Annotated in this window: 41 protein-coding genes; 18 read left to right on the top strand and 23 right to left on the bottom strand. The window is 70.3% G+C overall.

Annotated elements, in window-relative coordinates:
• Window positions 1-2,504 (bottom strand): M14 family zinc carboxypeptidase (locus tag E2651_RS10520; protein ID WP_135330793.1); only part of this gene is annotated, 2,504 nt, incomplete at its 3' end.
• Window positions 2,505-2,617: 113 nt separating this feature from the next.
• Here E2651_RS10520 and E2651_RS10525 point away from each other — a divergent pair.
• Window positions 2,618-3,406, top strand: a complete 789-nt coding sequence (locus tag E2651_RS10525) for an EI24 domain-containing protein (RefSeq protein WP_135330794.1) — start codon at window positions 2,618-2,620, stop codon at window positions 3,404-3,406.
• Here E2651_RS10525 and E2651_RS10530 read toward each other — a convergent pair.
• The 3 genes from E2651_RS10530 to E2651_RS10540 form a co-directional block, all read right to left on the bottom strand.
• Window positions 3,387-4,652: a pyroglutamyl peptidase gene (locus tag E2651_RS10530; RefSeq protein ID WP_135330828.1), complete on the bottom strand. Its 1,266-nt coding sequence runs from the start codon at window positions 4,650-4,652 to the stop codon at window positions 3,387-3,389. The two genes, E2651_RS10525 and E2651_RS10530, sit on opposite strands and share 20 nt — an antisense overlap.
• A 132-nt stretch (window positions 4,653-4,784) precedes the next feature.
• The gene (locus tag E2651_RS10535; RefSeq protein WP_135330795.1) at window positions 4,785-5,705 is read right to left on the bottom strand and encodes an aminoglycoside phosphotransferase family protein; all 921 of its coding nucleotides are present in this window, start codon (window positions 5,703-5,705) and stop codon (window positions 4,785-4,787) included.
• Between the two features lie 108 nt (window positions 5,706-5,813).
• Window positions 5,814-7,274, bottom strand: a complete 1,461-nt coding sequence (locus tag E2651_RS10540; protein ID WP_135330796.1) for a VCBS repeat-containing protein — start codon at window positions 7,272-7,274, stop codon at window positions 5,814-5,816.
• Between the two features lie 154 nt (window positions 7,275-7,428).
• On the opposite strand from E2651_RS10540, the gene E2651_RS10545 reads away from it, so the two are divergent.
• Window positions 7,429-9,897 carry a glycoside hydrolase family 3 C-terminal domain-containing protein gene (locus E2651_RS10545; protein WP_135330797.1) on the top strand — a complete coding sequence of 823 codons (2,469 nt, stop codon included), beginning with the start codon at window positions 7,429-7,431 and terminating at the stop codon, window positions 9,895-9,897.
• Between the two features lie 114 nt (window positions 9,898-10,011).
• Window positions 10,012-11,016: a hypothetical protein gene (locus E2651_RS44620; RefSeq protein WP_135330798.1), complete on the top strand. Its 1,005-nt coding sequence runs from the start codon at window positions 10,012-10,014 to the stop codon at window positions 11,014-11,016.
• Window positions 11,017-11,024: 8 nt separating this feature from the next.
• On the opposite strand, the gene E2651_RS10555 is transcribed toward E2651_RS44620, so the two are convergent.
• Both E2651_RS10555 and E2651_RS10560 read right to left on the bottom strand, forming a co-directional pair.
• Window positions 11,025-12,011, bottom strand: a complete 987-nt coding sequence (locus E2651_RS10555; protein ID WP_135330799.1) for an aldose epimerase family protein — start codon at window positions 12,009-12,011, stop codon at window positions 11,025-11,027.
• Window positions 12,012-12,041: 30 nt separating this feature from the next.
• Window positions 12,042-12,965 (bottom strand): SGNH/GDSL hydrolase family protein, encoded by a 924-nt coding sequence (locus E2651_RS10560; protein ID WP_135330800.1) that lies wholly within the window; start codon window positions 12,963-12,965, stop codon window positions 12,042-12,044.
• Window positions 12,966-13,262: 297 nt separating this feature from the next.
• Here E2651_RS10560 and E2651_RS10565 point away from each other — a divergent pair, with 297 nt between their 5' ends.
• Window positions 13,263-13,757: a DUF3145 domain-containing protein gene (locus tag E2651_RS10565; protein WP_135330801.1), complete on the top strand. Its 495-nt coding sequence runs from the start codon at window positions 13,263-13,265 to the stop codon at window positions 13,755-13,757.
• A 91-nt stretch (window positions 13,758-13,848) separates the two neighbouring features.
• Here the strand turns inward: E2651_RS10565 and fabF are convergent, their stop codons facing one another.
• The 5 genes from fabF to fasR form a co-directional block, all read right to left on the bottom strand.
• The gene (fabF, locus tag E2651_RS10570; RefSeq protein WP_135330802.1) at window positions 13,849-15,111 is read right to left on the bottom strand and encodes a beta-ketoacyl-ACP synthase II; all 1,263 of its coding nucleotides are present in this window, start codon (window positions 15,109-15,111) and stop codon (window positions 13,849-13,851) included.
• Between the two features lie 70 nt (window positions 15,112-15,181).
• A complete protein-coding gene (locus tag E2651_RS10575) occupies window positions 15,182-15,430 on the bottom strand; it encodes an acyl carrier protein (RefSeq protein ID WP_135330803.1) in 249 nt (82 codons plus the stop codon).
• Window positions 15,431-15,501: 71 nt separating this feature from the next.
• Window positions 15,502-16,533, bottom strand: coding sequence for a ketoacyl-ACP synthase III (locus E2651_RS10580; protein ID WP_135330804.1), 1,032 nt, complete (start codon window positions 16,531-16,533; stop codon window positions 15,502-15,504).
• A 17-nt stretch (window positions 16,534-16,550) separates the two neighbouring features.
• The gene (locus E2651_RS10585) at window positions 16,551-17,513 is read right to left on the bottom strand and encodes an ACP S-malonyltransferase (protein ID WP_135330805.1); all 963 of its coding nucleotides are present in this window, start codon (window positions 17,511-17,513) and stop codon (window positions 16,551-16,553) included.
• 89 nt (window positions 17,514-17,602) lie between these two features.
• On the bottom strand, window positions 17,603-18,742 hold the full coding sequence (gene fasR / locus E2651_RS10590; RefSeq protein ID WP_135330829.1) for a fatty acid biosynthesis transcriptional regulator FasR: 1,140 nt from the start codon (window positions 18,740-18,742) through the stop codon (window positions 17,603-17,605).
• A gap of 184 nt (window positions 18,743-18,926) precedes the next feature.
• Here fasR and E2651_RS10595 point away from each other — a divergent pair, with 184 nt between their 5' ends.
• A complete protein-coding gene (locus tag E2651_RS10595; RefSeq protein WP_135330806.1) occupies window positions 18,927-19,589 on the top strand; it encodes a pirin family protein in 663 nt (220 codons plus the stop codon).
• A gap of 179 nt (window positions 19,590-19,768) precedes the next feature.
• Here E2651_RS10595 and E2651_RS10600 read toward each other — a convergent pair whose 3' ends face one another.
• Both E2651_RS10600 and E2651_RS10605 read right to left on the bottom strand, forming a co-directional pair.
• The gene (locus tag E2651_RS10600; protein ID WP_135330807.1) at window positions 19,769-20,584 is read right to left on the bottom strand and encodes a serine hydrolase domain-containing protein; all 816 of its coding nucleotides are present in this window, start codon (window positions 20,582-20,584) and stop codon (window positions 19,769-19,771) included.
• A gap of 19 nt (window positions 20,585-20,603) precedes the next feature.
• Window positions 20,604-21,086, bottom strand: a complete 483-nt coding sequence (locus E2651_RS10605; protein WP_135330808.1) for a GNAT family N-acetyltransferase — start codon at window positions 21,084-21,086, stop codon at window positions 20,604-20,606.
• 112 nt (window positions 21,087-21,198) lie between these two features.
• Between E2651_RS10605 and E2651_RS10610 the strand changes: the two genes are divergently transcribed.
• Both E2651_RS10610 and E2651_RS10615 read left to right on the top strand, forming a co-directional pair.
• The gene (locus E2651_RS10610) at window positions 21,199-21,714 is read left to right on the top strand and encodes a MerR family transcriptional regulator (RefSeq protein ID WP_245238727.1); all 516 of its coding nucleotides are present in this window, start codon (window positions 21,199-21,201) and stop codon (window positions 21,712-21,714) included.
• A 5-nt stretch (window positions 21,715-21,719) separates the two neighbouring features.
• Entirely contained in the window at window positions 21,720-22,742 is a 1,023-nt protein-coding gene (locus E2651_RS10615) for an aldo/keto reductase (RefSeq protein ID WP_135330809.1), read from the top strand.
• Window positions 22,743-22,798: 56 nt separating this feature from the next.
• On the opposite strand, the gene E2651_RS10620 is transcribed toward E2651_RS10615, so the two are convergent.
• The 7 genes from E2651_RS10620 to E2651_RS10650 all read right to left on the bottom strand — a co-directional run bounded on the left by E2651_RS10620 (window position 22,799) and on the right by E2651_RS10650 (window position 30,604).
• Window positions 22,799-24,028 (bottom strand): acyltransferase, encoded by a 1,230-nt coding sequence (locus tag E2651_RS10620; RefSeq protein ID WP_135330810.1) that lies wholly within the window; start codon window positions 24,026-24,028, stop codon window positions 22,799-22,801.
• On the bottom strand, window positions 24,025-25,254 hold the full coding sequence (locus tag E2651_RS10625; protein WP_135330811.1) for an alpha/beta hydrolase: 1,230 nt from the start codon (window positions 25,252-25,254) through the stop codon (window positions 24,025-24,027). Before E2651_RS10625 ends, E2651_RS10620 begins: the two co-directional genes overlap by 4 nt.
• A 150-nt stretch (window positions 25,255-25,404) precedes the next feature.
• Window positions 25,405-26,076: a response regulator transcription factor gene (locus E2651_RS10630; RefSeq protein ID WP_135330812.1), complete on the bottom strand. Its 672-nt coding sequence runs from the start codon at window positions 26,074-26,076 to the stop codon at window positions 25,405-25,407.
• Window positions 26,073-27,437, bottom strand: coding sequence for a histidine kinase (locus E2651_RS10635; protein ID WP_135330813.1), 1,365 nt, complete (start codon window positions 27,435-27,437; stop codon window positions 26,073-26,075). The genes E2651_RS10630 and E2651_RS10635 overlap by 4 nt, the downstream gene beginning before the upstream one ends.
• Window positions 27,438-27,622: 185 nt before the next feature.
• Window positions 27,623-28,504, bottom strand: a complete 882-nt coding sequence (locus E2651_RS10640; protein ID WP_135330831.1) for a DUF4429 domain-containing protein — start codon at window positions 28,502-28,504, stop codon at window positions 27,623-27,625.
• A 66-nt stretch (window positions 28,505-28,570) separates the two neighbouring features.
• Window positions 28,571-29,782: an alpha/beta hydrolase gene (locus tag E2651_RS10645; RefSeq protein ID WP_135330814.1), complete on the bottom strand. Its 1,212-nt coding sequence runs from the start codon at window positions 29,780-29,782 to the stop codon at window positions 28,571-28,573.
• A 246-nt stretch (window positions 29,783-30,028) separates the two neighbouring features.
• Window positions 30,029-30,604, bottom strand: coding sequence for a TetR family transcriptional regulator (locus tag E2651_RS10650; protein WP_245238729.1), 576 nt, complete (start codon window positions 30,602-30,604; stop codon window positions 30,029-30,031).
• 246 nt (window positions 30,605-30,850) lie between these two features.
• Here E2651_RS10650 and E2651_RS10655 point away from each other — a divergent pair, with 246 nt between their 5' ends.
• Both E2651_RS10655 and E2651_RS10660 read left to right on the top strand, forming a co-directional pair.
• On the top strand, window positions 30,851-32,467 hold the full coding sequence (locus E2651_RS10655; protein WP_135330816.1) for an MFS transporter: 1,617 nt from the start codon (window positions 30,851-30,853) through the stop codon (window positions 32,465-32,467).
• A 183-nt stretch (window positions 32,468-32,650) separates the two neighbouring features.
• On the top strand, window positions 32,651-33,082 hold the full coding sequence (locus E2651_RS10660; RefSeq protein ID WP_135330832.1) for a peptidase inhibitor family I36 protein: 432 nt from the start codon (window positions 32,651-32,653) through the stop codon (window positions 33,080-33,082).
• Here the strand turns inward: E2651_RS10660 and E2651_RS10665 are convergent.
• Entirely contained in the window at window positions 33,063-33,827 is a 765-nt protein-coding gene (locus E2651_RS10665) for a potassium channel family protein (RefSeq protein ID WP_135330817.1), read from the bottom strand. The genes E2651_RS10660 and E2651_RS10665 overlap by 20 nt on opposite strands.
• Window positions 33,828-33,952: 125 nt before the next feature.
• Entirely contained in the window at window positions 33,953-36,685 is a 2,733-nt protein-coding gene (gene aceE / locus E2651_RS10670) for a pyruvate dehydrogenase (acetyl-transferring), homodimeric type (protein WP_135330818.1), read from the bottom strand.
• A gap of 434 nt (window positions 36,686-37,119) precedes the next feature.
• Between aceE and E2651_RS10675 the strand changes: the two genes are divergently transcribed.
• The 6 genes from E2651_RS10675 to E2651_RS10700 all read left to right on the top strand — a co-directional run bounded on the left by E2651_RS10675 (window position 37,120) and on the right by E2651_RS10700 (window position 41,759).
• Window positions 37,120-37,551: a DUF3052 domain-containing protein gene (locus tag E2651_RS10675; RefSeq protein WP_135330819.1), complete on the top strand. Its 432-nt coding sequence runs from the start codon at window positions 37,120-37,122 to the stop codon at window positions 37,549-37,551.
• A gap of 196 nt (window positions 37,552-37,747) precedes the next feature.
• The gene (locus E2651_RS10680) at window positions 37,748-38,215 is read left to right on the top strand and encodes a peroxiredoxin (RefSeq protein WP_135330820.1); all 468 of its coding nucleotides are present in this window, start codon (window positions 37,748-37,750) and stop codon (window positions 38,213-38,215) included.
• Window positions 38,216-38,363: 148 nt separating this feature from the next.
• Complete coding sequence (locus tag E2651_RS10685; protein WP_135330821.1) at window positions 38,364-38,939, top strand: TerD family protein; 576 nt, start codon at window positions 38,364-38,366, stop codon at window positions 38,937-38,939.
• A 150-nt stretch (window positions 38,940-39,089) separates the two neighbouring features.
• The gene (locus E2651_RS10690; RefSeq protein WP_135330822.1) at window positions 39,090-39,665 is read left to right on the top strand and encodes a TerD family protein; all 576 of its coding nucleotides are present in this window, start codon (window positions 39,090-39,092) and stop codon (window positions 39,663-39,665) included.
• 64 nt (window positions 39,666-39,729) lie between these two features.
• The gene (locus tag E2651_RS10695) at window positions 39,730-40,875 is read left to right on the top strand and encodes a DUF475 domain-containing protein (RefSeq protein ID WP_135330823.1); all 1,146 of its coding nucleotides are present in this window, start codon (window positions 39,730-39,732) and stop codon (window positions 40,873-40,875) included.
• 137 nt (window positions 40,876-41,012) lie between these two features.
• Complete coding sequence (locus E2651_RS10700; protein WP_135330824.1) at window positions 41,013-41,759, top strand: Tellurium resistance; 747 nt, start codon at window positions 41,013-41,015, stop codon at window positions 41,757-41,759.
• A 54-nt stretch (window positions 41,760-41,813) separates the two neighbouring features.
• Here the strand turns inward: E2651_RS10700 and E2651_RS10705 are convergent, their stop codons facing one another.
• The gene (locus E2651_RS10705; RefSeq protein WP_135330825.1) at window positions 41,814-42,689 is read right to left on the bottom strand and encodes a TerD family protein; all 876 of its coding nucleotides are present in this window, start codon (window positions 42,687-42,689) and stop codon (window positions 41,814-41,816) included.
• A 182-nt stretch (window positions 42,690-42,871) separates the two neighbouring features.
• Between E2651_RS10705 and E2651_RS10710 the strand changes: the two genes are divergently transcribed.
• The 3 genes from E2651_RS10710 to E2651_RS10720 form a co-directional block, all read left to right on the top strand.
• Window positions 42,872-44,038 (top strand): HpcH/HpaI aldolase/citrate lyase family protein, encoded by a 1,167-nt coding sequence (locus E2651_RS10710; RefSeq protein WP_135330826.1) that lies wholly within the window; start codon window positions 42,872-42,874, stop codon window positions 44,036-44,038.
• 107 nt (window positions 44,039-44,145) lie between these two features.
• Window positions 44,146-46,800, top strand: coding sequence for a phosphoribosyltransferase (locus tag E2651_RS10715; protein WP_135330833.1), 2,655 nt, complete (start codon window positions 44,146-44,148; stop codon window positions 46,798-46,800).
• A 104-nt stretch (window positions 46,801-46,904) separates the two neighbouring features.
• Window positions 46,905-47,614, top strand: a 710-nt coding sequence (locus E2651_RS10720; RefSeq protein ID WP_245238730.1) for an HAD family hydrolase, incomplete at its 3' end; no start/stop codon positions are given.

The raw sequence follows: 47,614 nt of genomic DNA on the forward strand, positions 1-47,614 counted from the left end.
GCCTTCCCCGCCGCATCCCCAGGACCACCCGCCCCGTCCACCGGCCGCCAATGCCCGGACAGCAGCGGATTCCCGTCCTCGTACGACTGCTCGACCCGCACCCCACTCCCCAACTCCGAGAACCACACAGGCGCGTACACGAACGAATGCGACGGCGCACCCCGGGTCAGCGGCCCGGAATTCACCACCCGCACCACACCATTCGCATCCCCGTTCCCGGAAACCGCCTTGGCGGCAAGCAACTTGGCGTCGGAGTTCAGCGCGGCACCCTCCGAACCGCGCCCGACGACCCCGCCGCCCCCGGCGAGGAACCCGTCGAGCCCCTCCCGCGCCTCCGCGTTCAACTCCCCATAGGAAAGCCCGGCCGAGACGAACAACGCGTCCACGCCACCCGACTTCTTCCAGTCGAAGCCCGCGTTCAGCACGGCGGTCGACACCGGCACCACATCGAAGTTCATCTCCCGCAGAGCGAAAAGCTCCCCCGGCGTCACGGCCGCCGCGACCCGCGTGGGCCGCACCACCGCGCCCGCCTTCGCCTTGGTCGCGTCGAACGCCACGTCGTACTTCTTCGCCGCGGCGACAGCGGCGCCCCGCGCCTTCGAAGAGAGGATCACGCTGCCGCCGTCATCGGCGGCCCTGCGCACCGAAACCCCGTGCCCCACCAGCCAGTTGAGCGCGGCAACCTCCCGCGCGTCGTCGAGTCGCAGCCGCAGATCCCCGCGCGGCGCGACGTACCCGACCCGCGAGGCCTCGTGAACGGTCCGGGCGGGTACGCCGTCGAGGCCGCCGCCCCGCACCGAGTCGACCGTGGCGCCCCACAGCCGCCCGAGGCTCCACCCGGAGATGTCGTACATCGTCGACACCTTGTCGCTGATGTCCCGGCCGTCGGCGAGCATCACATTGGCGATGCCCCGCTTCGGCTGACGCATGTCGATGACGTACGAACCCTTGTTGTACGAGGTCCCGTCGAGCCGGAAGTCGCGCGTCGCACGCTCGACCCGCACGTCGTTGTCCAGCAGGTGCCCCACCAGCCGCGAGGCCGCTGCCGCCGAGCGCTGACCACGCGACCCGGCCGGGATGACGTACGCGCGCGGGAAGTCCGTGGTGTACACGTCCTCCGGGCCGATGCCGGGAACCCCGGGCACGGTCTCCGGCGACACCGGCACCTGCGCGGCGCCCGTCGCGCCCCGCCGGAACGTCTCGATCTGGTCGGCGATCAGCGAAGTGCGGTGCTTTTGCGTGTAGTTGAGGGTGGCCGACATTGCCGCTCCCGCGATGTCCACGTTGATCGCGGACCGCCGCCGCAGCTCCGGCACGGGGAGGTCGTCGTACTCGTCGTTGTTGACCGTCATCGGGAACTCGATGGTGTGCGCGGCGACCGCGCCGTGGAACGGCATGTACTGCGGGGTGAAGATCGGCGGCCAGTCGTCCCAGCCCTCCTCCTGGTCACGGAAGGGGATGATCGCGGGCTCCACGCCGTCCTTCTCGGGGGTGTAGCCGAGGCCGTTGACCGCGGCTTCCATGCCGAGCGCGTTGGCGTAGGTGTTCTTCAGGAAGAGGTCGTACTCGTAGTTCTCGCCATGCGGCGGAGTCGTCGGCTCGATCAGCGTGCCGTTGACGTATCCGTGCAGGTCGATCATGACCGCGGGCTGTTTGTCGATGGCGATCTGCCGCATCGCGCGGGCCTCGGGCTGCGACGCCGTGATGAAGTCGCGGTTGAGGTCGAAGCCGTTGGCGTTGGCGCGAGTGCCCGCGATACGGCCGTCGGGGTTGGCCGTGACGTTGAAGTAGAGGCGGTTGTGGGCGAGGAGGTCCTTTGTCTTGCCGTCCTCGGCCTTCGCCAGCTTCTCCATGAGCTTGAGGGCGGCGTCCGTGCCCTCCCACTCGTTGCCGTGGATGTTGTTGTTGATGAAGACCGGCGTCTTGTACGAGGACTTGACCGCCGGATCCTTGGCCGCGGCCTCGGGCGCGTTCTCGATCAGGTCGCGCATCCGCTCCTGGCGGGCGCTCTCCTTGGCCGACTCGGGCGCGGTGACCGTCACCAGGTAGAGCTGGTGGCCGCCGGCCGAGCGGCCCGCGATCTCCACGCTCACGCGGTCGCCGATGCCCTGGATGCCGTTCAGCTTCGGGGCTATGGAGTGGTAGGGCGCAAGGCCCAGTCTTATCGACTTGTCGTCAGGGTTCGCGGGCGGTGGGGTCAGCTTCTGTTCGCGGGGATAGCCGCGGTTCCTGGTGTCGGTGAGGTCGGTTCCGCTTCCGTGCGCGTCGTCGAGCGCGCGGTCGGCCGCGGCCGCAGGGCCCTTGGCGGCCCGCTCGGTGCTGCTGAGCGGTGAGCCCTCGCGATGGATGTCGCGGCCCGGACTCGGGTCGGCGGTCGCGCTGCCCGGTGCGAGCGTGGTGAAGACGAGGGCGCCCGCGGCGGCGAGCGTGGTGAGCAGGACGGGTCTGGATGATCGGGACAGCCGGGATGGCCGGGATGGCCGGGATGGCCGGGATATGCCCATACGTACCTCCGGAATCGGATCGGTACGCGTGGTCTACCGTTTCAACCCCCGCACAACAAGAGGGCCTTGGGCCCCGCACGTCACTCCTGTGACCGGCGGATAAGGTGTGCGGCATGCGTGATCTAGGACGGGGCTTCGGCTACTTGATGAAGGGCCAGCGCTGGGTCGCCCAGCATGGCAAGCAGTATGGAGTCGGCCTGTTGCCCGGCCTGATCACCCTGCTTCTCTACGCGGGGGCGCTCGTCGCGCTCGCCCTGTGGGGCGCGGACTTCGTCGACTGGGCTACCCCCTTCGCTGACGACTGGTCGTCGCCGTGGGCCGGTCTGTTCCGCGGTTTCCTGACCGCGCTGCTCTTCGCTCTCGCGCTGCTCCTGTCGGTGCTCACCTTCACGGCGGTCACCCTCCTCATCGGCCAGCCCTTCTACGAGTCGCTCTCCGAGAAGGTCGACATCTCCGTCTCCGGGTACGCCCCCGAATCGGGACTGCCGCTCTGGCGCGAACTGCTGATCTCCGCGCGGGACAGCCTGCGCATCCTCGTGCGGGCGCTGGTCTGGGGCGTGCTGCTCTTCGCCCTCGGCTTCATCCCGGTCGTCGGCCAGACCGTGGTCCCGGTGATCGGCTTCTGCGTGACCGGCTTCTTCCTGGTCGAAGAGCTGACGGCGGTGGCACTGCAGCGGCGGGGCGTCGAACTCCGCGAGCGGCTCGCGCTGTTGCGCGGCCACAAGCAGCTGGCCTGGGGCTTCGGCACCCCGCTCGCTGTCGCCTTCCTGGTGCCGTTCGTCGCGGTGTTCCTGATGCCGGGTGCGGTCGCGGGGGCGACGCTGATGGCGCGGGAACTGATGGGCGAGGACACCGCTGCCGGGTCGGACGACCCGGACGACGCTACCGCCGGGCGTTCATAGCGGCCGTCAGGATCTGCCGTACCTGAGCGATGATGTCGAGCCGGTTGCGGACGAACTCGGGGTCGGTGATCTTCCCCGTCGCCGGGTCCGTGTTGCCGGCGCCGAACTGCAGGACCGGCGTGTGCACATGGCCTCCCGGCAGCCGGTCGTGCAGCCCGAGGCGGTCGCGGAGCAGCGTCGCCCGGTAGGCGATCTCGTTCGACAGGTAGTTCCCGCCGCCGCCCGCCCGCGCCGTCGAACCCTCGGTGGGCCCGTCGGGGCGGACCACGGGATCGGTGCCGCCCGCCGGGATCTCGGTCACCGAGGTGTTGTCGTACACGGGGAAGCGGCCGGTCTCCGCGCCCACGATCTCCTTGTACGGGAGGGTCGTCGACGTCCACTGGGGCTGTGTGGCCGGGTCGGCGACCGGGATCGTCTCCGTGCGGGCGAGGGTCTCGTTGTCGGGGAATCCGCCGCGCCAGGCCCCGTTGGTCCGCTCGATGTCGAAGCGGCCGACGCGGCCCTGGCTGATGGTGGTGAAGAGGTCGACGCGCGGCAGGTGCGCGCGCAGGGTGCGCTCGACCGTCCCCTCCTCGAAGTCCTGCCAGCGGACGGGGAAGACGGTGGTCTCGACGCGGGCGGGGCCGTCGGCGGTGTCGATGACGGTGCCGTCCAGGGCGAGCGCGGTGGCACCCGACGGGTTGCTGATGCGGACGTCCCGGTCGAGCGTGAAGGGGTCGAAGCCGGTGACGAGGATCCGCTTGACGCGCTGTCCCGCGGCGTCCTTCTCCGGCTTCTCGGGCTTCTTCGGCTTCTCCGGCTTCTCCGGCTTCTTCGGGTAGCGGATGGAGTCCTGGCCGCGTGAGCCGGCCTCCAACGCCCGTATGAGCCCGGTGTGCTGGTCCTTGCTCACACCGAAGCCGGTCGGCTCCCACTGCCGGAGCTCGCGGGTCATCCCGAGCCGCGCCCAGTACAGCGGCCGGTCGTCGTCCCGGCTCAGATCACCGGTGGCCGGGCCCCGCCCCTGTGCCCGGTCGACGGCACGCTTCCACAGCGCGGTGCCCTGACGTACGACGATGCGCTCGGCCTCGCCGTACGACTGCGCACGGTCGAGGGAACGGGCGAACTCAGGCGCCACGGCGTCGAATCCGCTGCGGCGCAGGATCTCTTGCGGGGCGGCACGGTCGAGCCGCTGCTCCTCGACCGGGGGCGTCGCGGTAGTTGTGGTGGTCGCCGCCGCCGTGGGCGCGGTGGCGGCGGCGAGCAGGAGGGCGGTGCCGACCGCGGTGAGCCGGGGGAGTGCGGGGCCCTTGGGGAGGTGGGGAGGCTTGAGTGACACGGGAGTCCTTCCGTGGCCGGTGAGGGTGGAGGCAGTATTCCGGCAGGAAAGGCGCCGCGGCTACAGCTTCTCGGGCTTCTCGGGCTTCTCGGCGGCGTGATCCGCCAGGACCTCCTCGATGACGTGACGTGCGTTCCGCGCGATCGTCTCGTTCCTCGTCCGGTAGTACGGCAGCTCGATGAGCGCGATCGACAGGGCCCAGCCGCGCCCCCGCGCCCAGGTCGCGTCGCCGACGTCCAGAGCGGCGCGGAACTCCTTGCGCGCCTCGCCCGTCAGCAGGCTCCACGCCGTGATCAGGTCGACGGCCGGTTCGCCGAGGCCCATGCAGCCGAAGTCGATGACGGCGCTGAGGCGTCCGCCCGTGGTGAGCAGATTCCCCGGCTGCAGGTCGGCGTGGACCCAGACGGGCGGGCCTGCCCACTCGGGGGCCCGCAGGGCGGTGTCCCAGGCGTCGGCCGCCGCGCCGGTGTCGATGAGGCCGTCCAGTTGAGCGATGGCGTCGCGGGTCTCCGGGTCGCGCGGGGCGAGCGGACCGGGGCGGTACGCGGTGGGCAGGCCGGTGGGTTCGACCTGGTGCAGCGCGGTCACGAACCGCGCCAAGTCCGCCGCGAGCAGCCCCGGTTCGGCGACACCGCCGATGACCGGATTCGCCCCGTCGAGCCACCGGTAGACGTACCAGGGCCAGGGATAGCCCTCCCCGGGCTCGCCCTTGCCCAGCGGCGCGGGAACGGCGAAGGGCAAGCGCGGGGCGAGGCGCGGCAGATGCTCGACCTCGGTCCGTACGTCGTCGACGCCTCCCGCGACGCGGGGGAGCCGCACGGCCATGTTGTCGCCGAGGCGGTAGATGGCGTTGACGGTGCCGTTCGAGTCGACGGGCGTGACGTCGAGCGAGGCCCACCGCGGGAACTGCGCGGCGAGCAGCCGCCGTACGAGCGCCGCGTCGATGTCGGCTTCGTCGGCGCGCATCTTGGCCGGGGGCATGGCGTGACCTTCGGGAGAGGCGGGACGTGTGGAGGAAGGTTCGGTGGAAGGTTCGGTGGAAGGGCCGGTGGAAGGGCCGGTGGAAGGGTCAGTGGAAAGCGCGACGGCTCACCCCGAGGCGATCTGCCCCGCGGTGAAGGTGAGCCCCTCGGTCCCGGCGTCGCCGCGGCTGATCCACCAGCGGGCCGGGACGGTCTTGCGGGACCAGGTCAGGACGAGCTCGGCGGACGCGCCGCCGAAGGCGCCCGCCGTGAAGATGCCGATCCGGCGGTCGAAGGGCTTCAGCGTCTTCCCGGCGTACCGCTTCGGTCCGCTGACGCGCACGCTGTGCCGGTCGGTGCCCGACAGGCCGCCGTCGCGCCCGTGCAGGACGACGACGCCCTTCAGGTCCTTGGCGAGGATCGCCTCCAGGTCCGTGCCGTACTTGGTGATCAGCTCGTCCTTGCCGTCGCCGTTCAGATCGGCCGCGGCCAACTGAAGTCCGAGCGCCTCCGATCCCGGGACGGTCTTGGTCACCGGCGCCGCGTATCGCTCACGGGAGCCGTACGCGACGACGATCGGGGCGAGATCGTGCGGAGTGGCGGCGCCGTCCACGGCCTCGTTGTTGCGGCTGCCGCTGTCCCCGACGGCGATGTCACCCCGGCCGTCCCCGTCGAAGTCGCCGAGCGCGGTGGCGCCGCCCAGGGGCAACCGGTGCTCGGCGGCCGGGAAGCGGCCTCCGGCGTCGCCGCCGAGCAGCAGCACCGCGGCGGTCTGCTCGCCGTCGCCGGACGGCTGGACGACCAGATCGGTCGCCGCGTCGCCGTTCACGTCACCGGCGGTGAGCTCGCCTATGTCGTCGTGGCAGCAGTCGCTCCCGGCCACCCGCGACGGCACCCGCCAGTCGGTCGACGTACGGGCCGCGCCGCCGTCCCGCGTGAAGGGGCCGTACCGCAGTTCGAGGCGGTCGTCCCGGGTGAGGGCGAGATCGGTGTGGCCGTCGCCGTCGAAGTCACCCGGCTGTCCTGTGAGGGAATCCGGCGCGGCCGCGGTGGCCAGCGGGGTCGGGTCGGCGTCGGGGTCGGGTCCTTCGGGGCCGCCCCAGACGATGTACTGCCCGGCGGTCGGCTCCGGATCCGATGCGCCGGGTGTCGCCGGATCGTCGACCACCTCGCTGAACAGGCCGACCAGGTCCGCGAATCCGTCCCCGTCGAGATCGCCCGTCCGGACGGAGATCCCGTAGGGCGAGAACCGGGAGCCGGGTCCCGGAACGGCCGTACGCGCGGCGGGGTCGAGCCCGTCACCCGAGCCGTAGACCACCGTCAGGCCGCTCTTCTTCCCGTGCGTCACCCGGAGCACCAGGTCGCCGTACCCGTCGCCGTTGACGTCCGAGGCCAGCTTGCCGCCCTTGCCGCCCTTGCCGCGGGGCACGTCCGCCGTCGCGGGCTTCCATGCGGGCAGCGAGAACTCCCGCTTCCCCGGCTTCGGCCGCGCGGCGTCCTCGGAGCGCTCATCGCCTGCCGCGCAGGCCGTCGCGATGAGCCCACAGGAGAGGAGTACGGCGGAGGCACGGAGCGCACGTCGGGTCATGGGCCTCACCTCACACCGGGTGACCGGGGCGGCACCAGGGAATGATCACCTTCGTGCCGGGACCGTTATGGCGTACGGCGATCACCTCCCACAGGTAGCCGGTGCAGGATGGGCAGGGATCGTCCGGAACGGACTTCAACGAGGAGGTACCGCCATGGCGGGAACCCGGGGCCCCGGAGTCACCCGTGCCGACCAGGCGCGCGAGGCGGCCGTCGAGACCGCGCTCGGCACGCTGGATCTGGACGCCAAGGCCCGGCTGCTCGGCGGCCGTGACATGTGGTCGCTGCACGCGCTGCCCGAGATCGGCCTGAAGTCCCTCGTGATGTCCGACGGCCCGATCGGCGTGCGCGGCACCCGCTGGACCGCCGACGACCCGTCCATCGCGCTGCCGTCCCCCACCGCGCTCGCCGCCACCTGGGATCCGGAACTCGCCCGCGGGGCCGGTGCGCTGCTCGCCCAGGAGGCCCGCCGCAAGGGCGTCCACGTCCTCCTCGCGCCGACCGTCAACCTGCACCGCTCACCGCTCGGCGGCCGCCACTTCGAGGCGTACAGCGAAGATCCGTATCTGACCGGCGTCATCGGCACCGGCTATGTGCAGGGGGTGCAGTCCGGCGGCGTCGGCACCACCGTCAAGCACTTCGTCGCGAACGACGCCGAGACCGACCGCTTCACCGTGGACAACCTGATCTCCCGACGTGCCTTGCGCGAGCTGTACTTGGCCCCCTTCGAGGCGATCGTCACCAACGCCCACCCCTGGGGCATCATGACCGCGTACAACCAGGTCAACGGCTCGACGATGACCGAGCACCGCTACCTGGTCAACGAAGTCCTGCGCGGCGAATGGGGCTTCGACGGCTGCAACGTCTCCGACTGGATGGCCGCCCGCTCCACCACCGGCGCCATCGACGGCGGCCTCGACGTCGCCATGCCGGGACCCCGGACCGTGTACGGCGACGCGCTCGCCGAGGCCGTCCGCGCGGGCCGCGTCAAGGAGTCGACGGTCGACGACGCCGTCCGTAACGTCCTGCTCCTGGCCGCCCGCGTCGGCGCCCTCGAAGGCGCCGAGCCCGTGGTCACCGACCTCCCCGCCGAGATCGACGGCGAGGCCCTCGCCCGCGAGATCGCCCGCCGCGCCTTCGTCCTCGTACGCAACGAGAACGGCGCGCTGCCCCTGGCGCGCACCGCGTCCGTCGCCCTCATCGGCGCCGCCGCACGCGACGCCCGCGTCCTGGGCGGCGGCTCCGCGACCGTCTTCCCCGCGCGGGTCGTCTCGCCGCTCGACGGTCTGACCGCGGCGCTCGGGTCCGACGCGGTGACGTACGCCGTCGGCGCCGACCCGAGCGACGAACTCGCCCCCGCCGACAAGGGGTTCGAGCTGCACGCCATCTGCCGGGACGCGGACGGCAACGTCCTGGGCGAGGGCAGCCTCCCCACCGGACAGGTCCAGTGGATCGGCGACGACCTGCCCGACGGCGTCACCCACGAGACGATGGCGAGCATCGAGGTGGTCGGCACGTTCACGCCCCGCGAGAGCGGCGAGCACTCCTTCGGCACGCGGGGGCTCGGTGCCTTCAAGCTCAGCGTCGCCGGTGAAGTCGTCTTCGACGGGGCCCAGTTGACGGACTCCGAGACCGACCCCTTCGAGGCGTTCTTCGGCTCACCGGTCGAGCGCGCCAAGGTGAACCTGTCGGCGGGCGAGACGGTCGAGGTCTCCCTCCACCACCACCTCGACAAGGGGTACGCCCCGCCCCTGCCCGGCGTCGTGTTCTCCTTCGTCCACCTCGGGCCGCGGCGCGACCCCGACGAGCTGATCGCCGAGGCGGCCGAGGCCGCTCGGGGCGCCGACGCGGCGGTCGTGGTCGTCGCCACCACCGAGCGGGTCGAGTCCGAGGGCTTCGACCGGCAGGATCTGCGGCTCCCGGGCCGCCAGGACGACCTGGTGCGGGCGGTGGCCGCGGCGAACCCGCGGACGGTCGTGGTCGTCAACTCCGGTTCCCCGGTGGAGCTTCTGTGGCGCGACGAGGTCGCGGCGGTCCTCCTGGGCTGGTTCCCCGGCCAGGAGGGCGGCGCGGCGCTCGCGGACGTCCTCACCGGCGCGCAGGAGCCGGGCGGCCGCCTCCCCACGACGTGGGGCACGTACGCGGACGCCCCGGTCACCCGGGTGACCCCGATCGACGGCGAACTCCCTTACTCCGAGGGCGTGTTCATCGGCTACCGCGCCTGGGACCGTGACCTTGAGGAGCATGCGGCCGCGACCCCCTCCTACGCCTTCGGCCACGGCCTCGGCTACACGGACTGGACGTACGAGTCGCTCACCGTGGAGGGCACGACGGCCACCGTCCGCGTCCGCAACTCCGGCAGGCGCGCGGGCCGCGAGGTCGTCCAGGTCTATCTCGCACCGGCCGCGCACGACAGCGACCGCCCGGTCCGCCGGCTCGCCGGGTTCGCGGGCGTCGAGGCCGCGCCCGGCGAGAGCGTGGAGGTGCGGGTCGACATCCCGCGCCGCGCCTTCGAGATCTGGGACGAGGCCGCCGACTCCTGGGCGTACCAAGGCGGTTCGTACGAAGTGCAGGCGGGCCGCTCGATCGCCGACCGCCGCCTGAGCGAGTTGATCGTCGTGTGACGGTTCGGCGGTGGATCGGTGCGGGCCCCGGGACGGTACCCCCGGGGCCCGTGCCGTGCGCGGCGGTTGTGGCAGACTCGCGGGCCGACAACAGCACGTTCGGGGGAGAACCACATGTACCCAGGTCAGCAGGGTCAGCCGTACCCAGGTCAGCAGGGTCAGCCGTACCCGCCTCAGCCTTACCCGCCGCAGCAGGGTCAGCCTTACCCGCCGCAGCAGGGTCAGCCCTATCCGCCGCAGCAGGGCCAGCCGTACCCGCCTCAGCAGGGCCAGCCATACCCGCCGCAGCAGCAATATCAGCAGTTCCCGCCGCAGCAGCAGTACCAGCAGCACCCGCCCCAACAGCAGTACCCCCAACAGCAGTACCAGCAGTTCCCGCCGCAGCAGCAATACCAGCAGCACCCGCCCCACCAGGGCCAACAAGCCGTGGGCGACGGCATGATGGCGCCCGCGCCCGGTCTCAGCCCCGAGCAGCGCGACCTGGTCCTGCGCATCCAGAACACCACCAAGGTGTTCGTGCTCGGGCTCTTCGTCGGCATCCCGCTCACCTTCGGCGGCGCCCACTTCGGCATCACCGAGAAGCCGCTGGGCTTCGCGGCCATCCCCGTCGGCATCGTCGGCTTCGTCGTCGGCGTCATCTCGTTCCTCAAGATGAACGCCATGAAGCGGCAGCTCCGTTCGATCACCGAGGACGCCTGGCGCTCCCCGGTCGCCCATCTCCAGAGCGCCCGCAAGGCGGCCACGCTCGCGGCGTATCTCAACGGCCTGCTCGCCCTGCTCTCGCTGGCCGCCGCCGTGTTCCTGCTCGTCGCGGGCGCCGGCTGGGGCGCGTACGGCAACTCGTTCGGCTTCGGCGCCCTGATGCTCGGCGCGGCCATCCCGCTCGGCCAGGCACTCGCGGCCGCGTCCACCATCCCGCAGCTCCTGCGGGTGATCCCGGCGGGAGCCAGGGTCGGCCAGTCGCTCTACTCGGTGCTGCTGCTCCTCGGCATCACCGTCACGTTCCGCGGCGGCGGCTGGGACACCAAGGCCATCGCGGCGGTCTTCACGCTGATCTGCCTGGGCGCGGTGACGCTGCTCGCCAAGGCGGGCAGGACGATGCGCGGCGAGAGCGGCTGAGAAGCCGCTCAGCGCACCGAGAACCCGTACACCGTCTCCGACTCGTACACCCCACCCGGCCGCAGCACCGTGCTCGGGAACTCCGGCCGGTTGGGGGAGTCGGGGAAGTGCTGTGTCTCCAGGGCGATCCCGTCCCCCGGCGCGAACGGCAGCCCCTCGTCGAAGTGGTCCGCCGTGTACAGCTGAAGGCCCGGCGCCGTCGTCGCCACGGTCAGCACACGCCCGGACGCCGGATCGCTCAGCTCCGCCGCCTCGACCGGCTCCGTGGTGACCCCCTTGTCCAGCACGTAGTTGTGGTCGAACCCGGCCCCGGCCTTCCGCGCCGCCCGGAAGTCGAACCGCGTCCCGTCGACCTCCTCGTACGCCCCCGTGGGAATCTGCGCCCCGTCCGTCGGCGTGATGCGCGCCGCCGCGATCCGCACCTCGTGCCCGCCCGCGCCACCGCTGCCGACCCCGGCCAGATTCCAGTACGTGTGGTTGGTGAGGTTCACGACCGTCGCCGCGTCCGTCGTCGCGCGGTAGGCGATCCGCAGCCCGCCCGCCTCGTCCAGCGCGTACGTCACCGAGACCGCGAGCCGCCCGGGATACCCCTCCTCGCCGTCCGGACTCACCCGCGAGAGCCGCACCCCGTGCTCGACCTCCGCCGCCTCCCACACCCGCTTGTCGAAACCGGCCGCACCGCCGTGCAGGGCGTTGGACCCGTTGTTCCGCGCCAGTCGATACGTACGCCCGTCGAGTCCGAAGGACCCCCCGGCGATCCGGTTCGCGTACCGGCCCACCAGCGCACCGAGATACGGCCCGGGACGATCGAGGTATCCCTGAAGGTCGTCGAACCCGAGCGCCACCGGCCCGCGCCGCCCCGAACGGTCCGGAACTTCCGCCGACTGGATGATCCCGCCGTACGTCAGGACACGTACCCGCACCCCGCCCCTTTCCAGGGTCCAGCGATGGACGGGCGTGCCGTCGGGGAGCGCCCCGAAGAGTTCACTGCGCATGATCGCGACCCTACGCCGGGCCGCGCCGCGTCACCCGGCGGGATCCTCGGCCGGATCCTTGGCCTTCACCTGCCGGTAGGCCAGCTCCGCGAGCCGCGACTGCCCGTCCTTGCTGGGGTGGAACCAGTCCCAGTGGCTCAACTGGTCGCCGTCGAAGCGGTAGTCGAAGACCGCCCCGCCGTCGTACCGGCAGCGCAGATCCTTCGCGCACACGTCCTTGAGCACGTCGTTGTACGCGACCACGCGGTCCTGCACCGAGGCGCGGCGCTGCGTCGCCCTCGCGTCCACCGCGTCCGGATCCGCCAGCATCGAGGAGCAGATGCCCAGCTTCCACACCTGCTTGCCCAGCGGGTTGGTGCGCCCCTGGGACCAGAGCCGCTTCAGATCCGGCACGGAAGTGACGTACACCTGCGTCTTGGGCAGCTCGCGCCGCAGCGTACGCATCGCGTCCTCGAAGTCGGCGCGGAACTCGGAGACCGGCGTCATGGCCTCCGCCGACGTGCGGCAGGCGTCGTTCGCGCCCGCCATCACGGTGATCAGCTCGGGGCGCTGGGCCGCGGCCTCCTCGATCTGCCCGGACACGTCCGCCATCCGGGCGCCCGTCTTCGCGTGGTTCCAGCTGTTCCCGGCGGCCCCTTCCTTCCCGAGCAGGCGTGTCGCCAGGCTCTGGACCTCGGAATCCGTGCCGGTCGCCCAGGAGACCTCGGGGCAGTCGGAGAGCACCGAGCAGGCGTCGAAGCCGCGGGTGATGGAGTCGCCGACCGCGGCGAGGGAGCGCGGGGTCGAGTCCCAGGTGGGGGTCGGCTTCGGCTTCGGCTTTTTGTGCGCCGACGGGCCGTTCGGGGCGGGCGACGCGCCGCCCTGGGCGTCGCACGCGGTCAGGGCGGTGGCGCCGAGAAGAACCGCCGTCGCGGTGGCGACGGCGGCACGTGAGCGGTGCCTTCGGTTCCGCATCCCCCGGGTCCCCTCTGTCGTCGGCTCTCTCGTCGGCCTACGCGAACTGAGCGATATGGCGCCCCGTCGAGTGAATGGTGGGTGATTCCTGGCTTTGGGACCGACGGTACGTCACACTCCTTGCGCCGCCGCACGGTAGCCTCGCCACCCAGTGGCACCCTGTTCTCGCGGTTCCGCTAAATTACATCACGTCACATCTGTCCCGTTTTCGGGATTTTCTCGAATTCAGGGAACAACGCTCGGCACGGGCGCGAGGCCGCTGGGGAAGGCGAACCTCGACCCACACTGGAGGTCCCGGTGACGACACGTGGAGTTCTGTACGTGCACTCCGCGCCCCGCGCGCTGTGTCCGCACGTCGAATGGGCAGTCGCGGGCGTGCTCGGCGCGCGCGTCAACCTCGACTGGATCCGGCAGCCCGCGGCGCCCGGCAGCTGGAGATCCGAGTTCTCCTGGCGGGGCTCGGTGGGCACCGCGTCCAAACTGGCGTCCGCGCTGCGCGGCTGGGATCTGCTGCGCTTCGAGGTCACGTCCGAGCCGTGTGCCACGGCCGAGGGCGAGCGCTACAGCGCCACACCCGAGCTCGGCATCTTCCACGCCGTCACCGGCATCCACGGCGACATCCTGATCCCGGAGGACCGCCTGCGCGCCGCCCTGGCCCGCTCCCAGCAGGGCGAGAGCGACCTGGCGGCCGAACTCGCCAAGCTCCTCGGCAAACCCTGGGACGACGAGCTCGAGCCCTTCCGGTACGCGGGCGAGGGCGCGCCGGTGCGCTGGCTGCACCAGGTGGTCTGACCTGCGCAGGGTCGTCTGACGTACACGTGAAGGGGCCCCCACCGAGTGGTGGGGGCCCCTTCCGTTACGTATGCGTACGGCTGACTGCTGCTCAGACGGTCCGGAACGCCAGGACGACGTTGTGGCCGCCGAAGCCGAACGAGTCGTTCAGCGCCGCGATCCGGCCCTCGGGCAGCGTGCGCGGCTCGTCGCGGACGATGTCCGCATCGACCTCGGGGTCGAGGTTCTCGATGTTGATCGTCGGCGGGGCGACGCGGTTCGTCAGCGCGAGGACCGTGGCCACGGTCTCCACGCCGCCGGCGCCACCGAGCAGGTGACCGGTCATCGACTTCGTGCTGGTGATCGCCATGTGGTCGACGTCGTCGCCGAAGGCCTTGCGCAGCGCCTTGATCTCGGCGACATCGCCCTGCGGCGTCGAGGTCGCGTGCGCGTTCACGTGCATGATCTCGGCGGGCTTCAGGTCGGTGTTGTCGACCAGGTTCTGCAGCGCCGCCGCGATGCCGTTGCCGGACGGCTCGGGCTGCGTGATGTGGTGGGCGTCGGCCGAGATGCCCTGGCCGATCGCCTCGACGTAGATCCGCGCGCCGCGGGCCTTGGCGTGCTCCTCGGACTCGAGGACGATCACGCCGGCGCCCTCGCCGAGCACGAAGCCGTTGCGGTCGGCGTCGTAGGGGCGCGAGGCGCCCGCCGGGTCGTCGTTGTTCTTGGACATCGCCATCATGTTGCCGAACGCGACGATCGGCAGCGGGTGGATCGCCGCCTCCGTGCCGCCCGCGACGACGACGTCGGCACGGCCGGTGCGGATCATCTCGATCGCGTAGCCGATGGCCTCAGCGCCCGAGGCGCAGGCCGACACGGGGGTGTGGACACCCGCGTGGGCGCCCAGCTCGATGCCGACGTTGGCCGACGGGGAGTTGGGCATCAGCATCGGCACGGTGTGCGGGGAGACGCGGCGTACGCCCTTCTCCTTGAGCACGTCGTACTGGTCGAGCAGGGTGGTCACGCCGCCGATGCCGGAGGCGATGACCGCGCCGAGACGGTCGGGGTCGACGCTCTTGTCCTCGCCGGCCCTGTCGGTGTAGCCGGCGTCCGCCCAGGCCTCCTTGGCCGCGATCAGCGCGAACTGCGCCGAGCGGTCCAGCTTCCTGGCCTGCGGACGGGGGATGATCTCGCTCGGCTCGACGGCGATCTGGCCGGCGATGCGGACCGGCAGCTCGGCCGCCCAGTCCTGCTCGAGCAGTCTCACACCCGAACGGCCCGCGAGCAGACCTTCCCAGGTCGAAGCTGCGTCGCCACCCAGCGGTGTGGTTGCGCCGATACCGGTGACGACCACGGTGCGATTGGTCGAGTTCACAGGAAATTTCTCCACGGTGTTGAGGGGATCAGCGGCGCCACCGCCGGGTGGCGACAGCAGTGCGGCCTGATCAGGCCTGGTGCTTGAGGATGTACTTGGTCGCGTCGCCGACCGACTTGAGGTTCTTGACGTCGTCGTCCGGGATCTTGACGTCGAAGCGCTCTTCGGCGGCGACGACGACCTCGACCATGGACAGCGAGTCGACGTCCAGGTCGTCGGTGAAGGACTTGTCCGTCTGGACGTCCTCGACCGGGATGCCGGCGATCTCGTTCACGATCTCGGCGAGACCGGCGATGATCTCTTCCTGGGTGGCGGCCATGTGGCGCTCCTTCTTACGTATCCAGAGGGTGTGACGGCTTCGGTAGGGATCGGATGATCCTTACGTGATGCCTAGGGGAGGGTAACGACCGTGGCGGCGTACACGAGACCCGCCCCGAAGCCGATGACGAGCGCGGTGTCGCCGCTCTTCGCCGCGCCGGTCGCCAGAAGCCGCTCCATCGCGAGCGGAATCGAGGCGGCCGACGTATTACCGGTGGTCTCCACGTCACGGGCGACCGTGACGTGCTCCGGCAGTTTCAGTGTCTTCACCATCGAGTCGATGATCCGCATGTTGGCCTGGTGCGGGATGAAGACGTCCAGGTCGTCCGGGCTCAGGCCGGCGGCGTCCAGCGCCTCCTTGGCGACCTTCGCCATCTCGAACACGGCCCAGCGGAAGACCGCCTGGCCCTCCTGCGTGATGGCAGGGAACTTGATGTTGCCCGCGCTGTCGAGCGGCAGCTTCGAGACATCGCCGACGTGCAACTCGTTCCACGGCACGGTCTGCTTGATGGTCTCGGACTTGTCGCCCTCGCTGCCCCAGATGGTGGGGCCCATCTTCGGTTCCTGGGACGGGCCCACGATCACGGCGCCCGCGCCGTCACCGAACAGGAAGGCCGTCGCGCGGTCCTCGAGGTCGGTGAGGTCGCTCAGCCGCTCCACGCCGATGACGAGGACGTACTCGGCGGAGCCCTCGACGACCATGCCCTTGGCGAGGGTGAGGCCGTAGCCGAAGCCCGCGCAGCCCGCGGAGATGTCGAACGCGGCGGGCTTGCCCGCGCCGATCTTGTCCGCGATCTCGGTGGCGATGGCCGGGGTCTGCTGGAAGTGCGAGACGGTCGCGACGATCACGCCGCCGATCTGCTCGGGCGTGATGCCCGCGTCGGCGATCGCCTTGCCCGAGGCCTCGATGGACATCGCGGCCACGGTCTCCTCGTCGGAGGCCCAGTGGCGCGTCGCGATGCCGGAGCGGGAGCGGATCCACTCGTCGGAGGAGTCGATCGTCTCGAGGATCACCTCGTTGGGCACGACACGCGTGGGCCGGTAGCCGCCGACGCCCATGATGCGCGCGTAAGGGGCGCCCTTACTGGGCTTGATCTTCGACATGCTGTCCAAGCTCCTTCTCAGGCACCCGCCGCGTCGGCGGCGGATGCGGTGTCGGCGGATGCGGTGTCGGCGATCAGCGCGGATGCGGCGTCGAGGTCGTCCGGGGTCTTCAGGGCCACCGTCCGCACGCCCGGCAGGGCCCGCTTGGCGATCCCGGTCAGCGTGCCGCCGGGGCACAGCTCGATCATCCCCGTGGCGCCGAGCTCCTTGAACGTCTCCATGCACAGGTCCCAGCGGACCGGGTTGGCGACCTGGCCCACAAGCCGGGACACCACGTCGGAGCCGGAAGCCACGGTCTTGCCGTCACGGTTGGAGACGTACGTCAGCTTCGGGTCGTCGATGTCGAGGGCCTTGGCGGCCTCCTCGAGCGTGGCGACGGCGGGAGCCATGTGGTGCGTGTGGAACGCGCCCGCGACCTTCAACGGAACGACGCGGCGGACACCCTCGGGCTTGTCCTCGGCGAGCGCGGTGAGCTGCTCGGCGGTGCCCGCGGCGACGATCTGGCCCGCGCCGTTCACGTTCGCCGGTGTCAGGCCGAGCTTCTCCAGGTGCGCGACGGTGACGTCGGGGTCGCCGCCGAGCAGCGCCGCCATGCCGGTCTCCGTGATCGCGGCGGCGTCGGCCATGGCGAGCCCGCGCTTGCGTACGAGGCGGAGCGCGTCGTCATCGGTGAGCACACCGGCGTACGCGGCCGCGGTGATCTCGCCGACGCTGTGTCCCGCGACCGCGCCGGGCTTGTTCGCCACGAGCGCGTCGCCGAGCGCCTCGGCGGCGAGCAGACCGGCGGCCACAAGCAGCGGCTGGGCCACGGCGGTGTCGCGGATCGCGTCCGCGTCGGCCTGCGTGCCGTAGTGGGCGAGGTCGAGCCCGATGGCGTCCGACCACGCCGCGAGGCGGTCGGCCGCGCCGGGGAGGTCGAGCCAGGGGGTCAGGAAGCCGGGCGTCTGAGCGCCTTGGCCGGGAGCGACGAGTACGAGCACTCTCACACTCTCTCTTGTGGACGGTGGGAGCCGCCCGTGGGGACAGGGACCAAGAACGGCTGGGGGAATTGTAGGGGCTCGACAAAACGCTACGGTTGGAGATCTCCGTCGGCCAGACGCCCCAGGATCAGCGCGATGCGCAGCGTGAATGCGGAGCGTACGTCGGAGGGTGACCAGCCGGTGACGTCAGTCACACGTCGGAGCCGGTAGCGCACGGTGTTGGGGTGAACGAAGAGCATCCGGGCGGCCCCCTCGAGGCTGCTCGCCTGTTCCAGGTAGACGCTCAGCGTCTCCAGGAGCGCGGAGCCCGCCTCCTCCAGCGGTCTGTAGATCTCCTCCACCAATTGCTCGCGCGCGGCGGGATCGCTGGCGATCGCGCGCTCCGGCAGGAGATCGTCCGCGAGAACGGGCCTCGGGGCGTCCTGCCAGGCGGCGCACGCCTTGAGCCCGGCGGCCGCCGCCTGTGCGGAACGGGTGGCCGCGAGCAGGTCGGGGACGATCGGCCCGGCGACCACGGGGCCTGCCGCGTACGGACCGATCAGACCCTTCGCGACGTGCAGCGGGTTGTCGCTGCCGCCCGCGATGACGACCAGGCGGTCGCCGAGCACGCCGGTCAGGACCTGCAGTTTGGCGTGCCGGGCGGCGCGGCGGATGGCCTCGACGGTGAGCTCGCTGTCGCCGTCGGGCGCGGTGCCCAGGACGACACAGACATGCTCGGGTGAGTTCCAGCCGAGCGCGGCGGCCCTGCTGACCGCGCCTTCGTCGGCCTCCCCGGAGAGGACGGCGTTCACGACGAGCGACTCGAGCCGGGCGTCCCAGGCACCGCGTGCCTCGGCGGCCTGCGCGTAGACCTGCGCGGTGGCGAAGGCGATCTCGCGGGCGTAGACGAGCAGCGCCTCGCGGAGGATGGATTCATCTCCCGGGGCCGCGATCTCGTCGACCGCGGACTCCATCACCTCGATCGTCGTACGCACCATCTCGACGGTCTGGCGCAGGGTGATCGCCCTGGTCAGCTCGCGCGGGGCGGTGCCGAAGACGTCGGTGGAGATGGCCTGGGGGGCGTCGGGATGCCGGAACCACTCGGTGAAGGCGGCGATGCCGGCCTGCGCCACCAGGCCGATCCAGGAGCGGTTCTCCGGTGGCATGGCCCGGTACCAGGACAGCGTCTCGTCCATGCGCGCGATGGCCTGCGCGGCGAGGCTGCCGGATGACTGCTCGAGGCGCTTCAGCGTGGCTGAGTGCGCGTGGGCCTTCCGGTGCGCGTCCTGACGCGCGGCTTCCTCATGGCGCGCTGCTTCCTCGTGGGCTGCCTGATGGGCGTCCTGGCGGGCTTCGTTCGCAGAGGGTTCGGGCACGGGGACAAGACTGCCTTATCGGGACGGGGACGTGCGGTGCCGGGTCTAACGTGGGGGTGTGATTGATGTACGGCGCTCCGGCGATCGGTACCGCGGCGGGGAGCCCGGCACCGGTATCGAGACCTTCCACGCCTTCTCCTTCGGGCCGCACTACGACCCCGACAACCTCCGCTTCGGCGCGATCCTGGCCTGCAACGAAGAGCGGCTCGCGCCCGGCGCGGGCTTCGAGGAGCACCCGCACAGCCACACGGAGATCGTGACGTGGGTGGCCCAGGGCGAGCTCACCCACCGCGACTCCACGGGCCACGAGTCGGTGGTCCGCGCGGGCGACGTCCAGCGCCTCAGCGCGGGCGGCGGCGTACGCCATGTGGAACGCAACGACGGAGCGGATCCCCTGGTCTTCGTCCAGATGTGGCTCTCCCCCCTCGCGCCGGGAGGCGACCCGTCCTACGAGGTGGTCCACGGCATCGCGGACTCCACCCCCTACGCGGTCCCCGCAGCGGGAGCCCTCCTCCACGTCCGCCGCCTGTCCCCGGAGGAACGCACGGCGATACCGGCGGCACCTTTCGTGTACGTCCACGTGGTGCACGGCGAAGTCCGCCTGGGCGGTGCGGAATTGCGGGAGGGTGACGCGGTGCGGATGACGGGGGAGGACCCCTTGGAGGCCTCGGCCATGTCTCCGACGGGGGCGGAGCTGTTGGTGTGGGAGATGACGAGGTGAGAGCGGGGGGTGAGGGGGTGGTCTCGGCCCCTGATTACTGCCGCTAGGGCCTGTCCGATGGGTCAGGCCGGCCTTCGCGCCGGGTGCCGATTGATCAGGGCCGAGCGGGCCCTGGTGCGTGCCAGGGGTCGCGATCCCGGCAGGACCCATCGGACAGGCCCTAGTCCGATCCCCCCGGCTTACAGCTCGGAGAGCACCGCGTCTGTGAACGCGGGCCACACCTCGACCGCCCACGGCCCGAACGGCCGATCCGTCAGGGCGACACACGCCGCCCCCGCATCGGGGTCGACCCACAGAAACGTCCCGGCCTGACCGAAGTGCCCGAACGTCCGAGGCGAAGAAGAACTCCCCGTCCAGTGCGGCGACTTGGAGTCCCGGATCTCGAATCCGAGCCCCCAGTCATTGGGATTCTGATGCCCGTACCCCGGCAGCACGCCCTTCAGTCCCGGATACGCCACGGACATCGCCTCAGCCACAGTCCGCGGATCCAGCAACCGGGGAACCTGCACCTCTGCCGCGAACTTCACCAGGTCATCCACGGTGGACACCCCGTCCTTTGCGGGCGAGGCACCCCCCTCGAGCGAGGTCGCCGTCATCCCCAGCGGCTCGAGCACCGCCTGCCGCAGATACTCCCCGAAGGGAATCTCCGTAGCCTTGGCGATGTGATCCCCAAGCACCTCGAACCCCGAGTTCGAGTACAGCCGCCGGGTCCCGGCAGGCGCCGTCACCCGGTGCTCGTCGAAGGCGAGGCCGCTGGTGTGCGCGAGCAGATGCCGCACGGTCGACCCCTCGGGCCCGGCGGGCTCGTCGAGCTCGATCGCCCCCTCCTCGTACGCCACCAGCGCCGCGTACGCCGCGATCGGCTTGGTGACCGAGGCGAGCGCGAACCGGTGCCCCGTGGGCCCATGGACCCCTGCGATCGTGCCGTCCGCACGGACGACGGCGGCGGCAGCGGTGGGTACCGGCCAGTTCTCGATCAACGCCAGGCTCTGCATGCGTACGAGCGTAAGGGCCCTAGAGGCTCAGCCGCATCGAGGGGTCCGGCTTGCGCACGAAGCCGAGCGAGGCATACAGCGGCTCCGCCTCCGCCGACGCGTTGAGATCGACACTGACCGCACCCCGCTCACGGAACCAGTCGAGCAGCGTCTCCATACAAGCCCGCGCATACCCACGGCGCCGCTGCCCGGGATCGGTGGCGACACTGAACACATAGCCGACGACCCCGTGCGGATTCCCCGCCCGCCCGATGCGGTAGTCCAGCGTCCCCACGACCAGGGCCGCCAGCTTCCCCGGCCGGCCGGGGAAGTCGAGGACGAACGCCGCGAACTCCCCGTCCGGATCGGCCAGTCTTGCCCGTACCGTGGGCACGGACTCGGCATGCCAACTGGTGTCGGACTCGCCCCCGGCACGGGCGGCGAAGACCGAATCGATCATCACCTGCCGCAACCTGATCAGCTCTTCGGCATCCTCTGGCATCGCACGGCGAACAACACTCATGATCGGCACCGTAGTCACCACGCGACGGGATTTCCCGCGGTTTGTTTCCGTCACATCTTTCCTCCCGGATCTGCTTGCTTGGAGTGCACTCCAAGGTTCTAGCGTGGTGGTCATGACGGTGATGGAGACCGAGACCGCCCCCGCGCAGGGCCTGACCCCCGCGCAGGGCCTGGCCGACGCACAGGGCCTGACCGACACGAAGGCCGACGCCTGCGCCTCGGCGCCCACCGCCCACCCGCGCCCGGACGGGCAGGACCACTACACGATCAGCGAGGTCGTCGCCTTCATCGGCCTGACCGCGCACACCCTGCGCTGGTACGAGCGAATCGGCCTGATGCCCCACATCGACCGCTCCCACACGGGCCAGCGCCGCTACCGCAACCGCGACCTCGACTGGCTCACCTTCGTCGGCAAGCTCCGCCTGACCGGCATGCCGGTGGCCGACATGGTCCGCTACGCCGAGCTGGTCCGCGAAGGCGACCACACCTTCACCGAGCGCCACGAACTCCTCGAACAGACGCGCCGCGACGTCCGCACGCGCATCGCGGAACTCCAGGACACGCTCGCCGTACTCGACTACAAGATCAACTTCTACTCGGACGCCCGACAGGCGCCGGAGAGGCACTGAACCTGATGACCGCACAGACAGGCCAGATCGCGAAGGTCCAGCTCGGGACGGACGGCCCCGAGGTCGGCGTCCAGGGACTCGGCTGCATGGGCATGAGCTTCGCGTACGGCCCCACCGACGCCGACGAGGCCCAGGCCACCCTGGAACGCGCCCTGGACCTGGGCGTCACCCTCTACGACACCGCCGACGCCTACGCCACCGGCGAGAACGAGCAGTTCCTCTCTCCCTTCTTCAAGGCACATCGCGACGAGGTCGTCATCGCGACCAAGTTCTCCCTGGCCGTGGACCCGGACGACCCGACGAAGCGGATCATCAACAACGACCCCGCGTACATCCGTTCCTGCGTCGACGCGAGCCTGCGACGCCTCGGCGTGGACACCATCGACCTCTACTACATGCACCGCCGCGACCCGAACGTACCGATCGAGGAGACCGTCGGCGTGATGGCCGAACTCGTCGCCGCGGGCAAGGTCAAGCACCTCGGCCTCAGCGAGGTCACCGGCCCCGAACTCCGCGCCGCCCACGCCGTCCACCCCATCGCCGCCCTGCAGTCGGAGTGGTCGCTCTTCAGCCGGGACATCGAGCGGGGTGTCGTCCCCGCCGCCACCGAACTCGGCGTCGGCCTCGTCCCCTACTCGCCGCTAGGCCGGGGCTTCCTCACCGGCTCGTTCGTCAGCGCCGACAAGGAGCTCGGCCAGGACGACTTCCGCCGTCAGCAGCCCCGCTTCACGGGCGACAACGCCGCCGCCAACTCGGCACTCCTCGAACCGGTGCGCACCGTCGCCGACGCCCACGGCGTGACCCTCGGCCAGATAGCCCTCGCCTGGGTCCAACAGCAGGCCCAGGCCCACGGACTGACCGTCGTCCCCATCCCCGGCACCCGCAAGCGCACCCGGGTCGAGGAGAACACCGCGGCCACCCGCATCGAGCTCACCCCCGCCGAACTCGACCTCCTCGCCCCCATCGCCGCCAAGGTCGCGGGCGACCGCTACACCGACATGACGTTCACCTCGGCCGGCCGGGAGTAGCCGCCAGGGGACGCCTCGGCCTGCCCGGGTCGTCCCCGCCCGCCGTCCCGAGGCGCTCACGCCAACCCCAGGGCGAAGACCGCGAACCCGGCCGCCAGCAGCCCGGCGAGGGCCTGACGCCCGCGCGTCGCCCGCTTCCAGGGAGCTTCGAAGCCGCGCGTACGGCTGCCTATCAGCACCAGCAGGGCCCCGAAGACCGGAAGCCAGGCGATCCGGGCGGCTATCCAGCCCAGGGTGTCCGGTGCCGCGGTCAGCCCCGGCACTGTGCCCCCGAGGAACGAACCGGGTACGGCCGCGGCGAGCAGTGCCGTCTGGTGCCAGCACAGGATCGTCATCGCCGACAGGTTGGTGACGACGACCGGTGCCCACAGCGCCGGCCTGTGCAGCAGCCTGCCGATCCGCTCGCGCAGCAGGATCGCCGCGCCGCTCTGCGCGGCCGCGAGCGCCAGGACCAGCAGCGACGGCGGATGCGAATTCGTCCGGGCCTCGCCCGGCACGCCGACCATCGACGCCGGATAGTGGAACGCGAGCAGCAAGGCGGCGAACAGAGCCGTGCCGCCGATCAGGAGCAGCCACGCGCCGCGCCTACCCAGCCTCTTCTCGCCCCAGCTGACGCCCAGTTGATAGGCGAACATCCAGCCGGGCAGCAGATTCAACAAGCTCAGCCAGGGCGGCATGGCGTCCCCGACCGGCCCGTAGCGCAGGAAGTCGACGACGGCGACCGAGCCGAGAAGCGGCGCCGCGGCCCAGGCCCCGAGCCGCTCGGCCGCTCGGATGCACCACGGGGTGAGCGCGGTGATCACCGCATAGATGCCGACGAACCACAGCGGCTGTATGACCAGCGTGGACCCCGTGCGCAGAGTCGTCCCCGGCACTCCCAGCGCGTACAACACCGGGATCAGCGCGGCCCATACGGCCGTCACCCCGAGGACCGGGCGCCCGAGGCGTGCCACCCGCCCGCGGAGCCATCGCCCTGTCGACTCGCCGCGCGCCACCGCGCGGCGGTACGACAGAGCGGAGGCATATCCGCCGACCAGGAAGAAGATGCCCAGCATTTGCAGCACCCAGCTCAGCGGTGCGAAGAATCCGAACGTGGCCAGGGGGCTGGCATTGTGCAGTGCGCCTCCCGTATCGAGGGTGAAGCCGCCGAGCAGCCAGTGCCCGGTCGGCACGGCGAGCAGGGCGAGCGCACGCAGCCCGTCTATGGCCCGGTCACGATGGGCGGGCGTCTTGGCGTCGATCGCCGCCGCGGTCCCGCGCAACTTTGCCAGGGGCGTGAGGCTCATGACCGCTCTCCGATGGGACGGGCGCCGGCGGAGGACTCGCTTCCGTCGATGCCGTTCTTGCCCGGTGCGGTGCCGGAAGGGGTCTGTGCGATGGCGGCGAAGGCCTGCAGCGAATCCGTCCCGGGCGCGAAGTAGCCGGTGTGCCCCTCGGCCCGTTCCGCGGGAACGCGTCGGGCGCCGAAGCCCGGGCCTGCCGGGTCCGTGCCGTGGCCGAGGCCGAACAGCTCGACGTTCGGCACGTCGCCGATCCAGTCGCTGTCGTCGCGGGCGGCCCAGACGCGGGCGGTGGTGTGCAGATCGGCGACGCTGTCGGCACGCATTCCGGGGGAGCCGAGCACCACCAGGTCGGACGCCGGCAGTTTCGGAGCCGCGAGGCCGCACACCACCGAGCCGTAGCTGTGGCAGAACACGGCGGGCCGTGGGGCACCCGATGCCGTCAGGCCCTGCACGAATCGCGCGAGGCGGGGAGCTCCCGCTTCCGCGAGCCGTCCCGTCGCCGCGTCGGGGCCGAGACCGACCGGTGTGGTGTACCCGACCCAGGCCACCACGGCCGTGCGGTCACCCGCCGCCGCGTGCAGCGAGCGTGCCATCCCTGCCGGTGTGCCGTATTTGTCGCTCGTGCGGTCGAAGGTGCTCAGGTCGATGTCGGAGCCCGGCACGATGACCGACACCCGGTCGGCGATCGCCAAGTCGCCGTACACCTCGGCGATTTGACCTCTGCCGCGAGGGTCGAAGGCGAGTATCCGCCGACCGGGATCCAGCAGCTCTTCGTACCGAGCGACCAGGGACCGGGCCCGCTCGTGATCCTGCCGTGTGAGGTCCGGATCGTTCGCGCGGGCCCGCTCGCGGTCGCGCTCGGCCTTCAGGGAGAGGGAGTTGGCCTCGTACCGCAGTGAGATCGGGGCGCCGTCCAGATTGCCGACGACCGACGGGTGCCGCTCGGCCAGCTCACGCTGCCGGGCGTCGCTCAACGAGCCGAAGAACGCGTCCACTCGGGCGGGGGACGCGGTCGCAGGATCCGGCAGCCGTACCCCCTGCGTATGGTCCGCGCGCCAGGCTTGTGTGCCCGGCGGTGGGCCGGTGATCGGCTGCTCTTCATTGCCGACGGCCCAGCCCGTCGTGCCGGCCACGACCGTCGTCGTGAGAGCCGCGGCGATCAGGGTCCGCTTGCTGCGGTCCTTCCAGTTGCCGCGATACCTGCGAGATTCCCGAGAACGAAGGCGCATGGCCCGTCTCCCTCCCCAATTCGTTGCACGCTCTGGCGTGACGAGGGGAAAGGTAGGAAGACGGTGACCCGCGGCACCTCACACTGCGGTGCCAACTCGCGACTGATACCGGGGTATGTGGAGCCAGTACCGCGGTAGGGGGCGGGCGCGCTACTGCTCGCCCGGCGTGATGAGGCCGGACTCGTACGCGAAGATCACGGCCTGTGCGCGGTCGCGCAGGTCCAACTTGGAGAGGACCTTGCCGATATGGGTCTTCACCGTCTGCTCGGCGAGGACCAGGCGCTCGGCGATCTCCTGATTGGACAGACCGCGCGCGATCAGCACCAGTACCTCGGTCTCACGCGGCGTCAGACCGTTGAGACGCAGTGACTGGTCGTTGCGCGGCCGCTGCTTGGCGAAGTCCGTGATCAGCCGCCGTGTCACCGACGGCGCGAGCAGTGCCTCCCCGGCCGCCACCACACGGACCGCCGAGATCAGGTCGGCGGGCGGGGCGTCCTTGAGGAGGAACCCCGAGGCGCCGGCGCGCAGCGCCTCGTACACGTAGTCGTCCACGTCGAAGGTGGTGAGCATCAGCACCTTGGGAACGTGCACCACGCCGGGCGGCGGGTCCAACAAGGCGCGAGTGGCGGCGAGTCCGTCCATCTCCGGCATCCGGACATCCATCAGGACGACATCGGGATGGGTGCGGCGACTGACGTCGACACCCTCCTTGCCGTTCGGCGCTTCGCCGACGACGTCGATGTCACTCTGCGCCGCGAGCAGTGCGGCGAAGCCGGCCCGCACCATGTTCTGGTCATCGACGATGATCACGCGGATGGTCATGCGGTGCCGGAGTCCTTCTTCAGGAGGGGGAGTTGGGCCGCCACGCGGTAGCCGCCGTCGGGCAGGGGCCCGGTGTCGACCGTGCCGCCGACCAACCGTACGCGCTCGCGCATGCCGACGAGTCCGTGCCCTGTGCCGCCGCCCTCCAACGGGGCGGGTGGATCGGTCGCCGGGCCGTTGACGACGAGGATCAGCAGGTGCTCCTCGTCCAGGGTCAGGGTGATGGAGGTGCGTGCTCCCGGCGCGTGCCGCATCACGTTCGACAGGGCTTCCTGGACGATGCGGTACGCGGACAGGTCGACGGCCGGTGTCACGTCGGCCAGCTCTCTGAGCACGGTCAGTTCGGGACGTGAGAGATCGATCGGCAAGCCGGCGCGCACCGTCGCCTCCACCAGATGCGGCAGCCGGCTGAGCCCCGGCTGCGGGGCCCGCTCGCCCTGCGCGTCCTCGCTGCGCAGCACCGCGAGCAGCCGCCGCATCTCGGTGAGGGATTCACGGGCGCTCGTCGCTATGCTCCCGAACTCCTCGCGGGCCGCGTCAGGAAGGCCGTCGATGCGGTAGGGCGCGGAGTCCGCCTGCACCGTGATCACGGACATGTGGTGGGCCACGACATCGTGCAATTCCCGGGCGATACGCGCCCGTTCCTCGAGGAGGGTGCGCTGGGCGCGCTCGGCCTCGCTGATGGTCTCCTGCTCGACGAGTCTGCGCTGTGCGTCGCCGCGCTCCCGCAGCAGGGCGCCGAGCAGCAACGCGACACCGCTCAGCACGATCAGGAGCACGCTGGTGTCCTGGCCGCCGCCGTCGCGGAACGCGCCGAGGACAAGGCTCGTGACGACCGTGACCAGCCAGATGCTCAGGAGCGTGCGACGGCTCTCGCGCAGCGAGAGGACGAGGCACAGGGCCACGTACCCCACGATGATCATGGCCGTCCAGGGGCCGGGGCGGTCCTGGCCCGTGGACATCGTGACGATCGCCCCGAGGACATCGGCGACGATCATGATGTACCAGGCGAGCATGGGGCGGCTGATCGCCAGCAGCAGGGGTGCGGACTGCGCGACGCCCAGGGCACCCGCGAGGCCACCGCTCACGCCGTAGTCGTTTGTGAGTACCTGAGTGGTGACCGGGATGAGTGTCGCGACGAACGCCAGCGCGATGATCAGGGGCAGCAGCCGCATCCAGTGCTGGGGAGCCCGCGCCAGCAGAGGCTCGGTCCGCCTCGCGGGCGTCGTGAAGAACACCCCGGCCCGTCCGAACCCTTCGCGGACACCCGCGGTCGCACGTAGAAGGGCGCCCCCGCGCCGGCCCGGCTCGGCGGCCGGTGCGCGGGGTTCCTGGTCCGGTGGTGTCGATGCGCTGCTCATGGCCTGCTCAGCGTAGGCATGAAGCACACCGCACGGCGTCGTACCGCGGAGCTGACCCGCACCTCATACCCAGGTACGAACAGAGACCCCAGCCATACCGAGGTATGACCGAAGCCCCGCAAGGCTCAGAGCTCCGCTCCGAAGCCCCGCAAGGCTCAGAGCTCCGCTCCGAAGCCCCGCAGGTCTCAGAGCTCCGCCAGCAGCTCGGCCTTCTTCGACGTGAACTCCTCGTCCGTCAGCAGCCCCGCCTGGTGCAGCTCGCCGAGGTGCCGGATACGTTCCGCGATGTCCGCCGGATCGCGCCGGGCCACCGGTGCGGCAGCGCCGACCGTGCCAGGAGTCAGGGCCGGGCCCGATGCCCGCACCGCGGCGAGCACCGACGCCGCGAAGGGCAGCGACTCGTGCACCGGGCCGTACCCCAGACCGAAGACGACGGCCGCGGGGTCCTGGTCCGCCTGCGCGGGCTGGGCGAGCGGGGTCTCGCGGCGCAGCAGCCGCAGATGGCCCTCGAAGACCTCGGGGGAGCGCCACTCGACGCCGCTCAGGTCCGTGACCAGGAAGCTCTGGTCGCCGGCCTTCCACTTCGCGGACGAAGCGCCCGTCCAGAACCACCGGAACGCCACCGCTTTGCCGTCGAAGGACGCCTTGCCGTCGTACGCCTTGAACTGCAGCGGGGTCTCCGGCGCGGCGACCAGGTAGCGGTCCGGAGGGCCGCAGTCGTCCGGGGTCAGCTGGGCCCGCAGCTCGTCCGCGTAGTACTCCGCGAGCGTCTCCCGCTCGGCGGGCAGCACTAGCCGGTACGGGTCGCAGCCGTCCTTGAGCTGACCCGCTGCCGCCTCCATCAGCGGATCCGCGCCCGGTCTCGGCACTGCGTGCAGGACGACCGTCCCGCGCTTGCCAGGAGTCAGTGTCACCGCTGCGATCGCCTCATGGGGGATGCGGCGTTCACCGAGCGCCTGGAGCAGCTTCGGTGTGCGGATCCCCCGTTCGTAGCGGATGAGCACGGAGTCGGACTCGAACTCCCAGGCGGCATGAAATCCGGCCAGTACGTCACCCATGCGGCTCATCGTAGGCGGCACGCGCGCCTCCGTCCCTCCTGCGGCGGGCCGCTGTTTTGTCGATTTCTACGCGCGTCAGGCCGCTGTCGTGCCGGAAAAACCCTCCCGGCACGCGTCATCCTCGTTCGCGCACCGCACTGAGCGGTACGAGCCGATGCCGATGTCGGCGAAGTTGCTGAGGCTCTCCGTGCCCGGTTCGAAGTACCCGGTGTGGCCGACCGCGCCCTTGGCGGACAGCACCCGCGCGCCGAAGTCCCGTGAGACCGGGTCGGCCCCGTGACCAAGCCCGCCGAGCTCCATGTTCGGTACATCCGCGATCCAGTCGTCGCCGTCCCTGGTGGCCCAGACCCGGGCACCGGTGCCCAGCTGCGACGCCGAGTCGGCGCGCATTCCGGGGCTGCCCGCGACCGCGATGTCGGAGACGCGGGACGGCAGGTCCCGCGCGGCGACCCCGCAGACCACCGAGCCGTAGCTGTGGCAGTACAGCGCGATGGGGGAGTGGCCGGGCAGCCCGCGCACAAGGGAGTTGAGCCGGACCGCGCCGTCCTCCGCGCGCATGGACGTCGCCGCGTCCACACCGAGGCCGACGGGCGCGGTGTAGTCCGCCCAGGCGATCACGGCGGTACGCGCGCGTGGGCTCGCCGCCCGCTCCGCGCCGTACAGGGCCTTGGCCATGCCGACGGGCGCCGAGTACTTGCGGAACGTCCGCTCGAAGGTCAGCAGGTTGGTGTCCACACCGGGCACCACGACCGACACCCTGGAGGCCTTGTCGAGGTCTCCGAAGACCTCGGCTATGCGCCCCGACCCCATCGGGTCGAAGGACAGCACCTGCCGGCCCGGGCGCATCATCACGCCGAACCGCTTCATCCTGCGCTCCGCCTCCTGCTGCCCGAGGGGCGAGAGGCGCTTGTCGTGCATGCGTCGCTGCTCGATCTTGCGGGCCTTGCCCAGCGCGATGTGGTTCGCGCGATAGCGCAGCTCTACGGGGGCACCGTTCATGTTGCCGACCGCCAGGGGATAGCGGGCGGCGAGCCGGGCACGATCCTGCGCGTCGAGCGAGGCGAAGAAGTGGGCGAGCCTGCCGGCCGGGCCATCGGGGTCGGGCAGCGCCCGGCCGTTGATGTGCCCTCGTTCCCAGGCGGAGAGCGTGGCTTCGAGCGGCGACGCGGCGTGTCTGTGGTTGCGCACCGCGGTCCAGCCGGTCGTCGCCAGCATGACGAATACGACGGCGAGCGCGAGCAATGCGCGCCAGACGTTGAGTTGGGGGGAGGAGTCGAAGGAAGTCACTACGGAACAGCCTAGGAGCATCGTGATGCCTACCGTGCACTGGGTGAGGCAGATCACGTTTCCTGTGGGGTAATTGAGGCAAAGCGGGCGCGCATCGCGCGAATTCATCACGTTCCGTAGGCGGGGCGTGAGCGCAGCGCACTCGAGGCGCAGTATGACGCACGGTGCTCATCGATATGACTCAACGTAGCGAAGCGCTACGGAAGTTGATCGCTACGCCTATGCGGCCCTGTGGGTGCGCGATCACTACTTGCGCCAGTTCTCCGCCAGCGCCGGGCCCAGGTGGTCGAGGTACGACTCGGTGAGCGCGCGGATCGATTCGACGCTGGTGTCCTCGCCCGCTCCCCAGAGTTGACCGGTCGCCCGCATCACCCCGCTGAACGCGGCCACCACCACCCGCGGTCGCGGGTCCTCGTCCATGTCGAGCCCCTCGCGCTCGGCGATCACGCGCGCGATCTCCTCCTCCATCTCGATGGAGCGGCGCAGGTGGACGGCGAGCAGGGAGGGGGTGGATTCGATCATCCGGTAGGTGCGCATGTGGAGTTCGACAGGGACGACCTCCTCGATGGACCGGCTCATCGCGTCCCAGGCGCCGATGACGGCCTCGCGCAGCGCGACGAACGGCGCTTCGTCGGCGGGCCGTTCGCGCAGCACTTCCACGAACCGCCGCTCCACCATGTCCTGTACGGCGAAGGCGGTCTCCTGCTTGTTGGCGAAGTACCGGAAGAACGTGCGCTGGGAGACGTCGACGGCCTCGGCGATCTCGTCGACGGTCGTCTCCTCGTACCCCTTGGTCGTGAAGAGCTCGAGCGCCGCACGCAGGAGCGCGTCACGGGTGCGCTGCTTCTTGCGCTCGCGAAGACCGGGCCGGGAGGGCCCGTCGGTCGTGTCCGCGCATGCCTCGACCTGCGATCCCGCCGAGTCCGACGCTCGCTGCTCGGTCCTCACTCCGGTCCCTCTTCCTGCCTGTTCGCCCAGCTCGGCTCACCTTATCTGTGAGCGACGTGACAGTTACCGACTTGTGAATTGGTTTGTCAACTGTCAGAGGCTGACATTAGCCTCGCGCACATGACTAGTCAGACCACCGTCGACAAGGCGGACAAGGCGCCGGAGCCCTCGTCCGCTCCGGCCGCGACCAAGGGCCTGCGTGGCCACCCTTGGCTGACGCTCTTCTCCGTCGCGATCGGCGTGATGATGGTCGCCCTGGACGGCACCATCGTGGCGATCGCCAACCCGGCCATCCAGAAGGATCTCGGCGCCTCGCTCGCGGACGTCCAGTGGATAACCAACGGCTACCTGCTCGCGCTGGCCGTCGCGCTCATCACGGCGGGCAAGCTCGGTGACCGCTTCGGCCACCGGCAGACCTTCCTGATCGGTGTCGTGGGCTTCGCCGCCGCCTCGGGGGCCATCGGTGTCTCCGGGAGCGTCTCCCTGGTGATCGCCTTCCGGGTGCTCCAGGGTCTCTTCGGCGCGCTGCTGATGCCGGCCGCCCTCGGTCTGCTGCGCGCCACGTTCCCCGCCGAGAAACTGAACATGGCGATCGGCATCTGGGGCATGGTCATCGGAGCCTCCACGGCGGGCGGTCCGATCCTCGGCGGTGTGCTGGTCGAGCACGTCAGCTGGCAGTCGGTGTTCTTCATCAACGTGCCGGTCGGTGTCGTCGCGCTCGTCCTCGGCCTGGTGATCCTCAAGGACCACCGCGCGGAGAACGCGCCGAAGTCCTTCGACATCCCCGGCATCGTCCTGCTCTCGGGCGCGATGTTCTCCCTCATCTGGGCGCTCATCAAGGCCGGTGACGCCTGGGGCTGGGGCAGCGGCAAGACCTGGGCCTTCCTCGGTGCGGCCGTCGTGCTCTTCGTGCTCTTCGCCGTGTGGGAGACCAAGGTCAAGGAGCCGCTCATTCCGCTGGGCCTGTTCCGCTCCGTGCCGCTCTCCGCGGGCACGGTGCTGATGGTGCTCATGGCCTTCGCCTTCATGGGCGGGCTGTTCTTCGTCACCTTCTATCTGCAGAACGTGCACGGGATGAGCCCGGTCGACAGCGGTCTGCACCTGCTGCCGCTGACGGCCATGATGATCGTCTCCTCGCCGATCGCCGGCGCGCTGATCACCAAGTTCGGGCCGCGGATCCCGCTGGTGGGCGGCATGGTGCTCACGACCGTCGCGATGTTCGGCATGACGACCATGACCACGGAGACCGGCACGGCCGCGATGTCGCTCTGGTTCGCCCTCCTCGGCCTGGGCCTGGCCCCGGTCATGGTCGGCGCCACCGAGGTCATCGTGGGCAACGCCCCGCTGGAGCTCTCCGGCGTGGCGGGCGGCCTCCAGCAGGCCGGCATGCAGGTCGGCGGCAGCCTCGGTACGGCCGTCCTCGGCGCCGTCATGTCCAACAAGGTCAACTCCGACCTCGCGGGCGAGTGGAAGAGCGCGGGCCTGCCGGACGCGCCGCCGCCGGGCCTCGACAAGGCGGCCGCGATCGGCGCCGTGCCCGAGCAGGTGGCCAAGGCCCCCGGCGTCGATGAAGGCGTGCTCGGAAAGATCACGGACGTCGTCCACGACACGTTCATGTCCGGCATGGGCCTGGCCTTCACCGTCGCCGGTGTCGTGTCGGTCGTCGCGGCCCTGGTGGCCGTCCTGACCAAGCGCGGCTCCAACGCCGATGCGGGCGCCGGAGTCGGACACATCTAGGGGATACGTCGCATACGCCGAGCAAGCATCTGCCCGGCGTTCGCGCATCAGGGAAAGCCCCTCAGGGTCCGCCTGGGGGGCTTTCGCCTATCTGGGTGACGCACATCCGTACCCCTTCCGACGGAGCGAGCGAGTGGGTCACAGTGCTGACAAGTGATCGACACGACACGGGAGTTGATTCAGATGCGTACGACCCTGCCCGCGACCGTCTCCGCTGCTGCCGCCCTCGCCGCGGTGATCCTGACACCCGCACACGCGGGGGCCACGACACCCGCCGGGCAGGCCGATTCCACGACACCGGCCAAGCACGCCGGGGCCGCCGCGCCACCAACACTCGCCGGGTGCGGGCCAGGAGAGCTCTGCCTCTGGGAGAAGGCGGACTTCCGGGGTGCTCGACAGACGTACGACCTGTCCGGGATCGACATCGAGAGCTGCGTAGCGCTGCCGGAGGGGGGCAGCGCTGAAGCTCTCGCCAACCGCACCGGCCGGCCGGTCACCACCTACCAGTCGGCGGAGTGCGCCGAGACCGGAGAGTTCGACACCTATCCGGGCGGCGGCACCTGGACACCCGAATCGCCTTATCGCGTACGGGCGTTCAAGGTCTGGGAGAGCTGACCGGGGGCGCCTCACCGGCCATCGCCGCCACCTGCGCCCGCAGCGCCTGCACCTCCGCTGTCAGCGCCTCGATCGCCGCCGTCTGGCGCCGCTCCTCGACATCGTCCCGGTCGAAGCGGGCGATGAACCAGGCCGCGATGTTGGCGGTGACCACACCGAGGAGGGCGATGCCCGACAGCATCAGGCCGACCGCGAGCACCCGCCCGAGACCGGTCGTGGGCGCGTGATCGCCATAGCCGACGGTGGTCATCGTGGTGAACGACCACCACACCGCGTCGCCAAGGGTCTTGATGTTGCCGTTCGGCGATTCCCGCTCCACCGAAAGGACAGCCAGTGAACCGAACATGAGCAGGCCCACCACAGCACCCGCGACATAGGTCGTCAGCTGAATCTGCGACGCCATCCGGGCCCGCCGCCCGACCAGCAGCAGAGTCGAGACGAGCCGCAGCAGCCGCAGCGGCTGCAGTATCGGCAGGAGGACGGCACACAGGTCGAGCCAGTGAGTGCGGACGAACCGCCTGCGGTGATCGGAGAGGCAGAGACGTATGAGGTAGTCGGTGGCGAACGAACCCCAGACGATCCACTCCACCACCGTGCACGTCCTCGACACGGCCTTGCTCGCGTCGGGCACCACGATGGGCACGGCATAGGCGACGGCGAAGGCCACCGCGAGCGCGAGGAGCGGACGCTGGGTGCGTCGCTCCCAGCGGAGTTGTGCGGTCGACTGCTTCGGGGGCGCTTCCATGCGGGCATCGTAGGAAACGCCGAGGGGCGGCGGAGCCCATGGTCTCCGCCGCCCCCTGCCCAAGGCGTGTGCTATCTGGACGCGCGCCGGCCAGGCAGTCCGGGCGCGTGCCGGCCAGGCATGTGTCAGGCGTCGCCCCCGGCGGCACCCGGGTCCGCGGCCGTCACATCGAGCAGCTGGTAGCGGTCGATGGCCTGCTTCAGTACGGAGCGGTCGAGCTTGCCCTCGCGGGCCAGCTCGGTCAGCACGGCGACCACGATCGACTGCGCGTCGATGTGGAAGAAGCGGCGGGCGGCACCGCGGGTGTCCGCGAAGCCGAAGCCGTCCGCGCCGAGCGACTGGTACGTGCCGGGAACCCAGCGCGAGATCTGGTCGGGGACGCTCCGCATCCAGTCGGAGACGGCCACGAACGGGCCCTCGGCGCCGGAGAGCTTCCGCGTCACGTACGGGGTGCGCTGCTCCTCCTCGGGGTGCAGGAGGTTGTGGCGCTCCACCTCGACCGCCTCGCGGCGCAGTTCGTTCCAGGAGGTCGCCGACCAGACGTCCGCCTTGACGTTCCACTCCGAAGCGAGGATCTGCTGGGCCTCGACCGCCCACGGCACCGCGACACCGGAGGCGAGGATCTGCGCCGGGATGGCGCCCTGCTCGCCCGCCTTGAAGCGGTAGACGCCCTTGAGGATGCCGTCGACATCCACATCGGCGGGCTCGGCCGGGTGCTGGATCGGCTCGTTGTAGACGGTGAGGTAGTAGAAGACGTCCTCGCTGTCGGGGCCGTACATCCGGCGCAGGCCGTCCTTGACGATGTGCGCGATCTCGTAACCGAAGGCCGGGTCGTAGGCGACACAGCCCGGGTTGGTCGAGGCGAGCAACTGCGAGTGGCCGTCCGCGTGCTGGAGGCCCTCGCCGGTCAGGGTGGTGCGGCCGGCGGTGGCGCCCAGGACGAAGCCGCGGGCCAGCTGGTCGGCCATCTGCCAGAACTGGTCGCCGGTGCGCTGGAAACCGAACATCGAGTAGAAGACGTACACGGGGATCATCGGTTCGCCGTGGGTGGCGTAGGCCGAGCCCGCGGCGATCAGCGAGGCGGTGCAGCCCGCCTCGGAGATGCCGTCGTGCAGCATCTGGCCCGTGGGCGACTCCTTGTACGCGAGGAGGAGTTCGCGGTCCACAGCCTCGTACTGCTGGCCGAGCGGGTTGTAGATCTTCGCGCTCGGGAAGAAGGCGTCCATGCCGAAGGTGCGGTACTCGTCAGGGGCGATCAGCACGAAGCGCTTGCCGATCTCCTTGTCCCGCATGAGGTCCTTCAGGATGCGGACGAACGCCATGGTGGTGGCGATCGACTGCTGGCCCGAACCCTTCTTCGCGGGCGCGTACGTCTTCTCCTCGGGGAGCTGCAGCGGCTTCGAGCGCACGACACGGGTCGGGACGTAGCCGCCCAGGCCCTGGCGGCGGTCGTGCATGTACTGGATCTCTTCGGAGGCCCGGCCCGGGTGGTAGTACGGCGGGGCGCCGTCCTCCAGCTGCTTGTCCGTGATCGGGATGTGCAGACGGTCGCGGAAGCCCTTGAGGTCGTCGACCGTGAGCTTCTTCATCTGGTGGGTGGCGTTGCGGCCCTCGAAGTTCGGGCCGAGGGTCCAGCCCTTGACCGTCTGCGCGAGGATCACCGTCGGCTGGCCCTTGTGGGCCTTGGCCGCCGCGTACGCCGCGTAGACCTTCTTGTGGTCGTGGCCGCCGCGGCCCAGGTGCAGGATCTGCTCGTCGGTCATGTTCTCGACCATGGCGCGCAGCCGGTGGTCGCCGCCGAAGAAGTGGTCGCGGATGTACGCGCCGGTCTCGGTGGCGTAGGTCTGGAACTGGCCGTCGGGCGTGGTGTTCAGCTTGTTGACCAGGATGCCGTCGCGGTCCTGGGCCAGCAGCGGGTCCCAACTGCGGTCCCAGACCAGCTTGATGACGTTCCAGCCGGCGCCGCGGAACTGCGACTCGAGCTCCTGGATGATCTTGCCGTTGCCGCGCACCGGGCCGTCGAGGCGCTGGAGGTTGCAGTTGACGACGAAGGTCAGGTTGTCCAGGCCCTCGCGGGCGGCGATGGAGAGCTGGCCGAGCGACTCGGGCTCGTCCATCTCGCCGTCGCCGAGGTAGGCCCAGACGTGGGACTTGGAGGTGTCGGCGATGCCGCGCGCCTCCATGTAGCGGTTCATCCGCGCCTGGAAGATCGCGCCGAGCGGGCCCAGGCCCATGGAGACCGTCGGGAACTCCCAGAAGTCCGGCATCAGGCGCGGGTGCGGATAGGACGACAGGCCGTAGGGAGCCTTCGACTTCTCCTGGCGGAACGCGTCGAGCTGCTGCTCGGAGAGCCGGTCGAGGAGGAACGCGCGGGCGTAGATACCGGGGGACGCGTGCCCCTGGAAGAAGATCTGGTCGCCGCCGTCGCCCTCGTCCTTGCCGCGGAAGAAGTGGTTGAAGCCCACGTCGTACAGCGAGGCCGACGAGGCGAAGGTGGCGATGTGACCGCCGACCCCGATGCCGGGGCGCTGGGCGCGGGAGACCATCACCGCGGCGTTCCAGCGGGTCGCGTTCAGGACCTTGCGCTCGATCTCCTCGTTGCCGGGGAAGAACGGCTCGTCCTTGGTGGCGATCGTGTTGACGTAGTCCGTGCTGCGCATCTCGGGCACGGCGACGCGCTTCTCGCGCGCGCGTTCGATCAGCCGAAGCATCAGGTAGCGGGCCCGCTCGCGGCCGCGTTCGTCGACCGCGGCATCGAGGGAGTCGAGCCACTCCTGGGTCTCTTCGGGATCGAAGTCCGGGACCTGACTCGGCAGGCCGCCAATGATGATCGGGTTGCGATCGGATCCGGAAGCCACGCTGTTCCTTCGCTGTTGGGGCTTTCGCCTGGGTTCTGCCTGGCTGTGAGACGTTCCCCATCGTGTACCGCGTGGGCGGAATCGTCATCTCTACCGAGAGGTAACCGAGAGGTCCGCGCGGTGGCCCTGGGGTAGGCTCGGCCAAATCGCAACGATACGCCCATCCTGCCTAGCCGGTTCGTAAGGCCGTTCGGACGTCAGTCCCCATCGGCCCGCATCGGAGCCGTACGACCGAAGTACGCGCGAAGAACGAGCCGAGAAGGATCTGGCAGATGGGTCTTGAGTTGCGGCGACACGGCCGGGAACGTCACCGTTTCGGCGGTCTTGACGGCCGGGTACTTGCGCGATCCGTCCCGCCCGTGTGGACTACGGCCAACGCCCCGCGCACGCGCGTGGCTGAAGGCATACCCAAAAACATGATCAGGAGGCAATCCGTGAGCGCGACCGCGGACCACGCGGAGACGAACCTTGCCGTAAGGCTTGGTTTCCAGCCCGACATGGTGGTCCAGGAGATCGGCTACGACGACGACGTCGACCAGGAGCTCCGCGAGGCCATCGAGGAGGCCACTGGCACAGAGCTCGTCGACGAGGAGTACGACGACGTGGCTGACGCCGTGGTGCTCTGGTTCCGTGAGGACGACGGGGACCTGACCGATGCGCTGGTGGATTCCATCGCGTACATGGAGGAAGGCGGCTCGATCCTGCTGCTGACTCCGAAGACCGGTCGGGACGGTTACGTCGAGCCGAGCGAGATCGGCGAGGCCTCCACCACCGCCGGCCTGTCTCAGACCAAGAGCATCAACGCCGGCAAGGACTGGAACGGCAGCCGTCTCATCACGCCGAAGGCGGCAGCCAAGAAGCGCTAGCCACTCGCGCCAGCCGCGAACCCAGCAGAGACCGCTGTGAGGCCCCCGCCGACGTCCCGTCGGCGGGGGCCTCACGCATGCGCTGTGTGCACGGGGCAGGGACGCATGCGCCCAAAGGGGCGCAGACCGGCGGACGTAGGGTGGGTGTCACCCGAACAGCCCCATCGGAGGGGCACCGTCGAAGGGATGCGTACTCATGGCGCTCGCTGGAATCGTGACCGGCACCAAGGCCCCGGACTTCGAGCTGAAGGACAATCACGGGCGGACCGTGCGGCTCTCGGACTTCCGCGGTGAGAAGAACGTGGTCCTGCTCTTCTATCCGTTCGCGTTCACCGGCGTCTGCACCGGCGAGCTCTGCGCGCTCCGTGACGAGCTGCCGAAGTTCGTCAACGACGACACGCAGCTGCTCGCCATCTCGAACGACTCCATGCACACGCTGCGGGTATTCGCCGAACAGGAGGGTCTGGAGTACCCCCTGTTGTCCGACTTCTGGCCGCACGGCGAGGTCTCGCGCGCGTACGAGGTCTTCGACGAGGAGAAGGGCTGCTCGGTGCGCGGCACCTTCATCATCGACAAGGAGGGCGTGGTGCGCTGGACTGTCGTCAACGGCCTGCCGGACGCCCGCGACCTCAACGAGTACATCGAGGCGCTCGACACCCTGTGATTCCTCAGGGGTGACACCCTGTGATTCTTCAGGTGCAGAGCCTGTGGCGGCCGGGAACCGGTCACTAGGATCCACTCGTTGATCTGATGGCAAAGCACGCAAAGCACGACTGGGGCTCCCCGCCCCTGGACATCTATTGGGAGGACTTGTGGGAGTCAGCCTCAGTAAGGGCGGCAACGTATCGCTGAGCAAGGAGGCGCCCGGCCTGACCGCTGTTCTGATCGGCCTGGGCTGGGACGTCCGCACCACGACGGGTACGGACTTCGACCTCGACGCCAGCGCGATCCTGACCAACGCCGAGGGCAAGGTCAGCAGCGACGGCAACTTCGTGTTCTTCAACAACCTGAAGAGCCCGGACGGATCCGTCGAGCACACCGGTGACAACACCACCGGTGAGGGCGAGGGCGACGACGAGGCGATCAAGGTCGACCTGGCCGCCGTTCCGGCCGACGTGGACAAGATCGTCTTCCCGGTCTCGATCTACGAGGCGGAGTCCCGCCAGCAGTCGTTCGGTCAGGTCCGCAACGCGTTCATCCGCGTCGTGAACCAGGCGGGCGGCGCGGAGATCGCGCGGTACGACCTCTCCGAGGACGCCTCGACGGAGACGGCGATGGTCTTCGGCGAGCTGTACCGCAACGGCGCCGAGTGGAAGTTCCGCGCTGTCGGCCAGGGTTACGCATCGGGCCTGCGCGGCATCGCGCAGGACTTCGGCGTCAACGTCTGAGCCGAGTAACGCCTTCCGCCTTGCCGTCCGGCGCCGCACATCACCAGTGCGGCGCCGGACGCGCTCGGCATCTCTTGTTCAACCCCAGGACTCCCACAGCAGGGGAGTCCTGGGAACTCTTGCTCTACGAACCACGGGGAGGACCACATCATGGGCGTCACGCTCGCCAAGGGAGGCAATGTCTCCCTCTCCAAGGCCGCACCGAACCTCACACAGGTCCTGGTCGGACTCGGCTGGGACGCGCGCTCCACCACCGGCGCGCCCTTCGACCTCGACGCCAGTGCGCTGATGTGCAACTCGGGCCGGGTCATGGGTGACGAGTGGTTCGTCTTCTACAACAACCTGAAGAGCCCGGACGGCTCTGTCGAACACACCGGCGACAACCTCACGGGTGAGGGTGACGGGGACGACGAGTCGCTCCTGATCGACCTCTCCAAGGTTCCCGCCGACTGCGACAAGATCGTCTTCCCTGTCTCGATCCATGACGCGGACAACCGCGGGCAGACCTTCGGCCAGGTCAGCAACGCTTTCATCCGCGTGGTCAACCAGGCCGACCTTCAGGAGCTCGCGCGCTACGACCTCAGTGAGGACGCCTCCACGGAGACCGCGATGATCTTCGGCGAGGTGTATCGCTATGGCGGTGAATGGAAGTTCCGTGCCGTTGGGCAGGGGTACGCGTCGGGGCTGCGGGGCATCGCTCTAGACTTCGGGGTCAATGTTTCGTAAAGCCGGGGACCGGCGCGGGGGAGACCGCTACACGGGAGCCCGTACACACACGATTGGGTAGCCAGTGCTTCTGAAAACCTTCGGCTGGTCGTTCGCGGTTACCGCGCTCGGCCTGGTCGCGGCGGTGCTCTACGGGGGGTGGACAGGATTCGGGATCGTGGCGATCCTGTCGGTCCTCGAGATCTCGCTGTCCTTCGACAACGCGGTGGTCAACGCCGGGATCCTGAAGAAGATGAGTGCCTTCTGGCAGAAGATCTTCCTCACCGTCGGTGTGCTGATCGCCGTCTTCGGCATGCGGCTCGTGTTCCCCGTCGCGATCGTGGCCATCAGCGCCAAGATCGGCCCCATCGAGGCCGTGCGGCTCGCGCTCAACGACAAGGACCAGTACCAGCAGCTGGTCACCGACGCGCACCCGTCGATCGCCGCCTTCGGTGGCATGTTCCTGTTGATGATCTTCCTCGACTTCATCTTCGAGGACCGTGACATCAAGTGGCTGGGCTGGCTCGAGCGCCCGCTCGCCAAGCTCGGCAAGATCGACATGCTGTCGGTCTGCATCGCGCTCATCGTGCTCATGATCTCCGCGATGACCGTCGCCACCCACGCCCACCAGCATGGCGGCACACACGCGGACAAGGCGGAGACGGTGCTGCTCTCCGGCGTCGCCGGACTCATCACCTATCTGATCGTGGGCGGTCTCTCCGGCTTCTTCGAGAACAAACTCGAGGAAGAGGAGGAGCGCGAGCACGAGGAGGAGGAAGCGGCCAAGAGGAGCGGCAAGAAGGTTCCTGCGGTCGTCCTGGCCGGCAAGGCCGCGTTCTTCATGTTCCTCTACCTCGAGGTCCTGGACGCGTCGTTCTCCTTCGACGGCGTCATCGGCGCCTTCGCCATCACCAACGACATCGTCCTGATGGCGCTCGGCCTCGGCATCGGCGCGATGTACGTCCGGTCGCTCACGGTCTACCTGGTCCGCCAGGGCACCCTCGACGACTACGTCTACCTGGAGCACGGCGCGCACTACGCGATCGGCGCCCTCGCGGTGCTCCTGCTCGTCACGATCCAGTACGAGATCCACGAGGTCATCACCGGCAGCATCGGTGTCCTCCTGATCGCCTGGTCCTTCTGGTCGTCCGTGCGCCGCAACCGCGCGCTGGCGGCGGCCGAAGGGGAATCGGGCTCGGACGAGAAGACCGAGGTCTCGTCCGGCGTCTGACGTTCTGACGTTCTGACGTTCTGACCTCCGGGGTGTGACCGGGGGTCCAGTGAGGAACGCTTCAGCGGGGCGGTCTTCGAGGAGGACTCCTCGAAGACCGCCCCGCTCGGTATACGCACGCGACTTTGGGGGCGGCAATGTCCTTCTGGGACGGTTTATGGCGTGGGCGCTCGATGGACTTCGAGTCCGGCAGCGCCGCGACCAACTCCATCGAACTCACCAAACGGCATCCGACGGTCTCGCTCAACAAACAGGGCGCGGCCACCGGCAATCTGCGGGTCAACCTCTCCTGGCAGATGCGTACGTCCGACATCATCGGCAAGCAGCGCGGGGGCAGCGGCCTGCTGCGGCACCCCTTCAAGATGTTCCAGCCCGACGTGGTGCAGGCGCACACGCAGGGCGTGGTCAACGTGGACCTGGACCTCGGCTGCCTGTACGAGATGGTGGACGGCGCCAAGGGGGTCGTACAGCCGCTCGGCAGTTTCTTCGGGAGCCTCAACGCCCCGCCGTACGTGAAGCTCAGCGGTGACGACCGGTTCGGTTCGCCGTCCGGCGAGACGATCTATGTGAACCTCGACCACCGCGAGTCGATCAAGCGGCTGCTGTTCTTCGCGTACATCTACGACCAGACGCCCGCCTTCGACCGCACGCACGCCAAGGTGACGCTCTACCCCAGCAACGGCCCGCGGATCGAGATCGACCTCGACGAGCGCCAGCCGCAGGCCAGGTCATGTGCCGTGGCCTCGCTGGAGAACGTCAAGGGCGAGCTGGTCGTGCGCCGCGAGGTGAAGTTCGTGTACGGCTTCCAGGCCGAGCTCGACCGGCTCTACGGCTGGGGGCTGCAGTGGGGCCGGGGCTACAAGGCGAAGGCGGGCGGCGGCTGAGTGCCCCGCCGCGGGGCGCCGAACGCCCCCTGCGGAGCCCGCCGCCGCCCCCGCTCAGCGGTTCAGGAACTGCGGCCCCTGCGGCGGCAGCCGGAAGTTCGGGTCGGGCATCGGGGCGACCGGCTGCGGATAGCCGTACGAAGGCTGGGCGACCGGCGCCGGCTGGGCGGGCGCGGGCTGCGGATAGCCGTACGAAGGCTGCGGCATGGGCTGACGCGTGGGCTCGGGCGGGTAGCCGTACGAGGGCTGGGGCGCCGGCGCGGGGAAGGGCTGCGGCACCGGAGCGGTGGGCGCGGCGGACGACGGGAAGGGCTGGGGCGCGGGCTGCGCCTGGGCCTGGGCCGGCTGCGGGAGCGAGGCCTCGGGCGTCGGCTCGGGCACGGCCTCCGACTCGTCCACGGAGATGCCGAAGTCGCCTGCGAGACCCTCGAGGCCGTTCAGATAGCCCTCGCCCAGGGCGCGGAACTTCCAGGCGTCGGCGCGCCGGTAGAGCTCGCCGCAGATCAGCGCGGTCTCGGAGCCGGTCTGCGGGGTGATGTCGAAGTACGCGAGGGGTTCGCCCTCGGTGGTGGCGGCGTCGTACAGCAGGATCCGCAGCGCGCGTACGCGCTCGAAGGGGACGTCCTCCGCCGATGCGACGAGCAGGACCCGGCTCACCGCCGGATCGAGGCCTGCCATGTCCGTCTGGATCGTGTCGGTCAGGCCCTCGGCGACCCGCTTCTTGCCGAGCCGCCAGACCTTGCCGGAGGGGTGGCGCGGCTGGTTGTAGAAGACGAAGTCCTCGTCGGACCGCACGCGGCCGTCGGTGCCGAGCAGCAGCGCCGACGCGTCGACGTCGGGGACTCCCTGTCCCGGTGTCCAGCGCAGCACGGCGCGGACAGCCGTGGCTTCGAGCGGGACGTTCGACCCCTTCAACATCGCGTGCGTCATGCGGTCATCCTGCCTTCCCGGTCGCGGACGGGACAACGCGGGGGTGACTGTGTGTGGTGTCTGTGTCTGACATGGCCGGGTTACTTGAATTTCATGCCCATGGGGAACCCTTGACACCCGTCCCTACGTACTATTACCGGCCACATCACGTCGGGTCGCGCCGACGAGTACAGGGGAAATTAATGCGTCATTTCGGGCATATCGCCCCAGAGGTGCGACAGCGCCTCTTCCACCGGGAGCCGTGCGACTTCACCGCCGACTCCTCTCCCCGCCTGCTTGCGGCGGCCCTCGGCGCCACGCTGTACAGCCCCGCCACGCGCCCCCGGCTCGCCGACGACATCCTCAAACAGGCCGGGCGTGGCGTGATCTCGATGGTGCTCTGCCTCGAGGACTCGATCGACGACGCGGAAGTGGCCGGGGCCGAGGAGAACCTGGTCGCACAGTTCGCGGACCTGGCCGCCCGGAAGGGCGCCGAGCCGCCGCTGCTGTTCATCCGCGTCCGGACCCCCGAGCAGATAGCCGACCTCGCGCAGCGCCTCGGTGACGGCATCCGTCTCCTGTCCGGATTCGTGCTCCCCAAGTTCACCGAGGAGCGCGGCGTCCCCTTCCTGGAGTCGCTCTCCGCGGCCGAGGCGGCGACCGGGCGGCGGCTCTTCGCGATGCCCGTCCTCGAATCGCCCGAGCTGCTGCACCTGGAGAGCCGCACGGAGAACCTCGCCGGGATCGCCCGCACCGTCGACAAGTACCGCGAGCGGGTGCTCGCGCTGCGCCTCGGCGTCACCGACTTCTGCTCCGCGTACGGCCTGCGCAGGCCCCCGCACATGACCGCGTACGACGTCCACATCGTGGCCTCCGTCATCGCCGACGTGGTGAACCTCCTCGGCAGGGCCGACGGCACGGGCTTCACCGTGACCGGTCCGGTGTGGGAGTACTTCCGCGTCCAGGAGAGGATGTTCAAGCCGCAGCTGCGCCGCAGCCCCTTCCTCGAGGGGCGGGCGGAGGAGCTGCGGCAGGCGCTCATCGAGCACGACATCGACGGGCTGCTCCGCGAGATCGAGCTGGACCGGGCCAACGGCCTGCTCGGCAAGACCTGCATCCACCCCTCGCACGTGCTGCCCGTGCACGCCCTCTCGGTCGTCAGCCACGAGGAGTTCAGCGACGCCGAGGACATCCTGCGCCCCGAGCGGGGCGGCGGCGGGGTCATGCGCTCGGCGTACACGAACAAGATGAACGAGGTGAAGCCGCACCGCGCCTGGGCCGAGCGGACCCTGCAGCGCGCCGAGGTGTTCGGCGTCGCGCGCGAGGACATCGGCTTCGTGGAGCTGCTCACCGCCGGGCTCTCCGGTTGACCGCCGGACGCCCGTCTCTCCCGGCCGGACCTTCTCAGGCCGACGGTAAAGAACGTAAAGAACGTAAGGACCGTGCAAGGACTGTGAACGACGACGTGGTGGACGGCATGGTGTGGTCCGGGACGTGGGTCGCCGAGCGGCTCGGCGTGGAGCTCGTCGGCGACGCGAGCCTGGGTGACCTGCTCGGGCTCGCCCTGCGCCGCAACCCCAAGCGCGCGCACCTGCTGGTGTCGAACGTCCTCGGCAAGCATGTGCCGCAGCGGCCTTCCGTCGTGTACGCGGCCGGGCACGACCTCGGTGTCCGGGCGCGCGCCCTGCTCGGCGACGCGGAGGCCCGCCGCGCGGTCGTCATCGGCTACGCGGAGACCGCGACGGGCCTCGGCCACAGCGTCGCGGACGGCATCGGCCTCGCGCCCTATCTGCACTCCACGCGCCGCCCGGTCGACGGAGTGCGCCAGGCGGGCGGCTTCGAGGAGTCCCACTCGCACGCGACCTCGCACCTGCTGCTCCCGGCCGACCCCGAACTCCTGGCGGGGGACGGCCCGTTGGTCCTGGTGGACGACGAGTTCTCCACCGGTAACACGGTCCTCAACACGATCCGCGCGCTGCACGAGCGCTATCCGCGCGACCGGTACGTCATCGTGGCGCTCGTCGACATGCGCTCGCCCGAGGACCAGGGCCGCCTGGCCGGTTTCGCCGAGGAGATCGGCGCGCGGGTCGACCTGATCGCGATGGCGTCCGGCACGGTGCGCCTGCCGGACGGCGTCCTGGAGAAGGGGCAGGCGCTGGTCGCGGAGCACGAGGCGGCGGCCGTCCCGCTGCCGCGCCGCGAGCGGGGCACCATCACCCGGGTCGAGCTCGACTGGCCCGCCGGGGTCCCGGACGGCGGCCGCCACGGGTTCACGCCCGAGCACCGGGCGGCGCTGGACGCGGCGCTGCCGGGGATGGCGGAACGCCTCGCCGAGGCGCTGGCCGCGGACTCCGCGTCGGTCCCTGCCCGCATCCTCGTCCTCGGCTTCGAAGAGCTGATGTACGCGCCGCTGGCCCTCGGGGCGGCGCTGGAGGAACGGCTCGGCGCCGACGAGACGAAGGCCGATGCGACGGAGGTCGATGCGACGGAGGTCGATGCGACGGAGGTCGATGCGACGGAGGTCGATGCGACGGAGGTCGATGCGACGGAGGTCGATGCGACGAAGGCCGACGAGACGAAGGCCGACGAGACGGCCGACGCCACGGAGATCCGGTACTCCACCACCACCCGCTCGCCCGTCCTCGCCGTCGACGACCCCGGCTACGCCATCCGCACCCGCCTCGTCTTCCCCGCGCACGACGAGCCCGCCGACGGGCCCGGTGAGCGGTACGCGTACAACGTCGCGGGCGGCGGCTTCGACGCGATCGTCGCCGTGGTCGACTCGGTGGGCGATGGACCCCAACTGCACGCCCCCGACGGCCTGTTGGCGCAGCTCGCCGCGCACGCGCCGCAGGTCCTGCTGGCCGTCGTTCCCTCGTACGTCCCCGAGCGCGTCCCCGAGCGCGTCCCCGAGCGCGTCCCCGAGCGCGTCCCCGAGCGCGTCCCTGAGTACGTCCCCGAAAGGCCCTCCATGCTGCCCGAGCCCCTCCGCGGCCCCGACTTCTCCTCGTACGCGCCCGAAGACGTCGGCTGGCTGCTGCAGGACCTCTCGGACGTGACGCTCGAGGCGCCGACCGAGGAGCGCGAGGAGGCGATACAGAGCGGTGGCGCGCACTACGCCGAGTCGCTGCCGGTCGAGTACCAGCCGAGCCCGCAGTACCAGGAGCTGTTCCGGGCCGCACTCGACACCTCCGCCGCCCGCATCGCGCAGGCCGTCGGCACCGTCACCGAGACCGTCCTCGCCGAGCGGTCCCCGCGTCCCGTGCTCGTCTCGCTGGCCCGCGCGGGCACGCCCGTCGGCGTACTGATGCGCCGCTGGGCGCGGCACCGGCACGGTCTCGACCTGCCGCACTACGCCGTGTCGATCGTGCGCGGGCGCGGCATCGACGCCAACGCGCTGCGGTGGCTCGCCGCCCACCACGACCCGGCCGACGTGGTCTTCGTCGACGGATGGACGGGCAAGGGCGCCATCACCCGCGAACTGGCCGACGCGGTGCGGGAGTTCGAGGAGTCGGGTGGGCCCGCAGGCTTCAACCCGGAGATCGCCGTGCTCGCCGACCCCGGCTCCTGCGTGCGCACCTACGGCACCCGCGAGGACTTCCTCATCCCCTCGGCCTGCCTCAACTCGACGGTGTCCGGCCTGATATCGCGCACCGTGCTCCGCGCGGACCTGGTCGGCCCGGACGACTTCCACGGCGGCAAGTTCTACCGCGAGCTCGCCGGCACGGACGTCTCCCTCGACTTCGTCGACGCCGTCGTGGACCGCTTCGACGAGGTGGCCGACGCCGTCGACGCCCAGGTCAAGGAGGTGCTCTCGGCGGACAGGGCGCCGACCTGGGAGGGCTGGGCGGCCGTCGAGCGGATCAGCGAGGAGTACGGGATCCACGACGTGAACCTGGTGAAGCCGGGCGTCGGCGAGACGACGCGCGTGCTGCTGCGCCGCGTCCCCTGGAAGATTCTGGCGCGGGCCGGTGCCGGCGCCGACCTCGATCACGTACGACTGCTCGCCGAACAGCGTGGCGTACCGGTCGAGGAAGTGGACGAACTCCCCTACACCTGCGTCGGACTGATCCACCCTCAGTTCACGCGCGGCGCCACCGGCACGGACGGCAAGGCGGTGGCGGCCAAGTGAGCACGCCCCGCACGCCCCGCACGCCCCGCACTCCCCGCACGGTACTCGTCGCCAGCGACCTCGACCGCACCCTCATCTACTCCGCCGCAGCGCTCGGCCTGACCATGCCCGACGCCGACGCGCCGCGCCTGCTCTGCGTCGAGGTGTACGAGAGCAAGCCGCTGTCGTACGTCACCGAGACCGCCGCCGGGCTCCTCGGCGAGGTCGGCCGTGGCACGGTCTTCGTGCCGACGACCACGCGTACGCGCGAGCAGTACGGCCGCATCCATCTGCCGGGCCCCGCACCGAAGTTCGCGATCTGCGCCAACGGCGGGCAGCTGCTCGTCGACGGGGTGTCCGACCCCGAGTGGCGTGCGGACGTCGACCGGCGCATCGCCGCCGAGTGCGCCTCGCTCGACGAGGTCCGTGCGCACATGGTGCGCACCGCGGACCCGGCCTGGCTCCTGAAGGAGCGGGTGGCCGAGGAGCTCTTCGCGTATCTGGTCGTCGAGCGTTCCCTGCTGCCCGAGGGCTGGGTCAAGGAGCTCGCCGAGTGGGCGGACGGGCGCGGCTGGACCGTCTCGCTGCAGGGCCGCAAGATCTACGCCGTGCCGAAGCCGCTCACCAAGAGCGCGGCGGTGCGCGAGGTGGCCCGCCGGATCGGCGCCGACGAGATCCTCGCGGCCGGGGACTCGCTCCTGGACGCCGATCTGCTCCTGGCCGCCGACCGCTCGTGGCGTCCGGGCCACGGGGAACTGGCCGACACGGGGTGGACGGCACCGGGCCTCACGGTGCTGCCGGAGCGCGGGGTCGCGGCGGGGGAAGAGATCCTGCG

Source organism: Streptomyces sp. MZ04, from assembly GCF_004684775.1.
GTDB lineage: Bacteria > Actinomycetota > Actinomycetes > Streptomycetales > Streptomycetaceae > Streptomyces.

Bases quoted from the DNA above. Each gene is read 5' to 3' on its own strand.
- E2651_RS10525 (WP_135330794.1), top strand. From the start codon at position 2,618: ATGCGTGATCTAGGACGGGGCTTCGGCTACTTGATGAAGGGCCAGCGC.
- E2651_RS10535 (WP_135330795.1), bottom strand. From the start codon at position 5,705: ATGCCCCCGGCCAAGATGCGCGCCGACGAAGCCGACATCGACGCGGCG.
- E2651_RS10540 (WP_135330796.1), bottom strand. From the start codon at position 7,274: ATGACCCGACGTGCGCTCCGTGCCTCCGCCGTACTCCTCTCCTGTGGG.
- E2651_RS10545 (WP_135330797.1), top strand. From the start codon at position 7,429: ATGGCGGGAACCCGGGGCCCCGGAGTCACCCGTGCCGACCAGGCGCGC.
- E2651_RS44620 (WP_135330798.1), top strand. From the start codon at position 10,012: ATGTACCCAGGTCAGCAGGGTCAGCCGTACCCAGGTCAGCAGGGTCAG.
- E2651_RS10555 (WP_135330799.1), bottom strand. From the start codon at position 12,011: ATGCGCAGTGAACTCTTCGGGGCGCTCCCCGACGGCACGCCCGTCCAT.
- E2651_RS10560 (WP_135330800.1), bottom strand. From the start codon at position 12,965: ATGCGGAACCGAAGGCACCGCTCACGTGCCGCCGTCGCCACCGCGACG.
- E2651_RS10575 (WP_135330803.1), bottom strand. From the start codon at position 15,430: ATGGCCGCCACCCAGGAAGAGATCATCGCCGGTCTCGCCGAGATCGTG.
- E2651_RS10580 (WP_135330804.1), bottom strand. From the start codon at position 16,533: ATGTCGAAGATCAAGCCCAGTAAGGGCGCCCCTTACGCGCGCATCATG.
- E2651_RS10600 (WP_135330807.1), bottom strand. From the start codon at position 20,584: ATGCAGAGCCTGGCGTTGATCGAGAACTGGCCGGTACCCACCGCTGCC.
- E2651_RS10605 (WP_135330808.1), bottom strand. From the start codon at position 21,086: ATGAGTGTTGTTCGCCGTGCGATGCCAGAGGATGCCGAAGAGCTGATC.
- E2651_RS10610 (WP_245238727.1), top strand. From the start codon at position 21,199: ATGACGGTGATGGAGACCGAGACCGCCCCCGCGCAGGGCCTGACCCCC.
- E2651_RS10615 (WP_135330809.1), top strand. From the start codon at position 21,720: ATGACCGCACAGACAGGCCAGATCGCGAAGGTCCAGCTCGGGACGGAC.
- E2651_RS10620 (WP_135330810.1), bottom strand. From the start codon at position 24,028: ATGAGCCTCACGCCCCTGGCAAAGTTGCGCGGGACCGCGGCGGCGATC.
- E2651_RS10625 (WP_135330811.1), bottom strand. From the start codon at position 25,254: ATGCGCCTTCGTTCTCGGGAATCTCGCAGGTATCGCGGCAACTGGAAG.
- E2651_RS10630 (WP_135330812.1), bottom strand. From the start codon at position 26,076: ATGACCATCCGCGTGATCATCGTCGATGACCAGAACATGGTGCGGGCC.
- E2651_RS10635 (WP_135330813.1), bottom strand. From the start codon at position 27,437: ATGAGCAGCGCATCGACACCACCGGACCAGGAACCCCGCGCACCGGCC.
- E2651_RS10640 (WP_135330831.1), bottom strand. From the start codon at position 28,504: ATGAGCCGCATGGGTGACGTACTGGCCGGATTTCATGCCGCCTGGGAG.
- E2651_RS10655 (WP_135330816.1), top strand. From the start codon at position 30,851: ATGACTAGTCAGACCACCGTCGACAAGGCGGACAAGGCGCCGGAGCCC.
- E2651_RS10660 (WP_135330832.1), top strand. From the start codon at position 32,651: ATGCGTACGACCCTGCCCGCGACCGTCTCCGCTGCTGCCGCCCTCGCC.
- E2651_RS10665 (WP_135330817.1), bottom strand. From the start codon at position 33,827: ATGGAAGCGCCCCCGAAGCAGTCGACCGCACAACTCCGCTGGGAGCGA.
- E2651_RS10680 (WP_135330820.1), top strand. From the start codon at position 37,748: ATGGCGCTCGCTGGAATCGTGACCGGCACCAAGGCCCCGGACTTCGAG.
- E2651_RS10690 (WP_135330822.1), top strand. From the start codon at position 39,090: ATGGGCGTCACGCTCGCCAAGGGAGGCAATGTCTCCCTCTCCAAGGCC.
- E2651_RS10700 (WP_135330824.1), top strand. From the start codon at position 41,013: ATGTCCTTCTGGGACGGTTTATGGCGTGGGCGCTCGATGGACTTCGAG.
- E2651_RS10705 (WP_135330825.1), bottom strand. From the start codon at position 42,689: ATGACGCACGCGATGTTGAAGGGGTCGAACGTCCCGCTCGAAGCCACG.
- E2651_RS10710 (WP_135330826.1), top strand. From the start codon at position 42,872: ATGCGTCATTTCGGGCATATCGCCCCAGAGGTGCGACAGCGCCTCTTC.
- E2651_RS10715 (WP_135330833.1), top strand. From the start codon at position 44,146: ATGGTGTGGTCCGGGACGTGGGTCGCCGAGCGGCTCGGCGTGGAGCTC.